This window comes from Shewanella electrica, from assembly GCF_022321485.1.
In the GTDB taxonomy this organism is placed as follows: domain Bacteria; phylum Pseudomonadota; class Gammaproteobacteria; order Enterobacterales; family Shewanellaceae; genus Shewanella; species Shewanella electrica.
This window is the reverse complement of record NZ_JAKOGG010000002.1, coordinates 230,687-288,357: the sequence shown is the minus strand read 5'-3', so window position 1 is coordinate 288,357 and position 57,671 is coordinate 230,687. Positions and strand designations below refer to the sequence as shown.

Here is a 57,671-nt window from a genome sequence, read left to right as displayed (position 1 = left end):
CACGGCTGACACGTTGTCCTTGGTGTACCAACACTTTGGACAAATGCAAATAACGAGTGGTGTATTTGCTGTCGTGTTCAATCACCACGTAGCGCCCAGCATAGGCGTGGTTAGTGACCATTTTCACCACACCATCACCGGTAGCTTCCACTTTCGTGCCGATTGGCGTGGCAAAGTCGGTGCCATTATGTGGTGCGGTACGGCCCGTTACCGGGTGGTGACGATTAGGGTTAAAGCCCGAGCTAACTCGGTAACCTTTAGCCAACGGATAACGCTGGAACGCGCGCACTAAACTGCCACCGTTTTCATCATAAAAGTTGCCATCAGCATCTTGGAATGCGGTGATATCGTTACGACCACTATGAATGCTAATCCCCAAAATCTGACTGTTGCCAGTGGATTCACCTTCAACAAACTGATCTTTAAGCAGCACCGAGAAGCTATCACCGGCACGCAAGTCACGGGCAAAGTTAACTTTATCTTTGAGCAACATTTCGATGCGCTGGATTTCTGCGGCGCTCAAACCAATTTTTTCCGCTGAACGATAGAACGAGCCATTGATGTCGCCGCTGACGATACGATCCTGCCAGTTACCAGGGACGTTGATCTCGTTCACTTCAAAAGTACCGTCTTCATAACGGGTAAACACCACTTGGCGCGCAGCGCTAAAGTGCAGCTCTAACTTGGTCAGTTGCTGGTTTTCATCGGTCCAGAAGCTGATGCGGTTGCCGGGCATCAAAGTATCTAACGCCAGAATGTTTAAATCGGCTTCCAGCACTTTATACATGGTTTGCTGGTCGACACCCGCAGAGGAGAACAACGCGCTCAAGGTATCGCCAGATTCAATGCGGTGCACAAACGTTGGCGCTGAGGATACGGCAACAGGTGAATCTTGCACCTGTTGTGGTAAAAATCGACTAAAATCTAATTCAAGCGGTACACGATCACCAACACTCACCAAACGTTGTGGCTGCGTTGAGGGCCAAATGGCCGCGAGAACAAGTACAAATCCAGTGGTGACAAGGGCCTTACGATGAAGAGATGGCAGCGCCTGCAAACGGGCGGTAATACTGCTTAACCCAAAAATTTTCTCTGTCTGCAATCTGCGTCTCCCAGTGGTCTTTAGCTAAAAAATACGCTGTAGCCCACTAAGACAACAGCCTAAACTGACAGAGTTATATCAGATCGAACGCAATAAACAAGGCCGAAACGTGACCTTGAACCAAATGCTACCTTTTTGAACTAAAATTTTGCGAATTCACGCACAAACTAAGCTAATCGCACTGCCACGCGCTTGCTTCTGTACATCGACTCGCGTCAGTAGCTGTTCCTTCATTTCGGTGACGTGAGAAATCACGCCGATCATGCGCCCAGCTGACTGCAAATCGGTGAGCGTTCGAATCGCTAACTCGAGCGAATCTTGATCTAAACTGCCAAAACCTTCGTCGATAAACAGCGTATCGAGTTTGATACCACCGGCATACGCTTGCACCACGTTACTCAGGCCAAGCGCTAATGACAACGCAGCCATAAAGCTCTCGCCGCCGCTCAAGGTAGCCACTGGGCGCACTTTGCCGCTGTAGGCGTCTTCCACTTCGAGATCTAACCCCGAAGCACGATTACCTTTGGCGCGCTCCTCTTTACGCAGCAACCGATAACGGCCTTTACTCATCCGTGCTAATCGCTCAGAGGCTTCCAGCAGTACATCGTCGAGCAACACGCTCAGCACAAAACGCTGCAAGCTGAGTTTGCTTTGGTTGTTACCGTTAGCAACATCAGCTAGGGTGCCTATCACTGCAAATTGCTGCTCTAATGCGGCTAGCGCTTTGGCATCGTTGGCGAGCTTTTGCTGGCAGTTAGTGAGGTTACTCAAGCGGCTATTGAGTTGTTGATACTGTTCATCCGCCAGCTTTAGCTGTTGCTGCTGCTGCTCGACCACGGCGGTTAACGCGGCTAGATCCGGTGCCACTGCGTCTTTAAGTTTTTGCGTCAACGCGTCAAGTTGCCCTGCCAGCGCATGGCATTGCTGCTGCCACTGCTCAATTTGCTGCGTTAACTGTTGTTGTAGCTGCGGCTCACGTTGTGCCGCAGTTAATGCATTAACGTCACTAAAGCCCGCCTGTTGCAACGCACTATCCAGCTCTTGCTGCACTTGCTCGCGGTATTGGGTTGCTTGGCGTAACTGCTGCTGACGTTCGCTCAGCGCGCTTTGGGCTTGTGCCAACTGTGACGCCGCTGTTTGCTGCGCCTGCTGTAGCTGTTGTATCTGTTGCTGCAACGCAACTTGCTGTTGCTGTAACGCTTGCTGTTGCTCAGCTAACTGCGCCAGCGCCACGTCCGCGGCTAAATGCTGCAATGGCTCAGGCAGACGCCGTTGAATTTCAATCAGTGCGCCCTGCAAACTGCTGCTACGACGCTGCTGCTCCGCTAATTGCTGCTGCGCGCTATTAAGCTGTTGTCGCTGCGCTTCCAACTGCTGCTCGAGGTTCGCTAGTTGCTGTTGTTGTTTATTCAGCTGTTGCGCCGCCTGCTGCGCGCTGGCTAACTGCTGCTGCGTTTGCGTCAACGCCTGCTGCCATTCCGTCACAGGCAGCGCGACGCTGGCATCGGTATTTAGCGCGGTGAACAACGGCGTAAGCTGCTTATCAATCGCGCTGATCTGCTCTCGCAAACTGCGATAATCACTGCGCAGTTGCTCGCACTTGCGGCGTTCAGCCTCAAGCTGTTGCTGCGCACTTTCAAGCTGCTGCTCTGACGGAATAGCAACTTCACTGTGCGCGGGATTGGGATGCTCCGCACTGCCACACACTGGGCACGGCGTATTGGGGCCAAGTTGTTGTGCCAATAATGCCGCCTGCCCCTGATGCCATTGCATACGCAGCAGCGTGAGTTGCTGCTCAGCGGCATCAAATTGCGCCTTAGCCTGTTTGCCCTGCTGTGCTTTGTGCTCCAACTGTTGCGCCAATTGTTGCTGCTGGCGCTGTAACTCCTGAATTTGTCGCCCTTGGTCGCATTGCCGCTCTAACTGATACTGCTGGGTTTGCAGTTCAGCTTGGCGATTGGCTTGCTGCTGTAATTCGCCAATGGTGTGCGCTAACTGGGTTTTGTGCGTTTGTAACTGCTGCAGTTGATGCTCGGCGGCTTGCTGGGCGTTAACCGCTTGCTGCTGTTGCTGATTAGCGTCATTAAGTTGCTGTTGCTGCTGATAATAGTTCTGTAGCAATGGTTGCAATTGCGCTGCTTGCTGCAACTCACTGCGGCTGTGTTGTAGCTTTTGATCTAACTCAGTGATGCTCGCGGCTTGCTTATCAGCCTGCTGCTTTTGGGTGGTGGCGTGAGTGAGTTGCTGCTCTGCTGCTTGCAGCGCTTGCTGCTGGCTAGTGAGTTCTTGGCTACGCTGTTGCTGCTGACGATATACCGGCAGCACTTGCTGTGCCAATTGCGCTAACGACAACTGTTGCTTTAAAGCATCCATGTCGGCTTTACGCGCTTGCTGCTCGGCTAAGCTGGCGGCCAGCCGTGTTTTTTCAGCCAATTCGCCACTGAGTTGCTTGCCCTGCTCTAGCTGTTTGCTGGCTTGCTCTAGCGCTACGTTGGCTTGCTGTTTTTGGGCTTTAGCTTGTTCAAATTGCGGAGTCAGTTCGCTAATAGCGAGCGTCAGCGCTTCAGTTGACTCAACGCCTGCGGCTTCTAAAATACCAAGGCGTTTCTGCTCTAAATCGTGTGCATCTTTACGAATACTTGCCGCTTGCTGCTTTAAGCGCTCTTCAATGCGGCTATAGATATTGGTTTGAAATAGCTGACTAAAAATCTTTTCACGCGCTTTGGAGTCCGCCAGCAATAATTCACGAAACTTACCTTGCGGTAACACCATCACTTGGCGGAATTGATCAACATCCAAGCCGGTTAATGACTCGATCATCTGGGTCGCTTCGGTCACTTTACTGGCGACCAGAATTTCGCTGCGGCCATCATCGTACAGTCGCTGTAGCTCAGCCTCGCCACTTTGGTTGGTAAAGCCATCGCCACGCGCCTTCGGCCGCAGCTGATCTGGCACACGTTTGATCAAGTAACGTCGTTCGCCCAAGGTAAATTCAAGGCTCACTTCGGTTAGCAAATTGTCATCGGCGTAATCGCAACGCATTTGCGGTGCTTCACGTTCATTGCCGGTGGTTTTGCCATACAGCGCAAAACAGATGGCGTCTAAAATACTGGTTTTACCGGCACCGGTCGGGCCGTTGATCAAAAACAGTGGATTATCGCCCAAACGGCGAAAATCGATAGTTTGGCTGTCGGCGAACGGGCCAAAGGCGCTCATGGTTAATACTAGCGGTTTCATACGTCTTCTCCCTGATGCAGGTCATCCAGCAAACTATGCAGATGTTGCTGCTGCGCGGCAGACAAGGGCTGCCCAGCTACTTGGTCAAAGAAATCGCTGAACATTTCCAGTTCACCTTTTTTAATACGGTCACGGCCAATGTCGCCAGTTTGCTGCTGCGCCATCAAGCCGGTGCGCTCAAGGTGCAACACGTTGGGATAGGCGCTACGCAGTTTGCCCATTGGGTCGAGCAGCGCGTGCGTGTCACTTAAGCGCACCATCAAGTAGTCATCGGCATGCGGATCATCTTTCGCTTGCAGCAGCAAGTCGGCGAGATTGCCCTCAATAATGCGTACATCGCGGCCAGTATTGATCGGCAGCAGTTCGATACTCGGCGCAGCATCGGCGCTCAATTCGACTAAGGTGATCGACTTTTTCTGGGTGGCTTCACTAAAGGAATATTTCAGTGGTGAACCGCTGTAGCGCACATGCTCAACACCGCGATATTGCGGCCCATGCAGATGCCCGAGCGCAACATAATCAAACGGCGCAAATAACGCCGGGGATATACGGTCAGCTCCACCAACACTCAGCGGTCGCTCTGATTCTGATTCACTACTGCCATCTAAAAAGCAGTGCGCCACCACCACTTTGGGCAGGTTTTCGCTGTCATGCTGCGTGACTTGTTCCAGCAACGCCTGCATCGCCAGCTCATGGCTGTGAATAGTGTCATCTGCCAGCGCATGGCGCACTACTGCCGGTTCGGCGTAAGAGATGGGGTAAAACCACGCATCGGATTGTTTGCCATGCAGTTTTATCGGTGTCAGTGGCAAGCTCAGGCTGCCGACCATATGCAAACCACTGCTGCGCATCTGCTTGGCGGCAAAGCCTAAACGCTCAGCACTATCGTGGTTGCCCGAGGTTATCAGCACTTGGATTTGATGTTTACCAATCAGCTCATCCAAAAACTCTGACAGTAAAGTCACCGCACTGGCAGGCGGAATAGCGCGATCGTAAATGTCGCCAGCGATAATCAATGCGTCTACTTGATGTTCAACGGCTAATGCGGCGATTTGCGCCAGTGCGATGCGCTGTTGCTCCAGCAGTGACTCACCATGGAGTTGCCGTCCGAGATGCCAGTCAGAGGTATGAATAAACTTCATTGCTGCATCGTTTCCTTATGCTGACGCTGCCAATTACAGCGGATAAAAATGGTAATGCTCGGCCAGTAGTTTAACACTCATCAACAACGACATGGTGACCACTAACGGTTTGATAAGCTTAGTGCCTTTGGTGAGCACCAAACGCGAACCTAAGGTGGCGCCCAGCCCCTGCCCGGCCAACATGATTAGCCCCATGCTCCACACCACTTTGCCGCCGAGGGTAAAGAACAGCAGCGAGGAGATATTGGTGGCAAAGTTCATCACCTTGGCGTGTGCGGTGGCTTTAGCGATGCCGTATCCTGCCAGCGTCACGAATCCTAGCGCGAAAAAACTGCCAGTACCGGGGCCAAAGAAACCATCGTATACGCCCACGCCGAGGCCAACGGTGAAAGCAAATGCCCGCGGGCTAAGTACCCGGGCGCTGTCAGTGTCAGAAATCTTTTTCGAAAACAGAAAATAGCCGCCGATGGCGAGGATCAGAAACGGCAGTAACAGCTTCAACACACTGCCATCCACTGATTGCACAGCAATGGTGCCAACCGCAGAGCCAACTAAGGCGCAGACGATGGCCAGCTTCATCTGTTTCAGCTCCACCATGCCTTTGCGGACAAAATACCAACTGGCAAAAAAACTGCCGCCACACGCTTGCAGTTTGTTGGTAGCTAGCGCAGCAGCGGGCGGCAAGCCAATCCACATCAACGCGGGGATGGTGATCAAGCCACCGCCACCAGCAATCGAGTCAATAAAGCCGGCGACAAAAGCCACGGCGAACAGCACTAGCACCAGTTGTAACGTCAGTTCTATATCCATTTACGGCACAATTTTTTAACGTGTGGGGAATCGGTATTAGAGAGGTTTTCTATATAAAAGGCAAAGGGTTAACTCATAAAAAAGCCACCCGCAGGTGGCTTAATCAACATGCAAAGATCAGTGATGACAATGTTCATCACATTCATGCTCGTCCTCATCACCAGCGAAATCGTCGCCGTCTTGATGCTGCATCACGCCCCAACCATCCGTCATGCCATCAAATTCACCAGCAAAGTTGTTTAGCTCAGTTTCTTTGGCAAGAATGGCGTTATATTCAGGCACCATGTGGTAGCAGGCAATAATCTCCCACTTTTCGACTTCTTCGTTAAACTGCAGTTCCAAATCAACACTGTCGTTTTTAGCGGTCAGATCTTCTAGCACAGACTCGGCATCGCTGCGTTCATCAAAGACTAAGAAGAAGTCGATATCCATTGATTTAGTTAAATCCATACCAGCATCGACCATGGCTTGCAGCATTTGGCCGTTATCATCAGCAGGAAATTGCATCTCTGTTGCCTCGGTTGTTGTAGCTTGGCCCGCTTCGGCCACCACCACAATAGTTTCGCCAGCAAATACTACGGTATCACCGGCATAGATTTTTTTGCGCTTACGGGTTTCAACTTCACCATTGACGATGACTTGCCCATCCGCTACTGCGATTTTGGCTTGTGCACCATCTTGGCATAAACCTTCCGCTTTGAGGATTTTGTATAATTCGATAAACTCTTCGTCAGCGCGAAGTTTAAATTCAGTCGCCACAACACATGTCCACTTGGAAAAATTGCGCCGATTATAGCAATCTCAAGCGTTAACAGCCATCACGTCATCGGCCAATAAACCATAATAACGATCATCACACCAGCAACCCGCAATACGGTGGTTATGACGCAAAATGCCCTCAAGCTGAAAACCACACTTCTCAAGCACACGCGCCGAGGCGATATTGCCGTTGACGCAACGCCCCACCAATTTATGCAGCGGATAATGGCTTAAGGCATAGGCGGCGAGCGCTTGCAATGCTTCGGTGGCGATCCCTTGGCCTTCCGCTTCCGGCGCCAACAGATAACCGACTTCGGCGTGCATCAGTTCGTTGTCGATACAACATAAGCCCATCAAACCCACTGCTGCGCCGTTTAACTCAATAGTGAGTGATAACCAGTCACCAGCAAAGAAATCCTCACAATGGCTTCGGACGGTGAATTTTTGCTGCAAAATCGATTCATCTTCCACATCGCGGATATAACGGTTGATGTATGGATCGCTGTTTAGCCTCAGATAGAATGGCCAGTCCTGCGGCAGCATCAGTCGTAACGTAAGACGTTCAGTAGTTATCAGCGCACTTGTCGGTGCATGCATTGATGAGATACTGGCCGCGGTTGACTTAGTCATTACCCATTTTCATCCTTGTAAGTCATTGCAATGTTTGACGATAACACATCGAAGGCAGAAGCGTTAGATAGCAAAACGCCGTCTGAAGACGGCGTTTAACAAGAATCACTCAATTACTGCTGTGCAGCAATCCAGCGGTCGATTTTATCTTCCATCACCGCTAACGGCAGTGAACCGGTGGTTAACAGCTGATCATGGAAAGCTTTCAAATCAAATTTATCACCTAGCGCCTGCTCTGCTTTATGGCGCAGCGACAGTATTTTCAACTGGCCGACTTTGTATGATAGCGCCTGTCCGGGGAGCGCCATATAACGTTCCACTTCGGCAATGATGTCGCTTTCCGCCAGCGGCGAGTTATCTTTCATATACTGAATGGCTTGCTCGCGTGTCCAATGTTTTGCATGCATGCCAGTATCAACCACTAGCCGCATAGCGCGTAGCATCTCATCTGACAGTTTGCCAAAGTACTGATATGGATCGTTAAACACGCCCATCTCGATACCCAAGTATTCTGCATATAACGCCCAGCCTTCTTCAAACGCCGTGTAACCACCGAAACGTTGGAATTGCGGAATATGCTCCAGCTCTTGCTTAATCGAAATTTGGAAGTGGTGCCCAGGCGACGCTTCGTGCAACGACAATGTCGTCATCCCCCACTTAGGTTGAGCATGTAAGTTGTAAGTATTGATATAAAAGATACCGGGACGACTACCGTCAATGGCAGGTGCGTCATAAGATGCGCCTGCTGCCGATTGCTCACGAAATGCCTCGACGGGCTTAACCACGTAGTCAGCTTTTGGCATCACGTTAAAATACTGCGGCAGTACCTTGTTAATGCGTGCTTTAACCGCGTCGTAGCCTTTAATCAGCTCTGCAGGTGTGTCATAAAAGTATTGCGGCTCAGTCTGTAATGATGCAAAGAATGCCTTCAAGTCACCTTTAAATCCTACCTGCTGGCGAACTTTATCCATCTCTTTGAGGATACGTGCGACCTCTTGAAGGCCAATCTGATGGATCTCATCAACCGACATGGTGGTCGTGGTGTGATAGTTAGCTTGCTGCTGATACCACGCCAAGCCATTAGGTAGGTCCCAATAACCTGCGCTATCACGTGCAGCGGGCAGATAGGTGGTCTCAAAATAATCGGCTAATGCTTTGAGCGCGGGCACTAACTCGTCTTGGATCATAGCGCTATATTCAGCGGTGATCTGCTGCTTTTCATCAGTTGAAAAGCTGGCTGGCAATGACTTAATGGGATTATAAAAAATACTGTCTTGCGGCTGACTCACCAATTGGGCGCGCAACTGCGGAATAATCCGTTGCACTAAAACCTTAGGCAATACGACATGTTGTGTAATGCCTTGATCCATACGCTGCTGAGCTAACTGAGTCCAGCGGATAAAACCTTTAACGCGCTGATGCCAGTTTTGATAGTCTTGCAGTGTGGCAAACGGCTGAGCACTCTCGGCACTGCCAAGTTGCACCATCGTGATAACCGAACTGTAGAACTGCGTCATCGGCAGTAGTTTATTAGGGAACTGTTCATTTTGCAGTGCGATTTGTCGATCATAGACAAACATGTCGTAACTTAGCTGCAAGTCAGCTGGCAATGCGGCACGATCAATTTGCTTCACTAACTGCAAATAGCGGCTGTTTAACTCATGCTGAGCCTGATAGTAACCATCAGTCAGATCTCCACCGAAATCTGCATTGTAGTCATTCACACCAACAAAAGTGGCGTAGATCGGCTCAAGCTTAAGGTACTCGTTAAAGAACTTATCAGCTAAAGCTAAGTATTGCGTGGCAACTGATTGCTGTTGTACGACCTTAGCCGCATCAGGCGCGACCGGTTGAGTACTCGATGAACTGCATCCGCCTAGGCTCACCAACAGTGCCAGTGAAATAGCCGATAATCCGAGTTTCATTATTAACATTCTCCTAAAAGACTTGCACTTTACAAAGCTAAACTATACTTGAAAGGTCTTAGTAAACAGGTAACCGGTATGATTTATTCATTTAATAATTCCGGTTTCAGGGATCCAGAAACTGGTGTGTATAACCAAGCTTACTTTATGGAAGTATTTCACCGCGAATGGTTTCGCCATCTAAGGGACCAACAAACCTTAGTGCTATTGTATGTTCACCCACAGCTGTGTGAAAACAGCGCCGAACCTAGTGTACGCGAGAGCTACACACAAAGCATCCAACAAGGATTACTGCGCAATACCGACATGCTTGCCCGCTTAAACAGCAACACGTTTGCAGTTGGACTGTTTAATACCGATGATGCTGGCACCAAGGTTGTCGTTGAGCGCATAAGAGAGCAACTGAACAGTTTTTCTAACAGCTATATGCAACAACATGGCATCGGTGTCGATAGCAAGATTGTCGCATGTATCTGCCAGCCGCAAAAATCACTGAAGCCTGAAATGTTATTTATGACAGTGGATGACCTATTGTTGCATCCGGAAAAGCATAAAAAAGCAGAACAACATCAGGACTGCTTGATTGAGAAAATTCATTAGGATCACTCAGGGGCCGCATGACAAATAAATTATTTGCATACCTCTTCGGTGCACTTCGGCCAGCGATAGAGACCAATTTATTTGGCGTAAGTTGCTGTTGGTGGAGAATAACTACATGGCACATCACCGTCCTGACCTAAGGCAGACTCTGCCAGTTGCCACAACAAACAGCAAAGATAAACAGTCCAAGCAATTTCTGCGGTTTAGTGTCTGGGGAAACATGTAATTGAACAGAATTTCTCTGACTCTGTGCTTCAAAAAGCCATCGCCACTATCACTGTGATTGCTTATTGGACATAAAAAAGCCCCAATTAAGGGGCTTTTTAATAAGCACTAATCAGTTATAGAGAAACTTTAGAGAGTCTCGCCTTTTCTTTGATATAAGAAAGGTAGCTGTTAGCTGACTTAGCGGTTTTCTTATCCTTAGAAGCCTGCTCTGCATAGCTATAAGCCGCTTTCAGGTTCTTAAGGTTAAGATATGCCAGTGCCAACTCAAACTGTGCTTCGCCTGGATTATCCAAGCCGGCATCCAACGCTTGTTTCAACACTGGAACTGCAGCTGAGTACTTTTGATCAAGAGACAAAATACGTCCCTGTTTCAAATACAGCTTGCCGCTCTTACTAATATCAGCAGCTTTACCATAGTACTCTGCCGCTTCCTTCAGCTCTTTCGCTTGATGGAAAAATCCTGCTAGCATGCTCAGATTTTTCTCGTCGCTTTTAACGAGACCACTCTTAATATGCTTTTCTAGAATTTTAGCGCCGCGATATGGAGAACCTTTAGAGGCCAACAACTGTGACAAACGCACAATATTATCGCCAGTCTCTAAGAAGCCAGCATCGTATGCAATTTCATACGTTTCCAGCGCAGAATCCATATCTTCCGTCAGAATATACAGCTGAGCCAACTGCACCCATAGACGCTTGTCGTCAGGGAACAAAGGCACCGTAATTTCAAGAACTTTAACAGCTTCTTTATACTTCTTCATTTGGAACAAAGCAGTAAATTTCAGCTGGTACAAGCCTTTATCTGGAGTCTCTGCCAGCTTAATACCTTCGTCAATCGTCTTCAGCGCATCGTTCCACTGCTCTAACTCAGTGTATGAGACAGCCATACGCTTATAAACGGTGACGTCAGTTTTACAGGTAAATGCCATCCATTTACGGTAATAGCTGATCGCTTCTTTGTACTTTTTCTCTTGCAACAGCAAGTCGGCATACAACCGAAGAGTACCGGCGTGGTCAACACCACCCAGAACATCGGCGTCTACAGCAGTTTTGAGATACTTGATGGCTTTATCCATCTGACCTTTTTCTGCGTAGAAGTTACCCAGCATACGCGATACATATGCTACATCGAACTCGCCTTTTGGTGCGGCTTCAAGTAGCACTGTGATCGCTTCATCTAGGTTACCCGCTTGATATGCTTCAAACGACTTTTGAACTTTACGACCAGTGCTTTCGCCAACTGCTTTTGATTGACGTTGGTCAATCGGACATTTGTCAGCAGCCAATGCACTACCGGTAAAGGTCAACAGCATTGCTGCTGCAAGGATACTTACCTTACGCATGCTTCCCCCTTACCCTTTGTTCAGTTTAAAGTCGAGTTGAACAGTCATACCAGGCTGCTTAACAGCTTTACCGTCAACGATTTTTGGCTTGTACTTCCACTTACGCAGTGCACGAATTGCTTCACGGTCAAAAATACGACGTGGTTCGGCATTGATAACTTCTACATCATCAACACCACCAATTTCGTTAATAGTAAAGCTAAGTTGTACCCAACCTTCTTTACCATCACGAGCTGCTGCAATTGGATACTGAGGCTCAATACGCACGATAGGAGTTGCGTCTCCATCACGTGTCATCATGTTACCCAGTTTAAACCCAGTGCTAGGGCCACCAGTTTGAACACCACCAAGATTGAATGACATCGTTGTATTGATATCAGTGTTTGAATCTGGCGGAGTATTGTCCAACTCAGGCGGCTTCTCCGGTGGTGGTGGCGGCTTTGGTGGATCCCTAGGTTTTTCTTGGGCCTTACTGTCCTGCCTATCCATTGTGATCTCGATAACTGGCGTCTCATCAGAGGTGTCGGCGCGTTTTGCGCCGCCACCTACTAGACTAGCCATAAACCAGAACAGACCAAATGTCACAGCAGCACCAATAATGATCGATACTAGTGCTCTAAACATAATTAGTCTTTCCCCGCTGATACCGAAATTTTATCAACGCCTGCAGCTTTAACTTGATCCATCACTTTGATAACTAAACCATGTTGAGCTTCTTTATCGGCTTGGATAAGTACTGCGGCTTCCGGAGCTTCGGCCAACATACGTTCAACGTTAGCGGAAACACGTTCAATATCAACCAACCGATTTTCCATCATGATGGTGCCGTTTTTGCTAACACCGATGAAAATATTGGCAGATGGTTTTGACGTCGCTTGAGAAGCTTGAGGCTTGTTATAGTCAAGACCTGAAGGCTTAACAAACGATGTTGTCACGATAAAGAAGATCAGCATGATGAACACGATGTCCAACATCGGAGTCATGTCAACTTGAGCTTCTTCATCTACACTTGAATGCTTTTTACGTGCCATGTTCAATCTCTCTTTAATGCTGAGGCAACTTGTCTTTGAGACGCTCTAAACGGATTTTCATTTTCGAGTCCAGACGTGTGCTAAAGAACACACCAGACAGCGCTGCAACCATACCTGCCAAAGTAGGCATTGTTGCTAATGAAATACCAGCGGCCATCAAACGGGCATTACTTGTGCCCTGAGTCGCCATCACATCGAACACTGAAATCATACCTGTAACTGTACCTAACAGACCAATCATCGGACAGATAGCTACTAAGGTTTTGATAATCAGCATACGTGCATTCATATCTTGTTTCGCTTGGGATACCCAAGCTTCACGGATGCGCTGAGCGTACCAAGAATGACGTTCATCCCTGGCCATCCACGAGGCAACGATCGCTTTGTGCTCTTTTGGTACAACAAAAGAGATATACCAATAGCGTTCTAACATCATTACCCACATGAGGAACAGCACCAATGCTACTAACCAAAGGACGTCGCCCCCGGCAGCCATGAAGCCCCTGACGGCATCCCAAATGTCCATCAGGAATAGCATCATTAGTCAGCCCTCTTCTCAGCGTGTTCCGCGATGATACCTGCACTTTGTTCTTCAATGATTTGAACAACAGACTTGCTACGCGCAACAACAACAGCGTGCATTAACATCAGTGGCAATGCTGCAACCAGACCTTCAACGGTAGTTACCAGTGCCATAGAGATACCACCTGCCATCAGTTTTGGATCACCAGTACCGAACAGTTGGATACTTTGGAAGGTTGCAATCATACCAGTTACAGTACCCAACAGGCCCATCATAGGTGCGATAGCTGCCAATACTTTAATGATAGAGATACGAGCTTCCAATGCTGGAGTTTCTTTCAGAATGGCTTCGTCGAGTTTCAGTTCAAGAGTTTCAACGTCCACATCTTTGTTTTCTGCATAAACTTTCAGTACACGACCCAGTGGGTTGTTACCTGGTTTATCAACATGTTTCGCTTGAGATTTAACGCGAGCAGCAACAATAGTCAACGTGATCAGACGTTCGATGGCAATCAACAGACCGAAGATCATCAGAATAATGATGATATAACCGATGGTACCACCAGCTTCGATACGGTCTTCAATGCTAGCTTTCTGAGTAAAGATGTTCAGCAAAGCACCACGACCTGGATCGATGTATACTTTAGCTGTACCTGAAGAGGTCTGTTCGAAGTCAGCGGCGCTGCTTACAACGTAACCATCAGGCTGTTGTGACAATTCTTGGATGATTCCCAAGTCTGGCTTCCACACAACATATTTACCGTTAGCGATAAGGTTAAACTCACCGATACGAGTCACAGTGGTGTTTTCTACGTTACCGTCGATATCAGTTACAGCAGCGTTGAATTTAACAACTTTGCCACCTTGAGTGATTTCGAACAGTTCTTCTTCCCAGAATTTTTCCAGTTCTTCAATTTTAGGCAGCTGTTTACGAGCGCCCAATTCAGTGATGAACTTGTCACGGCCAGGGAACTGAGCGCTAACGTTTGAGTTGATCAGCTTACCAGCGAAATCGCCAGCTTCACCTTTAACAACACCGAACATTTCGCCCAAGTCACCTTGAGCAGTTTTCAGGTCAGCTTCTAACTGAGAGATTTTATGTTCGTTATCAAGAAACGCTTGGTTCAGGTCTTTACCGCGCTTAGTTTCTGCTGCAAGAGCGTCTTTCTCTTTTTTCAACAGAGCAGCTTTGTCACCGCTTTCCGCTTTAAATTCAGCTTCACGTTGAGCGTTAACTTTACCTTGGTTAGCACGTTCTACTTTGATCTGTTGTAACAACTGATCAATGGTCTTTGGTGCGTCTTCCGCGTGAGCGATGCCTGCAGTCAAAGTGAAACTAGCAGCGATTAATGCTGAGGTGATTAACTTCTTCATTATTTTGCAGCCTCCGCAGCTGGAACAGGTAACGCGAACAGATCCATTGCTCCTTGTTTACGAGCAATGCGAATGCCTTTGGTGATGTCACGCAGATAGCTGTCGTCCAGAGAATCCCATGCTTTGGTTTCTGGGTTGTACATCCAAGCTTTCTTTTGATCCAAGCTTTGAGCGTACAGAGCTACGCGTCCCAAACGGAAGTAATCAACCAATACTTCTTTACCATCTAGGCTCAGTTTACCGGTTTCAACATCTACGAAGTTACCGTAATCACGTTCGATCGCGTAGGCATCCAGAATCAGACGGAATTTTTCAGCCAGAGTTACCTCAGCCGTATTCAGTACTTTTTTCAGATTCTCAACGCGGGCTTTACGATCTTCTGCGCGGAAAGGAAGATCTAACGCGACGAATTTTTCTAAGTTATCAACCATTTTAAACATCAAAGGAACAACACCTTGACGCAGTTTATCTACGCCGCTGATGTCGTCTTGAATGCCTTTCATGGTGTTTTCCTGATCTGCAACCAAAGTTGCCAGATAATCGTTGTAGGCTTTCAGCGATTCTCTTTGATCAGCTACTGAAGAATATTCAAACAGCATATCTTGTGCTTGGTCAAAATACTTATCAACCTGAGCTTGAGATTTAGCTGCATCAGTGTGCAACTTACCTGCTGCTGCCTGAGCATCAGTCAGCGGATCAGCAACAACGAAGTTGCTACTGGCTAACGCCAGCGCGCCGACAAGCGCAGAAGCGATTTTTGTTCTATTGCTTACCTTGGACATAGTTCCCAACCAATTTGAAGTGAATAAACAATTCAACTTAGTAAGTGTAACCATCTTACGAGATAGGTATACAAAACTAAGTACATCTTTCTGTTGTGATTGTTAGATTTTTCTTCCCTTTTCTACACCTCGAAAGGCATAGACCCGCTGGCATCATTTCATAAAAGCCCGAGTTGTGTCAACACGGAAACAAGTGAATCAGCAACCAAAAATCCGACATAAAGTAGCAAATTTTTAAAACCGTAACTTTCCCACTATTGGCGGGCATTAATCGCCATTCCCGACGCGTTAAACATTAGCGTTTACGACTGTTGATTTCTTATACATTTAGAATATCTAATGTTGAATTAACCACCAACCTTGCTAGCGTATTTAAACGTTTCCCTAATTTAGCGACTTACATACTGGTAAGGCTTGAAAGTAATTGTGATAAAAGAAATTGTTTGAGCAGGATTTATATGGCATGAATGCCATCCCAGAACCACGATAAAGCTGTATGGTGTGATATGAAAACTGTTCTTTGTGTAAGGTTAAACTGGATATGTACCTTGCTGCCGTTTTGTTTTAAGTCCCCGCTAACTACGCGATGAACCAAAAATAGGGCGATAAGAATTGGGGCGTGGAGTGAAAGTATCCAATTTAAACAATATGTTAAAAAGAAATCTAATACAACTGTGTTAGAGACCGCGACTTTCCAGGCATTATGCTTGGCGACTCCCAAACTAATCAGCCACATCGCTATGCTATATTTCCGCTTTCTCTGTTTTAGACGGTAGCACCGCAGTCGGCGTCTTTTCCAACTGTCTAGGTGACCCATCGATGACGACCTTAAGCCCAGTTTAAAGTAGTTCTGCCAGCCGCGTAGATACGTCGATAGTTCCTTGATGATGCTCGGGAACGTTCGCCCTCTATTTCGTTTGGTCACTTGTCGCACTCGTTTCTTCATCTGATGCATTGCGTCATCTCATCTGATGCATTGCATCATCACTGATACCTATCACACCATCATCGTTGAAGCGGTGTCCCAAGTAGCCACGCTCACTCACTCTGGTCGCCGCGCTTTTCTTGCGGTTTACCCGCAATTTAAGCTGCGACAAGAACTTCGTTACCGAGGTTTTCACCCGTTGCGCAGCTGCTTCACTAACTATGTAGATTTGGCAATCGTCTGCATATCGGCAGAACTTATGCCCTCTATGTTCTAACTATTTATCACACTCATCCAAAAGCCAACGCGTCTTGCTGTTCCGCTTCGTTAAACGTACCTTTAGCGACCTTTTCGCTTTGGGAGGCAAAGCGTTTAGAGTTATTTAGGTTGAGCTGCTCAACGAGTAATTGCACCTGAGTTTTCAGTGCAGCGACGTCCTCTTCTTTGGCCTGTAACAATGCATCCTTGGCAAGTAGCATGGCTTTGAGTTGTTCAATGTCATTGGAGAAGTCGGTCATTGGGTATCATCTACAGCATGGTATGGTGCCTAGTGTGACGGCTAAAAACGATCGTTCAAGTGCAAAATCGCGTTCGGTATCTTGCATCACACTTCCAGCCCATTTAAGGGTTGACGGGCTTTACTGTTCTCGAGTGGCAACCCAGTGAGGAACCAGTGAAGTTGCGGTTTGCTGATGACAATTACGCCATGGGAATTCGGTCGAGGCCATTTGAAAGTCCCTTTCTCCAAACGGCTATAGTAAAACCAAAACCCATTGGTATCCCAAAATAAGATTTTGAGTTTATCGCGTCCGCAATTACAGAAGATAAACCAAGCTTCGTTGAACGGCTCCATATCCAGTTGCTCGGTGACATTCAGTGACAATCCATCAATGGACTTGCGCATATCGGTCATACCGGAGACCAAGAAGACCTTACTGGAGGTGCCATTGTAGCGCATCGATCCAATGCTTGATTTACACGGGACTGAGTGCAGCGGGCAACTCAGCGCGAATACCATTAGCAAAAAGCAGGACAACAACCTCAGAGGGTGAATGGCGAGGTTCATCAAACGCGATGGGGTGCAAGGTCTGTACTGTCTCATGGGAGCGCAGTCGCTTAGACCAGTAAAAGAAAGTTTGGTAGTTGATGCTATTGTTTTCGCAAAACGGCTTAATGGATAGTTGGCTTTGTTTTTGTTGCTCGACGATAGATGCTGTAGTTGCCCCCACTAAAACGGACAGATTAACTCGCCACTTTGAGAGCTCGATACTCTCTAGGTGACATCATTTTCAATCCACTGTGTGGGTGGTAATTGTTGTAATCGTCAAACCTTTCACCTCACACATCAACGCCATGCTCGGAGCACAAATAATAAGCGGGTGCCGAGGCACCCGCTTACATACTCAGATCTAACCTGGAGACTTAGAACTTAACAGATACACCTGCGTAATAATAACGACCTGTTACATCATAAGCAGTAGTTGCAGTGTTAGGTCCTGTATCACCATACACAGTACCTTGAGGCAGCATAGGAGGTTGTTTATTAAATAAATTATTCACCCCTACATAAGCCTGAATACCATCAGAGAAATTATAACGCGCATTAATGTCATGGTAGATAACTGCACCAACAGAGTTGTATGTTGTCAAACCATTTCCATCAGTGTAGTTGCCGTTATACTCGAATTTCGAGTCAACAACACTTGCCCAGTAGCGCATTCTCCAAGAGAAGTTTAAATCATCCAAGGCATATGCCAAGTTTAAGTTAGCACGATGTCTAGGTGTCAAAACTTCACCAACTGTATCTTCAGAATCGCCGTCTAAAATACCCGTTGTTACGTACTCACGGGTATAGTTCCAAACCAGTTGAGCTTTAAACGTACCACTTCCAATATCTGTGAAGTAGTTTATTTCAGTATCTAAACCAGAAGTATCAATATTGTTTTCATTGGAAGTTCCGGAATGGACTTCTGTCAACGCACCATTCTGATCGCGTATAGAATTTCCGCCACAGGTCGCATCAAACTCACCAGGTGCTACATCAAAACATCTTTGCAGCACAGTACTGCGGCTAGTTGTAGCAATCGCATCTTTAACCGAAATATCATAGTAGTCCACGGTCAGTGACAAGTTATCTAGCGCCTGCCAAACAACCCCAAGACTCCAAGTATCTGCGGTTTCAGCTTTTACATCTTGGTTCCCGCCCGTAGTTCCGCCAGTCCCCTGTTTTTCTGCTTGTGTTAACACAAAACTGCCATCGTCTGCAATTCGATCACTAATTGACTGAATGGAGCGACAGTTTTCAGCTATATTACCGGTTGTAGAAGCATCTACGCCATTACATGGATCTGATACGTTCGCGAAAGTTTCACTGCGCCCACCGTACAAATCAGCAATATTTGGGGTTCGAATTGCTCGTGCTGCCGAGGCGCGGAACTTCAGTTCATCAATCGGAGTAAAATCTAAACCAGCATTCCAAGTTACATCACCGCCTGTAATTGAATGATCTGCGTAACGCGCAGCCAAGTCTAATTCTAAAGAGTCTAAAACAGGGAGAATAGTCTCAGCATAAACGTCACGGCTATAGATACTGCCGTTTGTTGGATCTGCTTGGTTGGTACTTGAAGCACCAGTTTGTGCCAAATCACCAGGACTATAGCTTCCTTTCTCTTCCCGGTACTCAAGACCAAATGCAACATTCACATTACCGCCAGCTAATTCAATTGGCAATTCACCGGTCACAGAGCTGCCCAATACGAACTGTTCCGCTTGTCCAGAGGCTTTAGCTGGAGAAATTACATACTTAACAGCTTCAGGACTTACAGTATTCGCACCAAAAAGATCGAGCGGGACACATCCCTGAACGCGAGCAAGTTCATTCGCACAAACCAAATTACCACTGGTATCACGGATCACATCTAAGGCTAATGCGGCTCGTTCAACATTGACCTGTCCACCGTTGTCTTGAAGCTGATCAGTGCGCCCCCAAGTGAAATATGTTTGTGAATTCCACAAGTCATTGATATTCCAATCAATCCCTGAGGCGACACGAATTGTATTTCGTTCTAAATCAGTTGAACGTGCACCAAATTCAGTCATACGACGAACAAAACTGGTCTGATTCAAATTAGTAATACCATCAGCAACTAACGCTGCTCTTAAGGCATCCGGAATGAGTGGTGAATTGATATCCATACCACCAGTACCATTACGATCCTTTAACCACACATCATTCACTACGTCTAATGGAGTTGGTTCAATTGTAGAATCTTTGGTCTTAGTTGTATTCCAGTTAAACTCTGTAAACATGGATACGTTATTTGACAATGCCTGCGTAAATCCTGCCGCAGCGTACTTTCTCTCAAGCGGAGTTACCAACTGACGATATGAAGCCCTATTGAAGCCGTTATCAGATGTATAAGGTGTACCATCACCATTGTAGTTGCCTACTCGCCCCTGAGGAGGAAACGAGGAATATAGAGGACCAACATATTCCCGTCCGTTTTCATCCAAAAATACCGCTAAATCCTCTTTAGAAAAATCACGATCTGTGCCTTTAATACCAGCATCATCATCGTAGCCAAATGAAACCCATGCATTACCGCCATCCCAGTTTTTACCTGAAGTGATAGAGATGGTTTTGGTGTCTCGATCCCCTTCATCTGACGTACCATATTGCGCGTTAACTTCCACCCCTTCAAAATCTTTGCGGGTAATAATGTTAACAACACCTGCAACAGCATCTGAGCCATAGATTGCGGAAGATGCGCTTTTAAGGATTTCAATCCTTTCAATCATTGACGCAGGAATTGCGTTTAAGTCAACAGCATACCCTGTTGAAGGGTCTACACCAGATACAAATCTGCGACCATTAACCAACACTAGGGTTCTAGATTCGCCCAAGTTTCTCAACGAGGTCGTATTTAAACCTACTGTAGTTGTAGAAAATGTGCTGTTAGATTGGTTAGAACCAGCCATGGTTACTGGAGATTGATTCAGAATATCAGAAACATTAATAGCGCCAGATTGAAGAATATCTTCACGTGAAAGCACTGTCACCGGAACTGGAGTTTCCATATCGGTACGCTTAATACGAGACCCGGTTACTTCAATCCGCTCAACTTTAGTTGCTGCCTCTTCTGCCGCATATGATGCAGAAGAAAACGACGCAGCCACAACACCACTCACTAGAGCGAAATTTACCGCTTTAGCCAGAGCATTTCTCTTAACAATCATGCTATTTCTCCCTTGATTTATTATTACGAGCGTCGTTTGCGCTCGCTTTTGTGTCACAAAACCAAACAAAAATGGAACCTTTGTGAACAATGGTAGAGATAAAAACACATGAAAAACAATTTATCAACATCACATTTTCTATTTCATAGATTCCAAGACTTTACCAGTCTCAATGCTGACTCATAAAAAAACAGAAAAAATGAATTTTCCCTATAAAAACTCAAAAAAAAAGGAATAATCGATAAAAATAACTAATTATCCTTTAACTTTAAAATATCAATAATTTGTTACTCACTGATGTTGAATGTTCATTTTACGGCCAAATAATTGTAATTTTATAATTCAAATTGGATGCAAAAGCATGCTAAAACGATTAATTTAATACTTAATTAATGTTTTCTAGATGTTAAAACATATCTGCTTGTTAATAAGATCCTCAAATTTAACATTCAAAGAATTAAGGACAGGTTCTGCAATGGGACGGAGTTGTTTGTCTACGTAATAGTCGTAGTCTGGTGGGTTTGTAGTTATGGCGGTCGGGATCGCTCCTGACGTCGTGATTACGTAATGAATCACCGCACCTCGTTTGCCATGCCGTGGGTCTTGGGTGGATTCGACTAGGCGTTGCGCTGCTTTTACATGTGGAATTGCTTGCGATTGATAATCTTGGATGTCACGCCGTAAGCGACGAGTGAACACTAACTCAGCATCACAATCGCCGCGGTGTATCGCCGCTATCTGCTCACGTAAATATGCTGTCACATCGGTGTCGTGAAACAAACGCCAGTACAACTCGTGCTGGATACGTTTGGCTAGCGGCGTCCAATCACTACGCACTTGCTCCATACCTTTAAACACCAATTGTTCATTGCCACTTTTGTCCCGCTTCATGCCTACATAGCGTTTCTTTGAGCCTGCGTCAGAACCTCTTAACGTCGGCATGAAGAAGCGGCTAAAGTGATTGTCAAATTCAAGCTCTAAATAGCTCGGCAGTTGATAGTGTTGTTGGATATGGCTGCGCCATTTTTCAGTGATTTGTGCAGCTAACTCCCGACCAAAAACTTCGCAATCGGTTACGTTATGCTGCTCACCAAGCCACACGAAAGTAGAGTCAGTATCACCATATATCACCGTGTAACCCAGCTCTTCAATCCATGCTTTAGTCTGCTGCATGATTTGATGGCCTCGCATAGTGATCGAGCTAGCGAGCTTGGCATCATGAAATACACAACCTCTTGAGCCCAACACACCGTAAAGCGAATTCATGATGATCTTAATCGCTTGCGACAATGCGGCATTCTGCTCGCGCTTAGCATGTTCTCTCGCATCAGCGAGTTTGCCAACCAGCCCCGGTAGAATATGCCCTTCGCGGCTAAAGCGGGCTCCGCGAAACCCTGCAACAGTGTGCTTATCATCTTCTGTGAAACCAGTAACCAGCCCGAGCGGATCGACTAAGAATGTACGGATGATGGAGGGATATAGGCTCTTAAAGTCCAATACCAAAATGTCGCGATAGAGGCCGGGGATCGAATCCATCACATAGCCGCCAGGACTTTCCAAGCCGTTACTGGCTGGCATCGCTGGAGCCACGAACCCGGCGCGATGCAGGTGCGGTAAATAGAGATTATTAAAAGCAGCAACAGAGGCACCTGCTCGGCCAAACTCTAACCCGGTCAATTGGGCTCGTGCCATAGCAAAGTTAAGCAAATCAGTTTTAACAAAGATATCCCACACTAGGCGGCAATCTGTCAGGTTGTAATAAGCTAGCGTGGTTTTTTCTTCACGAAACTGTCGATTGATCTCGGCCACTTTATTGTCTTTCGCAATGGTTTTGCCTTCACCTAGCAATGCATGAGCAACAAAATCTAGAGAGAAGCTATCAAACTGATAAAAGGCCGCTTTTAACCAGTCGATACCATCCAGCACTACCCTTCCCGGTAGAGATAAGGTTTCAGGGCGATAAGTGCCTTCGACCAGCCAACCTAATGGCTGCCCGAGGCGACCAAATTGAGGCGCAATCCCCAATAGCTGACAACGTTTAGAAAGCAACGCCAAGTCGAAACCGATAACTGACCAGCCGATAATCACATCTGGGTCCCAAGTTTGAAACCAATCCATCAGTCTCAATAGCAGTGCCTTTTCATCGGCTACCCAGTGAATATCTTGTTCAGACGCTTCAGGGGCACCAATCATAAACACTTGCGCTACCTGCGCATGACCTAAGGAGTCCGCCCCATAAACCGCCGCAGAGTAGAGTTGCCCGTCAGGCCCACACTCTAAATCAAACGACACCATTTTGATCGCTATAGCGGCAGCATCAATGGAGGTCGATCGAGCACGAGTGGCGATAAATTTGTTGGAGCAATCGCTGGAATCTTGGTTGTCAAAATAACCGTAGAACTCCGCTTCAAAGGCGATAAAACGCTCAATCAGAAACCGTTGTTGTGGTTTGATTTCGGTTTCATACAGCGTGATAGCTAAATCTTTGGCGCGTGCGATGGTTTGTCGGGTCACCGATGCACTCGCACTATATAGTGCCGCTACTGGTTCAGATTGAAAGCTCTTCAACGCAATAGGGCGCGCGGTTAGTCCGTGCTGTTGCTGCGCCAGCATGGAAGCATCGCGCTGATTAGCAAAAAATATCTGTTGTCCTTCAGCGACTTCTACCAGTACAGCGCCATCTGCAGTATTCAGGTAATATTGCAACACGGCACCAGATGGGCGTTGGACCCAGTGACGTGTCAGCACGCGGCCAGAAATGGTTTGGTGTTGCGGTATCAATTTATCGTCCTAAAGCAGCCAATTTACGGTTATCAGCGGGCGCAATTACTGTTAATATATACAGGAATTTTTAGAGGAAAGCACTGAATGCTTGCAGCCCACGTAAAAACCCAAATTCGAGAAATCTATAAACAGATTTCGTCAGCACTCCCTAATTTTCGCTCACGTCGCGAGCAAAACTATATGGTGGCCGAGATCTCTAAAACCTTGGCGGGTGATTACGACAAGCTCAGAAAAATTATTGTGATTGAGGCTGGCACGGGGATCGGTAAATCGCTGGCGTATATTCTTGGAACCATTCCTCTGGCAATGGCCACTAATAAAAAAGTGTGCATAGCCACAGCGACCGTGGCACTGCAAGAACAGCTACTTCATAAAGATCTCCCCTTCTTTCTCGAACATAGCGGTATTGATTTTCGTTTCGGCTTGGTCAAAGGCCGTCAACGCTATGTGTGTTTGTCCAAGCTTGAGATGTTAGTTGGTGATAGCGGCGCCGACCAGTTAGCGATGTGGCAAACCAAACCGGACAACAGCCAAATTCAACAACTGCAACAGATGCTCAACGACTATCGCCAAGGTCGTTGGAATGGCGAGCTAGATTCGCTTAAAACACCGATTCCAGATCATTTGTGGCAGCAAGTGGCTTCTGATAAACACTCCTGCCATAAACAACTGGCAGGCCACGGGCAATGTCCATTTCATAAGTCTCGCGATAACATGGAAGAGTGGGATGTGCTGATTGCCAACCACAGTTTATTGCTGGCCGATTTGGAATTAGGCGGTGGCGTGATTTTGCCTGATCCAGAAGACTTACTGTACGTGGTCGACGAAGCACACCACCTGCCTATCGTCGCACGTGACTTTTCTAGCGCTCAGGGAGCGTTACGCGGCGCTGCGGATTGGTTAGACAAATTACAAAAAACCGTCGGAAAATTGCAGACGCAGATTAAAAGCAATTACATCATTGCCCCTGCACAAGCGATGTTAGATCGCACCGAGGAGTTGTCATCGTTACTGCAAAAAGTGGCGCATTTCTGCGATAGCAACCCCAAATTTTTTGCCAATGAAGATAATCGTTGGCGCTTTGTGCACGGCAAATTGCCCGAGCCATTAACCATCTTGTCAGAAAACCTCGCTACCGCATCAAACGAGGCACTCAAACAGTTTAACAAGATGCAGATGCTACTGTCGGAAGCAATTAAAGATGGTGAAATTCCGAAACATCAAGCGGATGGCTTGGTATCCGAATGCGGCTTTATGCTGCAACGGCTAGAGAATTTACAAAAGCTGTGGAAGATGATGGCTAAGGAAGATAATCCTAAAGGCGCACCGACTGCTCGCTGGCTAGAGCAGATCACTGGCAAACAACAAGACTACTTATGTTGCGCCTCGCCTATCGAAGTCGGCTTTATGTTGGAACACTTGTTGTGGGAAAAGGCCGCCGGTGTTGTCCTCTGTAGTGCTACCTTGCGTGCGCTTAACAGCTTTGAACATTTTGCTTATCAGGTGGGATTATCACCACGCGATGGTAGTCGCTACTTAGCGCTGCAGTCGCCATTTGATTTTGAAAACAACGCCACACTGTACTTACCTAAAATGGCAACAGAGCCAGCAGAAGACGCCTATACCGATGAGCTAGCCAAGCAGATCCGTCATCTCGTCGAAGGTGAAACGGCCACCCTAGTGTTGTTTGCTTCATACTGGCAAATGGAGAAAGTGGCGCAGTTGCTGGAAGGCAAACTCCCAGTAACACCGTTATTGCAAGGTTCATCGCCACGGCAAACCTTGCTTGATGCCCATAAAGCCCGTTGTGATGCAGGGCAAGCCAGCATTATCTTTGGTACGGGCAGTTTCTCTGAAGGGCTTGATTTGCCAGGCGATTACCTCACCAATTTGATCGTGACTAAACTGCCCTTTGCAGTGCCAACCTCACCGGTCGAACAGGCGCATTCGGAGTACGTCAAACTTAAAGGCGGCAATCCGTTTTTACAGCTCACCATTCCCGACGCTTCGCGCAAGTTGATCCAGAGTTGTGGCCGACTCTTGCGTAAAGAGGAAGATTATGGCCGAATTACCATCCTCGATCGGCGGTTGGTGAGTAAACGCTACGGCAAATCGCTACTGGATGCGTTGCCACCTTATCGCCGTGTCATTGAATAAACTGGGCCTTTAGTGGAAATTCTTGCAACAAGTATCAACTGGCTAGTGTTAGCTGGCGCGGGTTTGCTGGCGGGGTTTATCGACGCCATTGTTGGCGGTGGCGGATTACTGTCAATTCCAGCCTTACTCAGTGTCGGTATGCCCGCACATCTGTCGCTCGGCACCAACAAGCTTGCCTCCTCTATGAGTTCATCTACCGCCGCTTATACTTACTATAAAAAACATCTGTTTGATCCCCGCCTTTGGAAAAAATGCTTCATCGCCACTGCAGTTGGCGCAGTGGTAGGCAGTGTGCTGGTGTATTTGATTGATGGCGACCTACTAGAGAAAATTTTGCCAGTTATCGTCATTTTGGTAGCGTTGTACAGTTTACTGTTCAGAAAAGTATTACACGGTGAGTTTCATCCCCCCAAACATCGGCCTCGTACTAAACGCCAACTACTGCAAGGTTTCATACTGGGCAGTTATGATGGTTTTGCCGGGCCAGGGCTGGGGTCGATGTGGATCGTTAGTAGTCGTGTGTTATATAAATTGTCATTCTTAAAGAGCTGTGCCCTCTCCCGCGCCATGACGTTTGTTAGCAATATCGTGGCCTTGGCAATTTTTATCTATCACGGCAATGTCGACTTTGCCGTTGGTTTGCTACTGGGCAGTTCGATGATGCTTGGCTCCTATATAGGCACCCACTCGGCAATACGCTTTGGTCTGCCGTTTATTCGGCCACTGTTTATTACCATGGTGATTATCATCGCGATACATTTAAGCTGGAATGCCTGGACATGAATACCCAAGCCCTACTGCAAAAGCTCAGACAGCAACTCAAACATCTTGAGCAAGAAGTGCTGCAACATGATCAGTCGCAATCTGAGCAAAACTTGCGTTTATTGGCGCATTTAGAGCGGTTTGATCAGGCACTGTTCCAACAAAGCGGCGGTAAACTTTATCCCTGTGTAGCCCAACTTGAGCACAGTCTCCAGCAGTTAGAGAAACAGCTTGCAGCGGGGATCTCAGCCCCTGTGCTACAAGCCAGTTGCGAACGTTTGGCTGATAGATTTGTTGCATTAAAGCGTGCAATAAGCACCACATCAATCGACTTAAAAGCACAGCAACAAAATAAAAACAGCAAAAAAGCTGTCTATCAGCGTAAAATGCAACAACGTCATACTGATTCAGGCTTTGGCTGGATCGCTGCAGAAGTGATGCGTAACAGCCACCAGTTATACGAAGAGCTAAATAAGCATCTGAACTGGGAAAAGAAAATTCAGTTTAAAATAGAGCAGTTGCAAGCTCGCCTTGACAACTGTCACATTACTGAAAAAATTGCTGTTCAGAATGACCTGCTCGCTATGCACAAACGTTTGGGGAAATGCAGGCAAGCAATTCATTATATTGAAGAACGTATTCAATTATTTGAGCGCCCAAATAAACAATTCTAATTCTTGTTAAGGAGCAACAATGAAACCAATAACGACCGTTTCAGCCCTTTTTGCACTGATTTGCTCATCGTCTGCTTTTGCAGCAAATCTGAAAATTCCAATGGCTTTTGAATATCTGGCGTTAGACGGCACTCAGATTGAGACCAACCACTTCACCCATAAATCCGATTTATCGCTCACCGGTGGCAAACATAAAATCGCGATTCGCTACAGCGATATGTATGAAGACAGATTTTCCGAAAGCCCGAATTTTGTAAAATCTTCACCTTTCATTGTCACTATCAACGTTGAGCAAGATGCCAATTACGAGCTGAAACCAGCAAATAAGATTACCGACCCAGAAGCTTATGCTAAAGATCCTAAAGTGGTGATCAGCAGCAACGGTAACCAAGTGGATTACCAAGTCCAGCAAACAGATATTCAAGAGAATTCATTCATCAGTCGTTTGTTTAATGTCGGCGAACAATCACCGAAAGTTGATGTCGCTGCAGTTGCCATCACTGGTGGCAAGCCCGTTCCACAACCCGTAAAACCTGCTAGCGAAGTTGAAACAATGACGGCTACATCTGTTGCAGCTACAGCAGAAGCCCCAAGCAAAGCAAGCGAACAATCACCAAACCAATCAGCACAGATGCTGCAATACTGGTGGCAACAAGCAGATGAAAAAACCCGTAAAGAGTTTATGAGCTGGGCTATTAAGCAGCTGTAAACCTTGTTATCGGTGACTTATCACGCCAGCTATTCGGAGCTGGCGTTACCTCCGCAACATCGCTTCCCTATTGCGAAATATCGTTTGTTATACCAACGATTACAGCAAAGTGATTTTAAGCAACACTGCCAGTTTTTAACACCCACACCCGCGCCAACATATTGGTTAACGGCCATTCACGAGACTAACTATGTTAATGGGCTACTCGATGGTTCATTAGCTGATAAAGCGTTGCGACGCATCGGTTTTCCGTGGTCGGAAGCTCTCATCACTCGTACACTAAACTCTATTGGTGCCACCTATTTGGCAGCACAAACCGCACTCCAACGTGGTTTTGCAGCGCAAATTAGCGGCGGCTATCATCACGCTCACTACGACTTTGGCAGCGGCTTTTGTTTGTTTAATGATCTCGTCATCGCGGCTGACCAGTTGATTCAACAAGGCCTTGTGCGCCGTGTATTGATATTCGACTGTGATGTACACCAAGGTGACGGCACGGCCACCCTCACCCAACAACGTGGCGATATTATCAGTGTGTCGTTGCACTGCGATAAAAATTTCCCGGCGAGAAAAGCCCTCTCCCATCACGATCTAGCCTTTGACCGCAACACCGATGACCAGGCCTATATTCAGTTGATTCAGCAAGTGCTACCGCTGCTCGTTAATACTTACCAACCCGATATTGTTTTTTACGATGCGGGCGTGGATGTCCATCAAGGTGACGAACTCGGCCTTATCCAACTGACTGACGCCGGCCTATTAGCACGTGAAAAAACGGTACTAAGTATGGTGAAAAAAGCTGACATTCCAATTATCTGCGTGGCTGGCGGCGGATATTGTCGCGACACGCTACACTTAGTAGATAGGCACCTACAGTTGTATGTTGCCGCCAAGGAATTGTTCAGTTAAACGGGAGAAAAATATGCAGCTGGATATCCGCAACTACTACGAAGTGATGCTAATGGAAATCCTCTCTGAGGAGGGTTTGCTGGATGAACTGCCGGAAGACTATATGTCTGATTTAGCCTGTGTCACGCTCAACCAGTTACCAGTGCGCTATGTACACCACTTAGTGGATACCTATTTTTACGAAGACAATAACGAACAACAACAGATGCGTAATGAGATTTATGAAGCGTTGGAAAAATCGCGGGCTTTTTTGAAGAGTCGGCTGGATCAACGAGCCTAAATAAGAAATTTGGAGGTTCCCCCAGAGCCAACACCCCGGCACATGAGTCACTTGCTACGGTTGCTCCCTTCCAGGCCTGGCCGGGTTCACAAGTTATCATTGCGGGGGGACCCTGGGGTCACCATTGATTTATCAGGATATCGCCGAAAGCAATAACACTTGATAACGGCAGCGATTATCCATAAAGCCTACGCATGAATCAAGGCAAAACTGCCATTTGCCCGGCTAACTGTGCACTGACTATACAAAAAGTCCGCCGTAGCGGACTTTTTACTAGGTGCTGAGTTAAAGCGTGAGGGAATCACTATTGCTTTTGATAATTTTGTCACCGATCCCTTTGACTTGCTTGAGCTGTTCTATCGATTCGAACTTACCGTTGCTATTGCGGTAGTCGACAATCGCCTTCGCCTTTGCTTCACCAATTCCTTTCAGCAACTGTAATTCATCGGCCGATGCGGTGTTAATATTCACCTTTTGCAGTTGTTGTACTGACGCCTGTGGCATTTCATCTTTGGCGTAGGTGTTGGTAGCGAACGGTAACAGCAATAACGCGGCAGTAATTAAGCCACTTTTGAGCATTGAACTAATCATTAGTTCCTCCTTGTCATATCCTATATACAAACTGGAGTCGGCATACCTTTTCCTTGACTCCGAGGGACAGTGTAATGATTAGTTCATAATTTGAACAGCACTTAATTACTGACGCGGTTCATGCTCCATTTCACTTGCGCCACGTTCTGATGTTGCCATGCGCTGTTTCAATTCTTTAAGCAATTCCATGTGGATCTTGGTGAGACTCGGTTGATTGTGTTCATTAAATTTCACCGGCCGACATAAACGCATCGCCTGCAATCCCAAACGCGCAGTCAGTAAGCCGCCGCCAAGCCCTTGGGCTAACCGTGCTGATAGTTTGCCCGTCATCTCCATCGATAACATTTGGCTGCCAAAGTCCGTCATCAGCTCGCTAGTGCCAGCGTAAACAATGTTCCAAAAAATCCCGCGAATTAACCGTACTCGACTCCAATAGCCCAACTCGATGCCATAGCAGGCAGCAATCTCTCTGATCATCGCTTGATTGCGCCATAACACCAATACCATGTCCAATAGCGCAAAAGGGCTAACCGCAAGGATTAATGACGACTGCAACGCGAATTTACGCACGATGCGTCGCGCGGCCTTGTCACGGTCATCCAATACAATCGATTCAAATAGTCGCAGCTGCTCGGCGTCATTTTGATTGGGAGATAGCGACTGATTGAGCTGTTTAACGCAACCAGAGGCTTCCGCAGGCAGACGCGCAACAATGTCGCCAATGAATGTTGGCGCTTCACCCATCTGCACACTCACTTTTAAGCGTTCAGCCACTTGCTGCCCGTCGATATTGCCTTTGAGTTGCCGCAGATAGCGCCACTCCTTTGCCACCAAAGCCAGTAACCACAACAGTAAAATGGCAAAAATCGCCGTATAGGTAATGAATAATACGCTGCTACGTTGCCACGCTTCGATCAACGTCATTACGAGCTGTACGACCACGCCCACCAGCAGCGCAAATACGGCGAGTCGAGTCAACCATGAACGGCGCTTCGGCCGAAGTGTCTGTTCGGCCACTTGCTCAACGTCTTCTGCAAAGGCGTGATTGGTCGCTTCACTGTCCTGCCATTGCACCACATCGTTAGTGTCGTACAGTTTACGCTGCTGAATACGAGCAGCTTTATCATCTGATGGTGGGAGATTCACAACAACTTGTCTCCTATAAGATATTCGAGTAAATGATCTAGGCGAATGTGTTCAAACGGCTGTTCAGGTGGCTGTAGTGGCGGAGCAAAATTAACAAACTCAAAACCTTGCTGCTGCCAAAAATCCTTGTTGGGCAACGCTTGTGGCACTTCTCCGGGGAACAGGGTAATCGTGTCACCGCCATTATCGAGGCCACGGCCGCTAACAACGGACACCTCGCCCAAGCCCCGGTCTTTTGCCATGCCATAACGGGTCGTTTTAATTGCGCTCACCGCCATCGCCTCGACGGCGCAGCCTTGCTGGTCAGCACGTTGCCAACCGGGATTAAGTAGTGCTTTGAGCAATGACAGCGCATTGCCCTGCTGCTCACGAGTGATCTGGTCTACTTTGCTCACGGCAAACAGGAGACGGTCAATCTTGGGCGAAAATAGTCGTTGCCAAAAACCGCCCTTGCCGAAGCGAAAACTCTGGTTCAGCGCATTTAACGCGTTAGCCATATCTTCAAATTGCGGCCGACCACGATTTAATGCCCCGAGTACATCCACCAGCACCAGTTGCCGGTCAAACTCTTCAAAATAACGTTGATAGAATGGCTTAACAACTTGCTTCACATAAGCATCGTAGCGCTGTTGTAATTGCCGTTGCAGTGGCGAGCTATCGCCTTGCCCCGTGAATAGCTGGCTCGGCAGAGGAAAAAAGGCCAGCAACGGTGTGCCTTGCAGGTCGCCGGGCAACAATAATCTGCCCGGTTGCGCGAGATAGAATCCTTGCTGATGCACCAGTTGCTCAAGTAACGCACGATAACTATCGCTAATGGTCGCTAATGCTTCATCGCTAGGCTCTTGGGTTGGGTCTAGCGCGGTGATCTTAGCGATGAAATCAGCGTAACTTGGCGTATTTGTCAGTGGACTGTTGGCAGCTAATAACTGCGTTGACCACTGTTGGTAATCAAGATCGAGCATAGGCAGGTCAAGCAACCACTCGCCGGGATAATCCACAATATCCAGATGTAACGTAGCTTTGTCGACAAAGTTCGCCAGCACGCCAGCCTTGGGCCGATAGTCAATCGCCAAGCGCAATTCGCTAATATTGGTGGTGGATTGTGGCCAACGTGGTGGATTATCTCGCAAGGCGCTCATGGCAGTGTCATAACCAAAACTGGCGATATTGAGATCGGGTTGACGCTCACGACGCGCGGCGATAAAACGTCCTTCACGGCAGACGGTAAACAGTGGCAGTCCACCGTAAGGTGGTTGCTGCTGAGCTGAGAGAAGTTTTTCAACTAAGGAAGTGATGAAGGCGGTTTTTCCCGCGCCAGAGAGGCCAGTGACAGCCAGACGAAGGTGCCGGTCGGTGGTACGGTAGCCAATATCCTTGGCCTTTTGTTCGAGTTGATGCCAACGTTGCTTAAGATCTGCCATAACTCTCCTAAAAAAGGGGCAGCGCTACGACGCTGCCCTTGGGATTAGAGATTATTGATTTGCCGTTTTAGCTCATATTGATCTGAGGTGACATAAGTTTCAATGGCTCTTAATCGACTTTCTAAGGTGTGAAAGCGCGAACTCACATCCTGTAGCGCTTGCTTCGCGGGCTCACCCGCTTGCCAAACCTTTTTCTTAACCGAGAGATCAGCGGCTTCCTGCTGCTGTTCTACTGGCTTTTCGTCCAAAATCATCCACAGGGCAATATAGCCTACAAAGATAATCGCCGAGCCACCAAGAAGGAATACGGACACTACCGCAACACGAACCAACCAAGTTTCCAGATTGAAGTATTCGGCAATTCCAGCACACACACCAGCGACCTTGCCGGCGCGACGGTTACGATACAAAGTACGTTTATTTGTCATGACGTTGTCTCCACTCAGGTGACTCAGCATCCAAAATAGACTCTAAAGTACCAATCCGTTGCGTCATTTTATCTGCTTTATCAACTAAATCGTTTAGCAGATTGAACTCTTCATCGGTTAACCCCTGATTTACTTGGCGTTTACTGCGATAGTGAAGAATCAACCATAATGGTGCCACAAATATCATAAACAGATAGATGGGTACCAACAGGGCTTCCAGATCCATAATTCCCTCCCCGGACTCAATTAATTAGCAGCGCTGTCTTTGCCTTTGATTTTGGCTTTCAATGCAGCTAACTCGTCGCTAACGGCATCATCGGCTTGCAAAGCAGCAAACTCGTCATCCAACTTATTCTTTTTATTGCCCAGCTCGTATGCTTCGACTTCAGCTTCAATATTTTCAATACGACGTTCATATTGCTCAAACTTCATCATCGCATTGTCGATTTTGCTAGAGTCCAGCTGCTTTTTCACTTCTAAGCGTGTCGAGGCAGTTTGCTTGCGCATGATGATGCTTTTCTGGCGAGCACGAGCATCAGCGAGTTTCTCTTGCAACTGCGTGACTTCGTCTTTCAGACGGCTGATATGTTCATCAACCACATCCAGCTCTTTCGACATGATATCGAGTGTTGTCGCCACTTTTTGCTTTTCAATCAACGCGGCTTTGGCCAGATCTTCGCGGTCTTTAGTCAAGGCTAATTCCGCTTTTGACTGCCAATCAGCCACTTGTTCTTCGAGTTTGCCCATACGGCGCAATAACTCTTTTTTCTCAGCTAACACTTTGGCGGAGGTAGAACGAACTTCTACCAAAGTATCTTCCATTTCCTGAATGATCAGGCGCACCATTTTTTCTGGATCTTCGGCTTTATCAAGCAAAGCACTGATGTTTGAATTAATGATGTCGGCAAAACGTGTAAAGATTCCCATAATCCTGTCCTCAAAAATTACTGTAGAACGCGGTAACGTTAATACAGATACTGTGCCAACTTTGTATTTTTATTTAATTTCAAAGCATTACACAAAAAATAACTTTTTCTTTATTTATTGTTTACAGCCACATATTATGGATTTCACCACTTATTAGCGATAAAGACCAACACAAATCGTGGCAAAGACTAATCAACAAGAAAACCTTATCGGCCAATCTAACGCCTTTTTAGAAGTACTGGAACGGGTGTCGCAAGTCGCTTCGCTAAATAAGCCGGTACTGATCATCGGTGAACGCGGCACGGGTAAAGAGCTAATTGCTGAGCGTCTGCACTTTCTATCACAGCGCTGGGATCAGAGTTTTATCAAACTCAACTGTGCTTCGCTCAGTGAAACCTTGTTGGAAAGCGAATTGTTTGGTCATGAGTCTGGCGCATTTACTGGCGCCAAAGGTCGCCATGAAGGGCGTTTTGAACGTGCCGATGGCGGTACATTGTTTCTCGATGAGCTAGCCAACACCTCTGGCCTGATCCAAGAAAAACTGCTGCGAGTGATCGAATATGGTGAATACGAACGTGTCGGCGGCAGTAAAACCTTACAAACCGATGTGCGTCTCATCTGCGCCGCTAACGAAGACCTGCCCGCTTTAGCCGAAGCGGGTGAGTTTCGCGCTGATCTGCTCGACCGGCTGGCATTTGATGTTATTACCCTGCCACCGCTGCGCTATCGCCAAGAAGATATCATGCCGCTCGCCGAGCACTTTGCTGTCAGCATGGCGCGCCAGCTTCATCTCGAACTGTTTCCCGGCTTTAGCCGTATGGCACAGCAGATGCTGCAAGATTACCCATGGCCCGGCAATATTCGCGAGTTAAAAAACGCCGTTGAGCGCAGCGTTTATCGTCATGGCAATGATGACGAGCAAATTGACCATATCATTTTGGACCCGTTTGACTCTCCCTATCGACCGCAATCGCGGGTAAAGACTAAAGAGCGACAAGCAGCACCTACCGTCGCTGCGGCCCCAGTAACACCAACGCCTGAGTTGACAACTGAAGCAGAAGTGATGCACAGACAAGCCGCTGCCACCATGAGTTTTCCGCTGGACTTTAAACAGGAATGCGAAGCGTTCGAAGTATCGCTGATCCAAAACGCCCTAGCTGAAAGCCAATACAACCAGAAGAAAACCGCTGACATACTTGGACTGAGCTATCACCAACTCCGCGGAATCTTAAAGAAATACAATTTACTGGACAAAAATTGAGGGAATTGCCGAGTAATCACTTAGACTGTTAGAATGTCCGTTACGCTTCTGTATTTCTAACAAGTTCATGGAATTATCCACGCTGTGTACGCCATCAAGGTTGAACGCCTATTTGAGCCGCGCTGAACCGATCAATCAAGTCACTACCATCACATCACGTGTTGCTACACGCCTATTGATGGTGTGTGGTCTGTTGTTGGCGACCAGTGCCTGCCAACAGCAAGATGACAGCCAAGTGCCTAACGGGCTGGTTTATTGCTCCGAAGGCAACCCTGAAAGTTTTAATCCACAGATTGTGACCTCAGGCACTACCATTGATGCCACTTCACACCAAATTTACAGTCGCCTGATTGATGACAACACCAGCAGTAGTGAATTTTTACCTGCGCTGGCGAGTTCATGGACCGTGTCTGATGATGGTCTCGTCTATGAATTTGAACTGCGCCATGGTGTGAAATTTCACACTACCCGCTTTTTTACCCCGAGCCGTGAAATGAACGCCGATGATGTGGTGTTTTCCTTTTCCCGAATCATCGATACTGAAAACCCATTTCATGAAACGGCGCAACGAGGTTTTCCATTTTTTGACAGCATCGGTTTTAACAAATTAATCAAGCAGATCAGTAAAGTGGACCAGTATCGTGTCCGTTTTGAACTAAATTATCCAGACGCCTCGTTTCTTGCCAATATGGCCACCGATTTTGCCGTGGTGCTATCGCAAGAATATGCCGAACAACTGCTGCTACAAGGCACACCGCAACTATTGGACACTAACGCCGTCGGGACTGGCCCCTATCAATTGGTGGAGTACGTCAAAAACCAATATATTCGTTATCGACGTAATCCCGATTATTGGGGTGAGCAACCAGAGTCTGAACAACTGGTATTTGATATCACGCCCCGCAGTACGGTGCGTCTGTCCAAACTGATCGTGGGCGATTGCAGTATTTCTGCGCTGCCAAAAGCTGGTGAACTGCAAGTCGCTAAGCAGCATGATGATCTTGAAGTTGATAGCCGCCCCGGGATGAACGTCGCTTATTGGGCACTCAATACCAAGAAGCCACCGTTTGACGATGTGCGCGTGCGCCAAGCCTTGGCATATGCGATTGACAAAAGAAGCCTACTCAACGCCGTTTATCACGATACCGCCGTGGTTGCAGCAGGGATTTTACCGCCCTCTTCATGGGCGTTTCCCGACGAAAATGTTGAGCTGCAATATAACCCCGCCAAAGCCAAAAGCTTGTTAGCCGCCGCCGGTGTAAAAAATCTGACGATTGATATCTGGGCCATGCCCGTGGCACGTAGTTACAACCCTAACCCGCAAAAAACAGCGGAGTTAATCCAAGCTGATCTAAAAGCGGTGGGGATCAGGGTCAATATTATTAGCTTCGACTGGAGCGTATTTACTCAACGCCTTGCCAGCAGTAACTATGATTCAGTGCTGATCGGCTGGAGCGCTGATAACAGCGACCCAGACAACTTTTTCACACCACTATTAAGTTGTGGCTCGATTCAATCTCACAACAACTGGGCTAATTGGTGTCACAAGGGCTTTGACACTCTGCTGCGCCAAGCCAAAAACATCACCGACGAACAGGAACGTAAAGTGCTTTACCGCGCTGCCGAAGAGATTATCGGTCAAGAAGTCCCGGTGATTCCGCTCGCTTATGCGCAGCGTATGCTGCTAAAACGAAAAAACGCGCCCTATGTGCAATTGTTACCTTTTGGCGGCATAGCGTTTGATAAAGTGAGCCAACCTGAGCCTGTAGGAGGACGCCACTAATGGGCCGTTATCTCATTCGGCGGTTAAACCTCTTCTTAGCCACAACCTTAGCGTTGTTTATTATTCTGTTTGTGGCTACCCGCTGGTTTCCGGCTGATCTGAGTTATGCCTTAAGCGGTGTGGCGCTGCCAACCACCCAGCAACAGCTACAAATAGAACAAGATTACGCTTTGCACAGTAATGTTATCAGCCAATTTTTAGCCTATGTTACTGAACGGCTGAGCGGCAATTTTGGCATTTCTGTCACCTCGCGTCAGTCCGTATTGAATGAGCTTGCGGGGGTATTGCCACCGTCATTTGAATTAGCATTCGTGGCCGGCATCATTGCCCTGCTGTGCGGTATTCCTCTCGGTATGCTATCAGCGCTTAGCCGCAGCAAAATGGTACAGAAAACCATTATGGCGGCCACCTTAACGGGCTACTCCATTCCGGTATTCTGGTTAGGTTTACTGCTGTCGCTGTGGTTTGGTATCGAACTGGGCCTACTGCCTATTTCAGGCCAAATTAATTTGTTATACCAGATTCCCAAAGTCACTGGTTTTATGCTGTTTGATACGCTGCTGTACAACGGTGATTATAAGTGGAATGCTTTCGCTGACGTGCTGGCGCACATCATATTGCCAGCATGTACGTTAGCAGTACTGCCGTTCACAGTGGTCGTGCGGATTACTCGCGCCGCCATGCTCAACGTGATGAATCAAACCTATATTCGCGCCGCTGAAGCCCGAGGTTTGCCGTATCACACTATTGTACTGAAACATGCCCTGCCAAACGCGCTAATCCCATTGTTGAAGCACCTCGGGTTAATGTTAGGACCATTTGCCAGTTATGCCATCGTGGTCGAAGTTATCTTCTCATGGCCCGGCGTTGGTGCTTGGTTAGTCTCAGGGATCTACCAACGAGATTATACTGTCATTCAAGCGGGCATATTTGCCGTGGCCTTGGTGATTATTTTCTTTAGCATCTTGATTGAGGTGCTGTATACCGCCGCTAATCCGATGAGCCGCAAGGAAATGTATGGGACGAACTAAGCTTTATCTCGATGATGACATTCCGTCTCATAGCAAGCGGGTGTGGCGCTTATTTGCGGCTAAACCACAGGCACTGATTGGCTTGTGGGGCGTGGTAATTTTGCTGTTACTGAGTTGCTTTGGCCCATACATCGCTCCCTACGCTGCTGAATATCAAGATCAATCAGCGCTACTAATGCCACCTTCATGGAGTAATCAAGGCGCCGTCAGTCATTTTTTGGGCACCGATGATCTGGGCCGTGATATTTTCAGCCGTTTACTTCATGGCGCTCAATATACGTTTGGCGTAGCACTATTGGTGGTGATTTCTGCGCTATTTGCTGGGGTAATCATCGGCTCGATTTCTGGCATGATGCGCGGACTCAAATCAAGCATATTGGGCCACTTGTTAGATGCGCTGTTGTCTATTCCGTCGCTATTAATGGCAATATTAGTGGTCGCCGTTACGGGCCCCGGCCTCAGTAACGTCTTTTGGGCCGTTGGCATCTCACTGACACCACAATTTGTGCGTTCAATTCACCAAACAGTGCATGATGAGCTGCAAAAAGAGTATGTCACAGCCGCGACACTCGATGGTGCCAACCCGTTACAGATCTTTTGGTATGTGATCATGCCTAACGTGTGGGACACAGTGATTATCCAAACCACCTTGGCGATGTCTGCCGCAATCTTAGATATTGCTGCGCTCGGCTTCCTCAACTTAGGCGCCCAAGCGCCCATGCCGGAATGGGGCTCAATGATCATGCAAGGGCTGGATAACTTTTTATTCGCTCCATGGACAGTGACCATTCCAGGGATCAGCATTTTGCTCAGTGTGTTAGCCGTCAACCTCGTTGGCGATGGGTTACGCTCAGCTTTAGCACCGATGAGAAACTAGTATGCCATTACTTGATATTCGTAATTTAACGATTGAACTCGATACGCCTCAAGGCCCAGCAAAGGCGCTGGAAAAAGTCAGTTTAACCATCAATGCGGGCGAAATGCATGGTTTGATTGGTGAATCTGGCTCAGGCCGGAGTTTACTGGCGCGTGCGATTCTTGGCATTCAAGACCCCAGTTGGCACATCACCGCCGACCGCATGATGTGGGACGGTAAAAATCTCATGGAGATGACCCGACTACAGCGCCGTAGTTTGATGGGCGATGAAATCTCAATGATTTTCCAAGATCCGTCAGGCAGCTTCAATCCGACGTATACCATCGGCAAACAGTTGCTTGAGGCGATCCCTGTCGCCAACAAATGGGCGTTCTGGCGTCATACTCGCGACAAACGGCTCACCGCACAAAAATGGCTGCACAAGGTTGGCATTAAAAATCCCCGTAAAGTACTCAACAGTTATCCGTGGGAGTTGTCTGAAGGCGAATGCCAAAAAGTGATGATCGCCATGGCGCTGGCAAAACAGCCGCGACTATTGATAGCCGACGAGCCAACCGCCTCAATGGAACCCGCCACTCAGGCGCAAATTTATCGACTACTGATGCAGTTAAATCAGTTACAAAACGTCACCGTGCTACTGATCAGCCACGAACTCGATACCTTAGCGAACTGGTGTAATCGCATGACGGTTCTCTATTCTGGTCAAGTGATGGAATCTGGCCCAACCAGCGAGCTGTTAGCACAGCCAAACCATCCCTACACCAAGGCACTGCTAGACAACATGCCAGATTATGATCTTGCGGCATTGCATAAAAAATTAATGCCAACCTTGCCGGGTTCGGTGCCAGCCCTGCGCCATTTACCTATCGGCTGTCGCCTTGGCCCGCGTTGTCCTGAGGCAAGAAGACAATGTGTGAATCAGCCAGTGTTGAGCCACTATAAAGATCGCTATTACGCCTGCCATTTCCCTTACCATACTGAGGTGCCTGATGACGACCTCCTTGCTTAAAGTTGTCAATCTGGAGAAACGCTATTTTGCGGGTTATCAAGGCTTTAAAGCGCAATATAACCAAGCATTGCATCCGGTCTCATTTGAATTGCTGCAGGGCGAAACCCTAGCGATTGTTGGCGAAGCCGGCTCAGGTAAAAGTACCTTAGCGCGTATTTTGGTGGGCGCAGAGCGGCGCAGTGGTGGTGAAATCTATTACCAAGGGCAACCTTGGGATATGAAAAACCTCAAGCAGCGTTGTCGGCTGATCCGTATGATTTTTCAGGACCCAACCACCTCGCTCAATCCACGCTTGACCATTGGTGAATTGCTACAAGAACCGTTGCGCTTTAATACTGATTTATCGGAGAAAGCGCGTGAAGAGCAAGTGGTAGAAACCTTACGCAAAGTAGGTCTGTTGGCTGAACATGCCGACTTTTACCCGCACATGATTTCTGAGGGACAGAAACAACGTGTTGCCGTGGCGCGCGCCTTAATGCTCAACCCCAATATCATTATTGCTGACGAAGCATTATCAGCATTGGATGTTTCGGTACGCGCGCAGATATTGAATCTGTTGCTGAGCCTGCAACGAGAACTCGGCCTGTCTTATATTTTCGTAAGTCATAACTTAAGCGTTGTAAGATATGTGAGTGATAAAGTCATGGTGTTGAACAAAGGCGAGTTGGTGGAGTTTGCTCCAACTGAGACCTTATTTACTGATCCACAACATGAATACACTCAACGACTCTTGCAAGAACACCTGCAGTTAACCCGTCAAAAGGCCTGATGTAACTGCTCCAACCACTCGGATAGTAGTACCAATTATTGCGGAATTACTTATCCTAGTGACAATTTTTCTGGAACAAAGTACACCATGATTATTAAACCGAAAATCCGTGGTTTTATCTGTACAACCACACACCCAGTTGGCTGTGAAGCTAACGTGTTAGAACAAATCAATTACACCAAATCACAGGGCAAAATCGCCAACGGTCCTAAGAAAGTGTTGGTTGTCGGTGCATCTAGTGGTTATGGGCTATCTTCTCGCATCGCTGCCGCGTTTGGCTCTGATGCCGCCACCATTGGTGTATTCTTCGAGAAACCAGGCACAGAAAGCAAGCCAGGCACCGCGGGTTGGTACAACTCTGCCGCCTTTGACAAATTTGCTAAAGCAGAAGGCCTGTATTCTAAAAGCGTCAACTGCGATGCGTTCAGTCATGAAGCCAAAGCAAAAGTGATTGAGCTGATCAAACAAGATCTGGGTGAAATCGACATGGTCGTGTACTCATTGGCATCGCCAGTGCGTAAATTGCCAGATACTGGTGAAGTGATCCGTTCAGCACTGAAACCTATCGGCGAAACCTATACCGCTACCGCAGTTGATACTAACAAAGACACCATCATTGAAGCCTCTGTTGAGCCTGCTACCGAGCAAGAAATTGCCGATACCGTCACCGTTATGGGCGGCCAAGATTGGGAATTGTGGATTAAGGCGCTGAGCGAAGCTGGCGTATTAGCCGACGGTTGCAAAACTGTCGCTTACAGCTACATCGGTACCGAGCTGACTTGGCCAATCTACTGGCACGGCGCACTGGGCAAGGCCAAAATGGACCTCGACCGCGCGGCGCATGCGCTGAATGACCAACTGGCAACCAAAGGTGGTAGCGCCAACGTCGCTGTGCTGAAAAGCGTGGTTACCCAAGCAAGCTCTGCCATCCCTGTGATGCCACTGTACATCGCTATGGTATTCAAAAAAATGCGTGAAGAAGGCCTGCACGAAGGTTGTATGGAACAGATCTACCGCATGTTTAGCCAATGCCTGTACAAGGCTGATGGCACCGCGCCAGCAACCGACGCAGACAACCGCTTACGTTTGGATGATTGGGAACTGCGTGAAGACATCCAGCAGCATTGCCAACAACTGTGGCCACAAATTACCACCGAAAACCTGAGTGAGCTGACCGATTACCGCGAATATAAAGCGGAATTTATCAAGCTGTTTGGTTTTGGCATTGACGGCATCGATTACGAGCAAGATGTTAATCCTGAAGTCAATTTCGACGTAGTTCAGCTGTAGATTTATTGTTCTTAAAAACGCCGCTTTTGCGGCGTTTTTTGTTTCTGCCGTGCAATAATCCATCTATACTTCAAATGGTTTTCCCTATAAGAGAGGTCGCTAAATGAAAGTCAGTGCAAGAAACTGTTTAAGCGGTACTGTAAAATCTATTGAAGTGGGCGCGGTTAACAACGAAGTTGTCATTGAGCTTGCTCCGGGTGTAGAACTCACAGCGGTAGTAACTAAAGCATCGAGCGAAAAACTAGGACTAAAAGTAGGCGCGGATGCCTACGCGCTAATCAAAGCCAGTAATGTGATGATCGGCGTAGACGACTAATGGATTAAGTAACACAGTGCCTCTCGGGGCGCTGTTTCCTTGTTGCAGTAACCAATAACGACAACTGAAACAGTCATTCCCAAATCAAACTCTAGCTACACACAAAGCCATCAACAAAAGACCACAACTCTAGAGAACATGACGACAGAACTCACATGGAAAAATTTGCTCAATGAAGAGCGTAACCAGCCCTATTTTCGCCAAATTTTGCATACGGTTAATGAACTGCGCGCCTCAGGTAAAACCATCTATCCTGCTCAAGCAGATACCTTTAACGCTTTCAAGTTAACCCCATTCGAACGGCTCAAGGTGGTGATCATTGGGCAAGATCCCTACCATGGCGCCCATCAAGCGCACGGATTAAGCTTCTCAGTGCCTTTTAACGTTAATCCACCGCCGTCACTACAAAATATCTTTCTCGAGCTACAGCATACTGTCAGCGGCTTTAACGTGCCCAACCATGGCAACCTCACCCGCTGGGCCGAGCAAGGCGTGTTATTGCTCAACACAGTGTTAACCGTAGAAGCAGGCAAGGCGCATTCCCATGCAGACTTAGGCTGGGAACGCTTTACCGATAAAGTGATCGAACAAATTGATCACTACAGTCAAGGAGTGGCATTTATGTTGTGGGGACGCCACGCTGGCGAAAAAGCAGCACACGTAAATAAGCATAAACATTTGGTGCTACGAGCGGCTCCCCCCTCGCCTTTCTCCGCTAATAAAGGCTTTTTTGGCTGTAATCATTTCAACTTAGCTAACGCATATTTGCGGCAACAAGGAAAAACACCGATTGATTGGCAGCTTTAGCGACGATTGCGGCGCCTCCAGAGGTAATCGGCTAGCTTGCGGGGTAATCGACTTCATAGAGAAAAACGATCATGACGAGTGGCGTGAGAGCACAAAAAAACCGGCAATCAATGCCGGTTTTTTTACAAGGTTCCGATGTGCTATGAAGCTTCCGGATAAGTGATTTCAGCTTTTGATTTCAACAGCTCAATCAAAGCACGATAATCCGCTTGGCTATATTGGCTTGCAAGACGCTCTTGCAGGCCGCTGACCAACTCTTCCGGCGCGTTGGCTGGTGTGTTAACGCCATCCACCACCACCACAGCATAACCCGTTGCAACTTGCGCAACATCTGCTGTTAGCCCTTCAGAAGCTTTAGCCATTTTGAACGCTTGCGCCACAATTGCAGAGTCCACGTCGCTCGCGTTACGCGCAACAGCTTTATGAGCTTCAAGCGCTACGCTGGTATCGCCCGCTTTAACAGCAGCTAATAACGCTTCTGCTTTCGCTTTAGCCTGTTCATTAGCTTTTTGCTGTTTCAGCGATGCTGCGATTTGGTCTTTAACTTCAGCAAACGGTTTTAAGCCTGCGGCTTCGTGCTGTTTAACACGCACAACCATGACATCGTTATCCGCGACGTCCAATACGTTACTGTTCATACCTGACAATACATCATCAGAGAATGCCGCTTTCAATACTTCAGGTGCGTTGAACGGAACGGGGGCATCTGCTTTGCTGAACAGCTCAGTGGTTTTCACTGGCAGTTTTACTGCCTTAGCCGCTTCTTCCAAAGTATCTGGTACTTCGTAGCTAGTGTCTGCCAGCTTAGGTTGCAGCGTGTAGAATTCGTTAACCGCTTTGTCCATCTTCACTTTCTGCACAATCTGCGCTTTTACCGTTTCGAAAGGTGCAGCGGCACTCGGTTGAACATCGAGTAACTTGATGATGTGATAGCCATAAGGCGTTTTCACTACGTCAGAAACTTCACCTTTGTTCAAAGCAAACAGCGCCGAATCAAACGCGGGATCCATCACACCCGCTTCAAACCAACCCAGCTCACCGCCTTTATCAGCAGTCAGAGAATCTTGAGAATTCTTTTTAGCCAGTTCGGCGTAATCAGCCCCCGCTTTAAGCTGCTTAACCAGCTCTTCCGCTTTAGCTTTAGCGGCCGCGTCATCGGTGGTCGCTTCAATCAGAATATGGGCGGCTTGACGTTTCTCTTTGGTTTGATAGTCAGCAACATGCTCATCGTAATAAGCTTTTGCGTCGCTATCGCTAACATTGATAGTCTCACTCAGCGCAGCGGCGCTCAGCTCGATATATTCAAGGCTGACCATCTCTGGACGTTGGAACTGCAACTTATTGTCTTCGTAGTATTTAGACACTTCATCGTCGCTGACGCTCACATTCGCCACAAATGGCGCTGCGTCCACCGTAGTAAAACGAATATCGCGAGTTTGTGCTTGCAGCTTAGCCAGAGCTTCGGTTTCGCCTTTTAAGGCAAAGTCTGAAGCGACTAACGCGTTGACCAACTGATTGCGAGTCATATCGCCACGCATTGCATCACGGAAGCTAGATACGGTGTACCCCATCTGACGCAATATCGACAAGTAACGATTGTTGTCGAATGTGCCGGCAGTTTGGAATGCAGATTCGTTACGAATTGCCTCTTTAATTTGTTCATCTGAAGCGCGTAAACCAAGCTCATTCGCGGCTTGATTGATTAAGCGTTGAGCAACCAAACGCTGCAATACGCCCTGCTTCACACTGTTTAAATAGCTGTCGTTGGCCGCCAGTGTGTCGAACATATCACCCAGCTGTTGCTGCAAGCGGTTACGTTCACTTTGATATGCTTGATCTAGCTCGGCTTTAGAAATTTTTTCACCATTCACGATGGCTGCAGCAGTCTCTGAGCCACTGCCCATGTAGCTACTTACCCCTGCAAATGCAAAAGACAGGATCACCAGCACCAAAATCACTTTGGCTACAATGCTCTGTGCTCCGTCGCGCAACTTATCTAACATCAGATATCTCGCTTATGCGATGTTGGTTAAAAAAAAGACGCATCTCATAATGGATGCGCCTATTGTTTTATTTACTGCAGTTTAAAAAACACTGCGTAATTGCTTGCTTGTCGGACTGCGCGTCCGGTAAAACGAATCGCTTTACGCCAACAAGTTTCAATTAGTTAACAGCATCCTTCAGCGCTTTACCAGCTTTGAATGCTGGGATTTTAGCAGCTGCGATTTTGATCTCTTTCCCAGTTTGTGGGTTGCGACCAGTGCGCTCTGCACGTTCACGCACTTCAAAAGTACCGAAACCAACAAGAGAAATCTTATCGCCTTCTTTCAAACCATCAGTCACAGCAGCGATAAAAGAATCCAGTGCGCGGCCGGCAGCGGCTTTAGAAATGTCGGCACCAGAAGCGATTTTCTCAATTAGTTCAGATTTATTCATGTCATCCCCTTGAATGTAGTTTTCGCGCCGCAACCAAGTCCTTCTCTCGAGCGGTCTGCGGAGGCTTTTATAACAAGCTTGATTTGAAAGTTCAAGCCCAGATGGAAAACCAAGTTTATGTATTTCGATACAGCTCAAAGCCAGACACCTCAAGGGCTTGAGCGGTCTGGCTCTCCACGGAACTTAGGCTATCACAGGTCGTGCTTTTGTTAAGCCCTTTTTTTCAGTTTTTTTTAGCGAAAGCTGCTTTTTGTTGCGTTAGTCCAAATTTTTAACAACTTCAAAGCCTTTTACCGGTCTCTCTAGTGCTAAATCGAGGACTTCGTCCACCCAACGTACCGGTCTAATTTCCAAATCAGCCACGACGTTTGCTGGAATTTCCTCCAGATCACGTTCGTTTTCTTTTGGAATCAACACCAGCTTGATGCCACCACGATGAGCCGCAAGCAACTTTTCTTTCAAGCCACCGATAGGTAAGACTTCGCCGCGCAACGTAATTTCGCCTGTCATAGCCACATCAGCACGCACAGGGTTACCGGTCAAACTTGATACCAGCGCAGTACACATTGCGGCACCCGCAGATGGACCATCTTTGGGCGTAGCACCTTCAGGGACGTGGACGTGAATATCACGTTTTTCGTAGAAGTCGCCGTTAATGCCTAGCTGTTCAGAACGCGCTCGTACAACGGTCAATGCGGCTTGAATCGACTCTTGCATCACATCACCTAACGAACCGGTATAGGTCAATTTACCTTTGCCCGGCACAGAAGTGGCCTCGATGGTCAGCAGATCGCCACCCACTTCGGTCCACGCCAGACCGGTCACTTGACCGATTTGGTTGTGAGACTCCGCTTTACCGTAGTCAAAACGTTGTACGCCAAGGAATGACTTCAGGTTATCCTGATTCACTTCCACATGTTTAACGTCTTTATCGAGCAGGATTTGCTTGACGACTTTACGGCAAATCTTCGACAGTTCACGCTCCAATGAACGAACACCGGCTTCACGAGTGTAATAACGGATAACACCGATAATGGCACTGTCATCCACGGTGATTTCACTGGCTTTAAGGCCATTACGTTCAATCTGTTTTGGCAACAAGTGCGCTTTGGCGATATTCAGTTTTTCATCTTCGGTATAGCCAGACAGACGAATCACTTCCATACGGTCCAGCAATGGACCGGGAATATTCATCGAATTTGACGTTGCGACGAACATGACATCAGATAAGTCGTAATCGACTTCTAAGTAATGGTCGTTAAAGGTCGCGTTCTGCTCTGGATCTAGCACTTCTAGCAGCGCAGATGCGGGGTCACCACGCATGTCAGAACTCATTTTGTCGATTTCATCGAGCAAGAACAGTGGGTTCTTGACGCCTACTTTCGACATTTTCTGAATGATCTTACCCGGCATAGAACCGATGTAAGTACGGCGGTGACCACGGATTTCCGCTTCATCACGCACGCCACCTAAGGCAACGCGCACATACTTACGCCCTGTCGCTTTAGCGATGGATTGACCCAGCGAGGTTTTACCAACCCCTGGTGGGCCGACTAGGCATAAGATCGGGCCTTTCAGCTGCTTAACGCGACTTTGCACCGCCAAGTATTCCAGAATACGTTCTTTCACTTTTTCCAGACCGTAATGGTCGGTATCCAGCACAGCTTCAGCTTTTGACAGATCTCGTTTAATTTTTGAACGTTGTTTCCACGGTACTGAAGTCATCCAATCAACGTAGCTACGAACGACAGTAGCTTCCGCAGACATCGGTGACATCATGCGCAGTTTATTCAATTCAGCGGAGGCTTTTTCCTTGGCATCGGCAGGCATGCCCGCTTCTTCGATCTTACGAGTCAAGACTTCAAATTCGTCATGACCCTCATCAAGATCACCAAGTTCCTTTTGAATGGCTTTCATCTGCTCATTCAAATAATACTCACGCTGACTCTTTTCCATCTGCTTTTTAACGCGTGAACGAATGCGTTTTTCAACTTGTAGCAAGTCGATTTCCGCTTCCATCATCGCCATCAGATATTCTAAACGTTCAGCAACGTTTACCATTTCAAGCACTGACTGTTTATCTTGCAGTTTCAATGGCATATGCGCCGCCATGGTATCTGCCAGACGGTCTGCTTCTTCAATACCACTGAGGGAAGTCAGTACTTCAGGAGGAATTTTTTTATTGAGTTTGATGTAGCCTTCAAATTGACCAATCGCACTGCGCACTAAGACTTCTTCTTCACGCTCATCCATCGCTTCGGATTCAAGATAGTCTGCAGTCGCAACAAAGTATTCGTCGTCTTTCGTGTATTTGCCAATCTTGGCGCGCTTACCACCTTCGACTAATACTTTGACGGTGCCATCAGGGAGCTTAAGTAGCTGCAAAATCGAGGCAACGGTACCAACATCAAAAATATCATCTGTCGTAGGCTCATCCATATCAGCGTCACGCTGAGCAACCAGAATGATCTGTTTATTCTGTTCCATTGCCGATTCAAGACAACGGATGGATTTTTCTCTGCCGACGAATAACGGAATTACCATATGGGGGTAAACCACCACATCTCGTAATGGCAGCACGGGCAATTCGATTCGCGCTTCTGATTCTATGGTCATAGCTTGATTCCGTTCCAGTTAATAGTATTACTCAGAGTATATTGGGGCGTGATCACTGCTTTCAATGCTAAAAATAAAAAAAGGAGCCGGTTAAGGCTCCTTATTTTTCAAACTGATACCTAAGTGCACAATTAATGTTCACCTGAGGCAGCTTGTGACTCATTGCTCTCATAAATCAGGATAGGTTCTGACTCACCGTTAACCACAGATTCGTCAATCACGACCTTGACCACATTTTCAAATGATGGCAATTCGTACATGGTATCAAGCAGAATCGCTTCTACGATAGAACGCAGACCACGCGCCCCCGTTTTGCGGGTCATCGCCTTTTGAGCGATAGCTTTCAGTGCATCATCGCGGAACTCTAACTCAACCTTTTCCATATCAAACAACGCAGCGTACTGTTTGGTGATAGCGTTTTTAGGTTGCGACAGAATTTGCACCAGTGCAGCTTCATCCAGTTCACCCAAGGTTGCGACCACCGGCAGACGACCGATGAATTCAGGGATCAAACCGAATTTCACTAAGTCTTCTGGCTCAACCTGCAACAGGGTGTCGGTGATATTTTTCTTATCAGCTTCACCTTTGACGGTTGCGCCAAAACCAATACCGCTACCAACATGAGCACGTTGTTCAATCACTTTCTCAAGCCCAGCAAATGCGCCACCGCAAATGAACAGGATCTTCGAGGTATCAACCTGCAAAAACTCTTGTTGAGGGTGTTTACGGCCACCTTGTGGTGGCACAGCGGCTACCGTACCTTCAATCAGTTTCAGCAACGCCTGCTGTACGCCCTCACCCGACACGTCGCGAGTGATAGATGGGTTGTCAGATTTGCGGCTGATTTTGTCGATTTCGTCGATATATACGATACCGCGCTGCGCTTTCTCTACATCGTAATCACACTTCTGCAGCAGCTTTTGGATGATGTTTTCCACGTCTTCACCCACGTAACCGGCTTCGGTCAGTGTGGTGGCGTCAGCCATGGTAAATGGCACATCCAAGAAACGCGCTAAGGTTTCCGCCAGCAAAGTCTTACCGCTACCAGTCGGCCCGATCAGCAGGATATTACTCTTACCTAACTCAACGCCATCTTTTGGCGTTGCAAATTTTAAGCGTTTGTAATGGTTGTAGACGGCAACCGACAGCACCTTTTTAGCTTGAACTTGGCCGATAACATAATCGTCCAAATGCGCTCTTAACTCTTTCGGTGTTGGCAATTTTTCTTGATCGCGTTTTGGTGAGATGTCTTTAATCTCTTCGCGAATGATGTCGTTGCACAACTCTACACATTCGTCACAAACATAAACGGACGGACCGGCAATCAACTTACGCACTTCGTGTTGACTCTTTCCGCAGAAAGAGCAATACAGCAGTTTACCGTTATCACCGTTTTTATTGTCAGCCATTACTGTTCCTCATTTGCAGCACGCACTACGCACTGCTTAACACATCCTACTGAGCTTAGCTCAGAAAGTGGCATTTTTCAGCCTAAAACTTACTATTCGCGTCGTGAAATTACCGAGTCGACCAAGCCGTATTCCAGCGCCTGGGTAGCACTCATAAAGTTATCACGGTCGGTATCTCGCTCAACCACTTCGAGCGGTTGACCAGTATGTTCGGCCAGCAAACCGTTTAATTTATTTTTGATGCCCAAAATCTCTTGCGCGTGAATGGCGATATCAGACGCTTGACCTTGGAAGCCACCCAGTGGTTGGTGGATCATCACCCGCGCATTTGGCAAACAATGACGCTTGCCTTTAGCACCACCGGCCAACAAAAACGCGCCCATACTGGCGGCTTGACCAATACACACCGTGCTTACGTTCGGTTTGATAAACTGCATGGTGTCATAAATCGCCATACCTGCAGTGACAGAACCGCCTGGTGAGTTGATATACAAAGAGATATCTTTGTCTGGGCTTTCAGATTCAAGAAACAGCAACTGCGCCACGATCAGGTTAGCCATGTGCTCTTCTACTTGGCCTACCATGAAAATTACCCGCTCTTTTAACAGACGCGAATAGATATCGTAGGAACGTTCGCCTTTTGAGGTTTGTTCTACCACCATTGGTACTAGAGCATTCATCACTGACTGAGGTGTATGCATTCTTATGTTTCCCTAAATAAAAATGGCCCGCATGAGGGACCTCATACGAGCCATTATAAATGGCGACTGACGGATTAAGTCAAGTCTCGCTTACGCGCGGCCAGCAGCCTTGTTCATAAAATCTTCGAAAGCAACGTCTTTGTCGGTCACTTTGGCAGATTTCAGTACGGCTTCAATGGCTTGCTCTTCCAGAGCCAGGTTACGCATGCTCTGCATCAGCTCGTTGTTGCTGTTGTAATATTCAACAACTTCTTTTGGATCTTCGTAGGCAGAAGCCATAGATGCGATCAGCGCTTGTACGCGGTCATCTTCAGCTTTCAGTTCGTTACCTTTGATAACTTCACCGAGCAGCAAACCGATTTTCACGCGACGTTCAGCTTGTTCAGTGAACAGTTCAGCTGGCAGTTCTGGCATTTGCTGCGGGTTCATTTGACCACCGAAGCGTTGCAGCGCTTGACGACGCAATACGTCGACTTCACCGTCGATCAGTGCTTTTGGCAGTGCAACTTCGTTAGCAGCCAACAGACCTTCGATCACTTGCTCTTTAACATTCGCTTTCAGCGCTTGTTCCAGCTCGCGTTCCATGTTTTTGCGGATTTCAGCTTTCAACGCTTCAACGCCGCCTTCTTGGATACCAAAGCGAGTAGCAAACTCTTCGTTGACTTCTGGCAGTTCAGCACCTTGAACTTCTTTCACTGTGATAGCGAATTTAGCTGCTTTACCTTTCAGGTTTTCAGCGTGATATTCTTCAGGGAAAGTAACGTCGATATCGAATTCTTCGCCAGTTTTGTGGCCAGTAACGCCTTCTTCAAAACCAGGGATCATGCGACCAGCACCCAGTTGCAGTTCGAAATCTTCAGCTTTACCGCCTTCGAACTCTTCACCGTCGATGCTACCAACAAAGTTGATGATCACTTTGTCGCCTTCTGCGGCTTCACGTGCTACTGCAGAGAAAGTAGCGTGTTGCTTACGCAGAGTTTCGATCATGTTGTCAACGTCAGCGTCTTGTACTGAAGCAACTGGTTTTTCAACTTCGATTGCATCAACACCTTTCAGTTCCACTTCTGGATACACTTCGAAAGTTGCTGTGAATTCAAACTGTTCACCTTCAGTGGCACCTGGAGTCAGAGTTGGCGCACCAGCTGGGTTCAGCTTTTCAGCGATGATTGCTTCGATAAAGTTGCGTTGCATCACCTCACCAGTAATATCCTGACGGATAGTGCTGCCATAACGTTTTTCGATAACGCTGACAGGCACTTTACCTGGACGGAAGCCAGGGATACGTGCGCGCTTAGCTTCACGTTGCAGGTTTTCTTTTACCAGTTTTTCTACCTGTTCTGCAGGTACGGAGATGGTCAGGCGACGCTCCAGGCCTTGTGTTGTTTCAACAGAAACTTGCATTCTTTTACCTCGAAATGTGTCTAACTTCCTTTTTATAGCCGACATTTGATCAACTATTCAGGTATTCGTTTCTTGACGATTATGTTGACTTAAATGCCGCTAAATAAACCACGCGAACATCTGTCGTACAATTGTTGATGTTTATCAAGACGCAGCATTATAGCCATGCCCCAGCGAGGAGTCGAGCCACAATGGCCGATAAAAGGTACAAAAAAAGCGACCTTAGGTCGCTTTTTTTGAAATCTAAATAATGGGGTGACTGATGGGGCTCGAACCCACGACAACTGGAATCACAATCCAGGGCTCTACCAACTGAGCTACAATCACCACTGAAATGGTACGCCCGGCAGGATTCGAACCTGCGACCATCCGCTTAGAAGGCGGATGCTCTATCCAACTGAGCTACGGGCGCAAGGTTAGCAACATCATGTTGCATCCTGTTCGGTACTGACAATGTATATAGCACACTGCCCTTAAATTTGGTCGGTGATAAAGGATTCGAACCTTTGACCCTCTGGTCCCAAACCAGATGCGCTACCGGGCTGCGCTAATCACCGAGGGAGTTGCTTAAGCTATTAAGTTAACTACAACTCTTGAGTTTAGCTAACCTTGACGCATCACTGTATTTTATCTCTAAAATCAGCCTGCCGCCTAAGAACGGAGCGCATGTTAGCGATTCGCCCCCACTGCGTCAACGATTTTTTTGAGCAATAAATTCAGATGCTGAAATTTAGTGCTGCAAATGGCAAATTCTGTGTTCTGGCGCACCAATCACCATGACACCCAATGTCGCGACTGTTAAAATGTCGCCGTTTTTTCAAACATCGCGCCATAACAAAGGAACCCCTACACCCATGACTGCCCAACTAATAGATGGCAAAGCGATAGCCCAATCCATTCGACAACAACTCAAACAAAAAGTCGCCGACCGCCAAGCGGCTGGTCAACATATTCCGGGACTCGCGGTAGTTTTGGTCGGCAGCGACCCAGCATCGCAAGTCTATGTTGGTAGTAAACGTAAAGCCTGTGAGGAAGTGGGTTTTCTATCCCGCTCTTATGATCTCCCTGCAGACACCAGCGAAGCTGAATTATTGGCTCTGATTGACGCCCTCAATGCCGATAGCAGCATTGATGGTATTTTAGTGCAACTGCCACTGCCGGCACATATTGATGACACCAAAGTCATCGAACGCATCCAACCCGACAAAGACGTTGATGGCTTTCATCCCTATAACGTTGGCCGCCTCGCGCAACGTATTCCGGTACTGCGCTCATGCACGCCCAAAGGCATCATGACGTTGATTGAATCAACCGGCATCAAGACCCACGGTTTAGATGCGGTAGTGGTTGGTGCGTCTAATATTGTCGGTCGGCCGATGACCTTGGAACTGTTACTCGCCGGTTGCACTACCACTACCTGTCATCGCTTTACTCACGATTTGCAAGATAAAGTCAGTCGTGCTGATTTAGTGGTCGTAGCGGTTGGTAAGCCCGGCTTTATTCCGGGCGAGTGGATTAAGCCCGGCGCCGTAGTGATTGACGTGGGTATTAACCGTTTAGCTGATGGTCGTTTAGTGGGCGACGTGGAGTTTGCGGCGGCAGCTGAACGCGCCAGTTTTATTACCCCAGTACCCGGTGGCGTGGGACCAATGACTATTGCCAGCCTGTTAGAAAACACCTTGTTTGCCGCTGAAAAGTATCACGATAATTAATCAGCCGCCTGAACGAGACAGAAAAGCCGACATGATGTCGGCTTTGCTATTTATCTGCTTCAGATGATGAGCAACAACTACTTTTTACGCCAAGTTGTGCCGTTAGCACCATCTTCCAGCACAATGCCCAGTTCATTCAAACGGTCACGGGCTTTATCGGCGGCTGGCCAGTCTTTTTCGGCGCGGGCGCGGTTACGCTCAACGATCAGCGCTTCGATTTCTGCCACTTCGTCATCATTACTTTCACCTTGGAAGAAGGCTTCTGGCGTAGATGACAAAATACCTAGTACGTCAGCCAGTTGTTTCATCGCAACGGCTAATGCAGATGCCGCAGTAACATCAGTGGCTTTTAGACGGTTAATTTCACGCACCATATCAAACAGCACTGAGTAAGCTTCAGGGGTGTTGAAATCATCATCCATCGCCGCGTTAAAGCGCTCAACGTATTCGTCAGCACCTGCTGCCGCAACAGTTAAATCCAGATCTTTCAGCGCAGTGTACATACGCTCAAGTGAAGCACGTGCTTGCTTGAGGTTGTCTTCTGAGTAGTTCAGTTGGCTACGATAGTGACCCGACAGCAGGAAGTAACGTACGGTTTCCGCATCATAGTGTGCCAACACATCACGAATGGTGAAGAAGTTACCGAGTGATTTCGACATCTTCTCTTTATCGACCATCACCATGCCGGTGTGCATCCAGTAGTTGACGTACTTAGTGTCATGGGCACAGCACGATTGAGCAATTTCGTTTTCGTGGTGTGGGAACATCAAGTCAGAACCACCACCATGAATATCAAAATGGGCACCTAAGTGTTTGCTGTTCATCGCTGAACATTCGATATGCCAACCTGGGCGACCTGCGCCCCATGGCGAATCCCAAGTCGGTTCGCCGGGTTTTGACATCTTCCACAATACGAAATCCATTGGATTACGCTTGGCCTGATCCACTTCAACACGAGCACCGGCTTGCAGTTGCTCTAAGTCTTGCCCAGACAAACGGCCGTATTGTTTATATGACTCAACGCTGAACAGCACATCGCCATCATCTGCCACATAAGCGTGACCACGTGCAATCAACTGTTCAACCATCTCAATGATTTCGTTGATGTGCAAAGTGGCGCGCGGTTCGAAATCAGGGCGCTGCATATTCAGCGCATCAAAATCCGCATGCATTTCGGCGATCAAACGCTCAGTTAATGCATCGCAACTTTCGCGATTTTCATTGGCGCGTTTGATAATTTTGTCATCCACGTCGGTAATGTTACGCAAAAAATTGACGTCATAACCTGCATACCGCAAATAGCGCACAATCATGTCAAACGACACAAACGTCCTGCCATGTCCTATGTGACACAAATCGTAAATGGTCACACCACAGACATACATGCCCACTTTTCCGGGGACAATTGGCTTAAATTCCTCTTTCTGGCGGCTCAGACTGTTGTAAATCTTCAACATCGAATTTTCTCTTGTACTCTATATAAACGCGTGGCTCGAAATTGGCTCAAGAGTTTAGCATTGCACCATGCTCTTGAATACCGCCCTTTCGCGCCATTGATGGATAAGTTAGAATCCGCCCACGAATTTAGCTCAAAGGAACTACTATGATCACTTTGCACACCAACCACGGCGATATCAAACTGGCACTGAACGAAGAGAAAGCGCCTGAAACCGCAGCAAACTTTCTGCAATATGCACAAGAAGGCTTCTACGATGGCACCATCTTCCACCGCGTGATTGATGGCTTTATGATCCAAGGCGGCGGTTTCACTAAAGATATGCAACAAAAGCCGACCAATGCACCGGTGAAAAACGAAGCTAACAATGGTCTGAGCAACAAAGTCGGTGCTATCGCGATGGCACGTACTCAAGATCCACACTCAGCTACCGCTCAGTTCTTCATCAACGTCAACGACAACACTTTCTTGGATCACAAGAGCCAATCTCTGCAAGGTTGGGGTTACTGCGTATTTGGTGAAGTTGTTGAAGGTATGGACGTTGTCAACAAAATCAAAGACGTTGCTACTGGCAACCACGGTATGCACCAAGACGTACCATTGGAAGCGGTAGTGATTGAAAAAGTGAGCATTGGCGAATAAGCATCGCATGCAAACTTTGTTCATCGGCGATCTGCACCTAAGTGCAGATCGACCGGATATCCTCGATGCCTTCTTCCGCTTTTTAGATAATATCGAACAAGCGGACGCCCTATATATTTTGGGCGACCTATTTGAAGTGTGGGTTGGCGATGACTTGGCGGAGCCGTTTGCGCTGCAAGTTGCCGACAAGCTCAAACACATCAGCCAGCGTATTCCGCTCTACTTTGTCCACGGTAACCGTGACTTTCTGCTAGGCAAACGTTTTGCTCAACGTGCCGGCATGCAATTACTACCCGAAATATTCATCACTAAGCTATATCAGCAAAACACTGTGATACTGCACGGTGACAGTTTGTGTACGCTGGATCATGACTACCAGAAATTCCGCCGTTTTCGCAACAACCCGTTGGTTCGCTTAGGGTTCAAGTTGCTGACCAAGAAAAAACGACTGGCGATTGCCGCCAAGTTACGAGCCAACAGCAAACAGCAAAACCAAACCAAACACGAACAAATTATGGATGTGACGCCAGAGGCTGTATGTGGTCTGTTAGAGGGCGAACATGCGATGCTGATGATCCACGGTCATACACATCGGCCAGCAATCCATGCCCTACCCAACGGTAAAACCCGTGCAGTGGTGGGTGATTGGTATGAGCAAGGCAGCGTATTAGTCGTGACGCCCGACGGTATGGAACTGCAATCACTGCCGTTTGCGAGCAATAACCAGACGGTGTAGGTAGCCGCAGGGGCTACAGTTACCCAATTCCAACTAAGCACCACACATAGCGTAGCGCTTCTGCAGATCAAATAGTACACGCCCACAAATAAAAAGCGCCGAATGGTGTTCTCAGCGCTTTATTCAAAAATACCCGCCGGTTAAGCCACAAATGGAACGCCGCTATGAAAACGGAATTCATCGTCCGGCTGGAGAATCAGTTCGGCTTCTTTGGCGACTAAATACGTCACGCGCTCACTAATATCTTCGCCAGCAATTGCCGCGGCCAACGCCAAGTAATCCTGATAATGGCGCGCCTCTGAACGTAGCAACGACACATAAAATCGGCTCAGTTCATCATCCAAATGTGGCGCTAACTTAGCGAAACGCTCGCAAGAACGCGCTTCAATTAACGCGCCGATAATCAGTTTATCGATTAAGGTTTGCGGCTCATGGGTGATCACCTGCCGCATCAATCCTTTGGCGTAACGGCCAGCCCGAATATTGCTGTAAGGAATGTCACGCGCTTGCATCAACTCCAGCACTTGCTCAAAGTGATGAAACTCCTCTTTAATCAACCGTACCATCTTAGCGATTAAGTCTTCACCGTGGGCAAAACCCGCTTTCGGCTTAAGCTGCGCTGCCAGTTCATTCTTGCGACTATCGCGCGCCATGAACGCCTCAAGGTCGCGGTCACGATGATAAACAAACTCTTCGTATGGCCGAGCCCATTCAAGTAACAGTTGGCCACTGGCATCATCCACCGCGTATTTACGGATTAGGAACATCGCCGTTTGCGCCGCCTTGAGCTCACAATTGCAATGATCAATCAGCAGCAGCGATAAACGCTCAGGTTGGGCGGCAGCCTCAATCCATGCGTCAGGGGTTTCACAACCGAGGAATTCACGCACTGGCGCCAGTAGTTGTTGGTACATAACAAAAACACTAACTTGCAAAAAATTGCCAGCGATTCTAACAATCGCGCCGAAAGCTGCCTAGGGGCTGTTGACCTTTAGCATTTAATTTTCGTGCAAACTAAACGCATTATGCACGAGGCGCAGCCGACGACGCTTAATCAACTAATCAAGCTGTAACAAAGTTGAGCAGGCGTCGACAACCCCCCTTAGGGCAACAACATTGCCTGATGCCAATACTTTCCTGAACCATAAAAACAGCAAAGGCGCCATCAGGCGCCTTTGAACAAGTGATATTAACCGTTACGCGAATGAATCACGCAAGGCTACCGTGCGGTTAAACACTAATGCGTCAGCGGTCGAATCTTTGCTATCAGCACAGAAGTAGCCTTCACGTTCAAACTGATATGCCTTACTTGCTGGTGCGGCGACCAGACCCGGTTCAACAAAACCATGGGCAATCACCAATGACTCAGGGTTCAATACTTCGTCAACCGTCTCAGCTGCCGCTGGGTTTGGATCAGTAAACAGGCGATCATACAAACGGAATTCAGCCGGTTTAGCATGAGTTTGTTCAACCCAGTGGATCACGCCTTTCACTTTGCGACCGTCTGCTGGGTTGCTACCCAACGTCTCGGCATCGTATGTGCAGTAAACAGTAGTCACGTTACCTTCGGCATCTTTATCGCAACGCTCCGCTTTGATGACGTAAGCATTACGCAAACGCACTTCTTTACCCAACACTAGACGTTTGTAGTGTTTGTTGGCTTCTTCACGGAAGTCGGCTTCATCGATGTACAACTCACGGCCGAATGGCAAATCACGTTCACCTAAACTTTCATCGTTTGGATGCGCGGCAGCTTTGATGGTTTCAAACTGACCAGCTGGATAGTTTTCAATCACCAGCTTGATTGGCTTAATCACGGCCATGGCGCGCGGAGCGGTATCATTTAGCTCTTCGCGGATACAAGCTTCCAACATGCCGATTTCAATCAGGTTGTCTTGTTTAGTAACGCCAATACGCTCACAGAACTCACGCATTGCTGACGGTGTGTAGCCGCGGCGACGCACGCCAGCAATCGTTGGCATACG

The 57,671-nt window shown here is 47.6% G+C and carries 52 protein-coding genes, 3 tRNA genes, 1 other RNA gene and 3 pseudogenes (2 of these 59 running past the window's edge); 19 read left to right on the top strand and 40 right to left on the bottom strand.

The features are described from left to right. The 8 genes and pseudogenes from L9G74_RS03815 to L9G74_RS03780 all read right to left on the bottom strand — a co-directional run. Positions 1-1,102, bottom strand: partial view of a peptidoglycan DD-metalloendopeptidase family protein gene (locus tag L9G74_RS03815; protein ID WP_238894949.1) — the 5' portion only. It extends 194 nt beyond the left edge of the window; only the first 1,102 of its 1,296 coding nucleotides appear in the window; the start codon lies at positions 1,100-1,102; its stop codon lies off the left edge, out of view. A gap of 156 nt (positions 1,103-1,258) precedes the next feature. Continuing rightward, entirely contained in the window at positions 1,259-4,339 is a 3,081-nt protein-coding gene (locus L9G74_RS03810) for an AAA family ATPase (protein WP_238894948.1), read from the bottom strand. Further along, a complete protein-coding gene (locus L9G74_RS03805; protein ID WP_238894947.1) occupies positions 4,336-5,481 on the bottom strand; it encodes an exonuclease SbcCD subunit D in 1,146 nt (381 codons plus the stop codon). Before L9G74_RS03805 ends, L9G74_RS03810 begins: the two co-directional genes overlap by 4 nt. A gap of 33 nt (positions 5,482-5,514) precedes the next feature. After that, a complete protein-coding gene (locus L9G74_RS03800) occupies positions 5,515-6,291 on the bottom strand; it encodes a TSUP family transporter (protein ID WP_238894946.1) in 777 nt (258 codons plus the stop codon). A 117-nt stretch (positions 6,292-6,408) separates the two neighbouring features. Next, the gene (locus tag L9G74_RS03795) at positions 6,409-6,798 is read right to left on the bottom strand and encodes a ribonuclease E inhibitor RraB (RefSeq protein WP_238895167.1); all 390 of its coding nucleotides are present in this window, start codon (positions 6,796-6,798) and stop codon (positions 6,409-6,411) included. A 36-nt stretch (positions 6,799-6,834) separates the two neighbouring features. Next, a pseudogene (locus L9G74_RS03790) lies at positions 6,835-7,050 on the bottom strand (RNA-binding S4 domain-containing protein); the annotation flags it as partial. 42 nt (positions 7,051-7,092) lie between these two features. Next, entirely contained in the window at positions 7,093-7,680 is a 588-nt protein-coding gene (locus tag L9G74_RS03785) for a GNAT family N-acetyltransferase (RefSeq protein ID WP_238894945.1), read from the bottom strand. Between the two features lie 113 nt (positions 7,681-7,793). Then, positions 7,794-9,605 carry a DUF885 domain-containing protein gene (locus tag L9G74_RS03780; RefSeq protein ID WP_238894944.1) on the bottom strand — a complete coding sequence of 604 codons (1,812 nt, stop codon included), beginning with the start codon at positions 9,603-9,605 and terminating at the stop codon, positions 7,794-7,796. Positions 9,606-9,683: 78 nt separating this feature from the next. Here L9G74_RS03780 and L9G74_RS03775 point away from each other — a divergent pair, with 78 nt between their 5' ends. After that, positions 9,684-10,205, top strand: coding sequence for a GGDEF domain-containing protein (locus L9G74_RS03775; protein WP_238894943.1), 522 nt, complete (start codon positions 9,684-9,686; stop codon positions 10,203-10,205). 341 nt (positions 10,206-10,546) lie between these two features. Here the strand turns inward: L9G74_RS03775 and L9G74_RS03770 are convergent, their stop codons facing one another. The 13 genes and pseudogenes from L9G74_RS03770 to L9G74_RS03725 form a co-directional block, all read right to left on the bottom strand. Continuing rightward, positions 10,547-11,776 carry a tetratricopeptide repeat protein gene (locus L9G74_RS03770; protein WP_238894942.1) on the bottom strand — a complete coding sequence of 410 codons (1,230 nt, stop codon included), beginning with the start codon at positions 11,774-11,776 and terminating at the stop codon, positions 10,547-10,549. 9 nt (positions 11,777-11,785) lie between these two features. Next, positions 11,786-12,400: an energy transducer TonB gene (locus L9G74_RS03765; RefSeq protein ID WP_238894941.1), complete on the bottom strand. Its 615-nt coding sequence runs from the start codon at positions 12,398-12,400 to the stop codon at positions 11,786-11,788. Between the two features lie 2 nt (positions 12,401-12,402). After that, on the bottom strand, positions 12,403-12,807 hold the full coding sequence (locus tag L9G74_RS03760; protein ID WP_238894940.1) for an ExbD/TolR family protein: 405 nt from the start codon (positions 12,805-12,807) through the stop codon (positions 12,403-12,405). A 13-nt stretch (positions 12,808-12,820) separates the two neighbouring features. Beyond that, the gene (locus tag L9G74_RS03755; RefSeq protein WP_238894939.1) at positions 12,821-13,348 is read right to left on the bottom strand and encodes a MotA/TolQ/ExbB proton channel family protein; all 528 of its coding nucleotides are present in this window, start codon (positions 13,346-13,348) and stop codon (positions 12,821-12,823) included. After that, positions 13,348-14,703, bottom strand: coding sequence for a MotA/TolQ/ExbB proton channel family protein (locus tag L9G74_RS03750; protein WP_238894938.1), 1,356 nt, complete (start codon positions 14,701-14,703; stop codon positions 13,348-13,350). Before L9G74_RS03750 ends, L9G74_RS03755 begins: the two co-directional genes overlap by 1 nt. Beyond that, positions 14,703-15,485 (bottom strand): DUF3450 domain-containing protein, encoded by a 783-nt coding sequence (locus L9G74_RS03745; protein ID WP_238895166.1) that lies wholly within the window; start codon positions 15,483-15,485, stop codon positions 14,703-14,705. The genes L9G74_RS03750 and L9G74_RS03745 overlap by 1 nt, the downstream gene beginning before the upstream one ends. Positions 15,486-15,939: 454 nt before the next feature. After that, the gene (locus L9G74_RS22425) at positions 15,940-16,431 is read right to left on the bottom strand and encodes a group II intron maturase-specific domain-containing protein (RefSeq protein WP_369123383.1); all 492 of its coding nucleotides are present in this window, start codon (positions 16,429-16,431) and stop codon (positions 15,940-15,942) included. Positions 16,432-16,444: 13 nt separating this feature from the next. Continuing rightward, a pseudogene (locus tag L9G74_RS22420) lies at positions 16,445-16,663 on the bottom strand (reverse transcriptase domain-containing protein); the annotation flags it as partial. A gap of 55 nt (positions 16,664-16,718) precedes the next feature. Further along, positions 16,719-16,928 (bottom strand): annotated as a pseudogene (locus L9G74_RS03740) (IS66 family transposase); the annotation flags it as partial. 86 nt (positions 16,929-17,014) lie between these two features. Then, entirely contained in the window at positions 17,015-17,368 is a 354-nt protein-coding gene (tnpB, locus tag L9G74_RS03735) for an IS66 family insertion sequence element accessory protein TnpB (protein ID WP_238894937.1), read from the bottom strand. 16 nt (positions 17,369-17,384) lie between these two features. Continuing rightward, on the bottom strand, positions 17,385-17,639 hold the full coding sequence (gene tnpA, locus L9G74_RS23505) for an IS66 family insertion sequence element accessory protein TnpA (RefSeq protein WP_438944544.1): 255 nt from the start codon (positions 17,637-17,639) through the stop codon (positions 17,385-17,387). Positions 17,640-17,832: 193 nt separating this feature from the next. After that, entirely contained in the window at positions 17,833-20,646 is a 2,814-nt protein-coding gene (locus L9G74_RS03730) for a TonB-dependent receptor (protein WP_238894936.1), read from the bottom strand. Positions 20,647-21,045: 399 nt separating this feature from the next. Then, positions 21,046-23,427, bottom strand: a complete 2,382-nt coding sequence (locus L9G74_RS03725) for a DNA polymerase II (RefSeq protein WP_238894935.1) — start codon at positions 23,425-23,427, stop codon at positions 21,046-21,048. A gap of 87 nt (positions 23,428-23,514) precedes the next feature. Between L9G74_RS03725 and dinG the strand changes: the two genes are divergently transcribed. Genes dinG through L9G74_RS03695 form a run of 6 tightly spaced genes read left to right on the top strand, consistent with a single transcriptional unit; the run spans position 23,515 to position 28,921 of the window. Then, complete coding sequence (gene dinG / locus L9G74_RS03720) at positions 23,515-25,587, top strand: ATP-dependent DNA helicase DinG (RefSeq protein WP_238894934.1); 2,073 nt, start codon at positions 23,515-23,517, stop codon at positions 25,585-25,587. A gap of 12 nt (positions 25,588-25,599) precedes the next feature. Further along, on the top strand, positions 25,600-26,370 hold the full coding sequence (locus L9G74_RS03715) for a sulfite exporter TauE/SafE family protein (protein ID WP_238894933.1): 771 nt from the start codon (positions 25,600-25,602) through the stop codon (positions 26,368-26,370). Beyond that, the gene (locus tag L9G74_RS03710) at positions 26,367-27,023 is read left to right on the top strand and encodes a primosomal replication protein (RefSeq protein WP_238894932.1); all 657 of its coding nucleotides are present in this window, start codon (positions 26,367-26,369) and stop codon (positions 27,021-27,023) included. The genes L9G74_RS03715 and L9G74_RS03710 overlap by 4 nt, the downstream gene beginning before the upstream one ends. 19 nt (positions 27,024-27,042) lie before the next feature. Further along, the gene (locus L9G74_RS03705) at positions 27,043-27,732 is read left to right on the top strand and encodes a YccT family protein (RefSeq protein WP_238894931.1); all 690 of its coding nucleotides are present in this window, start codon (positions 27,043-27,045) and stop codon (positions 27,730-27,732) included. A 3-nt stretch (positions 27,733-27,735) separates the two neighbouring features. Next, on the top strand, positions 27,736-28,641 hold the full coding sequence (locus L9G74_RS03700; protein WP_238894930.1) for a histone deacetylase family protein: 906 nt from the start codon (positions 27,736-27,738) through the stop codon (positions 28,639-28,641). Between the two features lie 13 nt (positions 28,642-28,654). Then, a complete protein-coding gene (locus tag L9G74_RS03695) occupies positions 28,655-28,921 on the top strand; it encodes a late competence development ComFB family protein (RefSeq protein ID WP_238894929.1) in 267 nt (88 codons plus the stop codon). Positions 28,922-28,939: 18 nt separating this feature from the next. On the opposite strand, the gene ffs is transcribed toward L9G74_RS03695, so the two are convergent. The 7 genes from ffs to pspA form a co-directional block, all read right to left on the bottom strand. Continuing rightward, an RNA gene (gene ffs, locus L9G74_RS03690) (signal recognition particle sRNA small type) lies at positions 28,940-29,037 on the bottom strand. A 169-nt stretch (positions 29,038-29,206) separates the two neighbouring features. Continuing rightward, positions 29,207-29,512: a ComEA family DNA-binding protein gene (locus L9G74_RS03685; protein ID WP_238894928.1), complete on the bottom strand. Its 306-nt coding sequence runs from the start codon at positions 29,510-29,512 to the stop codon at positions 29,207-29,209. A 105-nt stretch (positions 29,513-29,617) separates the two neighbouring features. Then, the gene (locus L9G74_RS03680) at positions 29,618-30,658 is read right to left on the bottom strand and encodes a TIGR01620 family protein (RefSeq protein ID WP_238894927.1); all 1,041 of its coding nucleotides are present in this window, start codon (positions 30,656-30,658) and stop codon (positions 29,618-29,620) included. Beyond that, positions 30,655-32,079, bottom strand: a complete 1,425-nt coding sequence (locus L9G74_RS03675) for a YcjX family GTP-binding protein (RefSeq protein ID WP_238894926.1) — start codon at positions 32,077-32,079, stop codon at positions 30,655-30,657. Before L9G74_RS03675 ends, L9G74_RS03680 begins: the two co-directional genes overlap by 4 nt. Before the next feature lie 44 nt (positions 32,080-32,123). Further along, the gene (gene pspC / locus L9G74_RS03670) at positions 32,124-32,507 is read right to left on the bottom strand and encodes an envelope stress response membrane protein PspC (RefSeq protein ID WP_238894925.1); all 384 of its coding nucleotides are present in this window, start codon (positions 32,505-32,507) and stop codon (positions 32,124-32,126) included. Next, positions 32,497-32,733 carry an envelope stress response membrane protein PspB gene (gene pspB / locus L9G74_RS03665; protein WP_238894924.1) on the bottom strand — a complete coding sequence of 79 codons (237 nt, stop codon included), beginning with the start codon at positions 32,731-32,733 and terminating at the stop codon, positions 32,497-32,499. Before pspB ends, pspC begins: the two co-directional genes overlap by 11 nt. Before the next feature lie 20 nt (positions 32,734-32,753). After that, positions 32,754-33,434 (bottom strand): phage shock protein PspA, encoded by a 681-nt coding sequence (pspA, locus tag L9G74_RS03660; protein WP_238894923.1) that lies wholly within the window; start codon positions 33,432-33,434, stop codon positions 32,754-32,756. Positions 33,435-33,612: 178 nt separating this feature from the next. On the opposite strand from pspA, the gene pspF reads away from it, so the two are divergent. The 9 genes from pspF to ung all read left to right on the top strand — a co-directional run bounded on the left by pspF (position 33,613) and on the right by ung (position 42,577). After that, positions 33,613-34,695, top strand: coding sequence for a phage shock protein operon transcriptional activator (gene pspF, locus L9G74_RS03655; RefSeq protein ID WP_238894922.1), 1,083 nt, complete (start codon positions 33,613-33,615; stop codon positions 34,693-34,695). A gap of 178 nt (positions 34,696-34,873) precedes the next feature. Further along, positions 34,874-36,478: an ABC transporter substrate-binding protein gene (locus tag L9G74_RS03650; RefSeq protein WP_238895165.1), complete on the top strand. Its 1,605-nt coding sequence runs from the start codon at positions 34,874-34,876 to the stop codon at positions 36,476-36,478. Further along, positions 36,478-37,509, top strand: coding sequence for an ABC transporter permease subunit (locus tag L9G74_RS03645; protein WP_238894921.1), 1,032 nt, complete (start codon positions 36,478-36,480; stop codon positions 37,507-37,509). The genes L9G74_RS03650 and L9G74_RS03645 overlap by 1 nt, the downstream gene beginning before the upstream one ends. Beyond that, on the top strand, positions 37,496-38,386 hold the full coding sequence (locus L9G74_RS03640) for an ABC transporter permease subunit (RefSeq protein WP_238894920.1): 891 nt from the start codon (positions 37,496-37,498) through the stop codon (positions 38,384-38,386). The genes L9G74_RS03645 and L9G74_RS03640 overlap by 14 nt, the downstream gene beginning before the upstream one ends. Before the next feature lies 1 nt (position 38,387). Next, positions 38,388-39,395 carry an oligopeptide/dipeptide ABC transporter ATP-binding protein gene (locus L9G74_RS03635; RefSeq protein ID WP_238894919.1) on the top strand — a complete coding sequence of 336 codons (1,008 nt, stop codon included), beginning with the start codon at positions 38,388-38,390 and terminating at the stop codon, positions 39,393-39,395. Beyond that, positions 39,376-40,164: a peptide ABC transporter ATP-binding protein gene (locus L9G74_RS03630; RefSeq protein ID WP_238894918.1), complete on the top strand. Its 789-nt coding sequence runs from the start codon at positions 39,376-39,378 to the stop codon at positions 40,162-40,164. The genes L9G74_RS03635 and L9G74_RS03630 overlap by 20 nt, the downstream gene beginning before the upstream one ends. A gap of 87 nt (positions 40,165-40,251) precedes the next feature. Then, positions 40,252-41,454 carry an enoyl-ACP reductase FabV gene (gene fabV / locus L9G74_RS03625; protein ID WP_238894917.1) on the top strand — a complete coding sequence of 401 codons (1,203 nt, stop codon included), beginning with the start codon at positions 40,252-40,254 and terminating at the stop codon, positions 41,452-41,454. A 103-nt stretch (positions 41,455-41,557) separates the two neighbouring features. Further along, positions 41,558-41,770 carry a TOBE domain-containing protein gene (locus L9G74_RS03620; RefSeq protein WP_238894916.1) on the top strand — a complete coding sequence of 71 codons (213 nt, stop codon included), beginning with the start codon at positions 41,558-41,560 and terminating at the stop codon, positions 41,768-41,770. Between the two features lie 138 nt (positions 41,771-41,908). Beyond that, positions 41,909-42,577, top strand: coding sequence for a uracil-DNA glycosylase (ung, locus tag L9G74_RS03615; protein ID WP_238894915.1), 669 nt, complete (start codon positions 41,909-41,911; stop codon positions 42,575-42,577). Between the two features lie 140 nt (positions 42,578-42,717). Here the strand turns inward: ung and ppiD are convergent, their stop codons facing one another. The 9 genes from ppiD to L9G74_RS03570 form a co-directional block, all read right to left on the bottom strand. After that, entirely contained in the window at positions 42,718-44,580 is a 1,863-nt protein-coding gene (ppiD, locus tag L9G74_RS03610; RefSeq protein ID WP_238894914.1) for a peptidylprolyl isomerase, read from the bottom strand. 160 nt (positions 44,581-44,740) lie between these two features. Next, entirely contained in the window at positions 44,741-45,028 is a 288-nt protein-coding gene (hupB, locus tag L9G74_RS03605) for a nucleoid-associated protein HU-beta (protein ID WP_500142656.1), read from the bottom strand. Between the two features lie 243 nt (positions 45,029-45,271). Beyond that, positions 45,272-47,629 carry an endopeptidase La gene (gene lon / locus L9G74_RS03600; protein ID WP_238894913.1) on the bottom strand — a complete coding sequence of 786 codons (2,358 nt, stop codon included), beginning with the start codon at positions 47,627-47,629 and terminating at the stop codon, positions 45,272-45,274. 131 nt (positions 47,630-47,760) lie between these two features. After that, a complete protein-coding gene (gene clpX / locus L9G74_RS03595; RefSeq protein WP_238894912.1) occupies positions 47,761-49,038 on the bottom strand; it encodes an ATP-dependent protease ATP-binding subunit ClpX in 1,278 nt (425 codons plus the stop codon). Between the two features lie 92 nt (positions 49,039-49,130). Continuing rightward, positions 49,131-49,739, bottom strand: a complete 609-nt coding sequence (clpP, locus tag L9G74_RS03590) for an ATP-dependent Clp endopeptidase proteolytic subunit ClpP (protein WP_238894911.1) — start codon at positions 49,737-49,739, stop codon at positions 49,131-49,133. A 90-nt stretch (positions 49,740-49,829) separates the two neighbouring features. Then, positions 49,830-51,140, bottom strand: a complete 1,311-nt coding sequence (tig, locus tag L9G74_RS03585; RefSeq protein WP_238894910.1) for a trigger factor — start codon at positions 51,138-51,140, stop codon at positions 49,830-49,832. A gap of 251 nt (positions 51,141-51,391) precedes the next feature. Beyond that, a tRNA-His gene (locus tag L9G74_RS03580) sits at positions 51,392-51,467 on the bottom strand. Between the two features lie 8 nt (positions 51,468-51,475). Beyond that, a tRNA-Arg gene (locus tag L9G74_RS03575) sits at positions 51,476-51,552 on the bottom strand. A 68-nt stretch (positions 51,553-51,620) separates the two neighbouring features. Then, a tRNA-Pro gene (locus tag L9G74_RS03570) sits at positions 51,621-51,697 on the bottom strand. Between the two features lie 297 nt (positions 51,698-51,994). Between L9G74_RS03570 and folD the strand changes: the two genes are divergently transcribed. Next, positions 51,995-52,852: a bifunctional methylenetetrahydrofolate dehydrogenase/methenyltetrahydrofolate cyclohydrolase FolD gene (gene folD, locus L9G74_RS03565; RefSeq protein ID WP_238894909.1), complete on the top strand. Its 858-nt coding sequence runs from the start codon at positions 51,995-51,997 to the stop codon at positions 52,850-52,852. Positions 52,853-52,929: 77 nt separating this feature from the next. Here folD and cysS read toward each other — a convergent pair whose 3' ends face one another. Next, positions 52,930-54,309 carry a cysteine--tRNA ligase gene (gene cysS / locus L9G74_RS03560; protein WP_238894908.1) on the bottom strand — a complete coding sequence of 460 codons (1,380 nt, stop codon included), beginning with the start codon at positions 54,307-54,309 and terminating at the stop codon, positions 52,930-52,932. A gap of 146 nt (positions 54,310-54,455) precedes the next feature. Here cysS and L9G74_RS03555 point away from each other — a divergent pair, with 146 nt between their 5' ends. Together L9G74_RS03555 and L9G74_RS03550 are read left to right on the top strand one after the other, a co-directional pair. Continuing rightward, positions 54,456-54,950, top strand: a complete 495-nt coding sequence (locus L9G74_RS03555; protein ID WP_238894907.1) for a peptidylprolyl isomerase — start codon at positions 54,456-54,458, stop codon at positions 54,948-54,950. A gap of 7 nt (positions 54,951-54,957) precedes the next feature. Beyond that, positions 54,958-55,686 (top strand): UDP-2,3-diacylglucosamine diphosphatase, encoded by a 729-nt coding sequence (locus L9G74_RS03550; protein ID WP_238894906.1) that lies wholly within the window; start codon positions 54,958-54,960, stop codon positions 55,684-55,686. 140 nt (positions 55,687-55,826) lie between these two features. Here the strand turns inward: L9G74_RS03550 and miaE are convergent, their stop codons facing one another. Then, a complete protein-coding gene (gene miaE, locus L9G74_RS03545; RefSeq protein WP_238894905.1) occupies positions 55,827-56,600 on the bottom strand; it encodes a tRNA isopentenyl-2-thiomethyl-A-37 hydroxylase MiaE in 774 nt (257 codons plus the stop codon). Positions 56,601-56,882: 282 nt separating this feature from the next. Further along, positions 56,883-57,671, bottom strand: partial view of a glutamine--tRNA ligase gene (glnS, locus tag L9G74_RS03540; protein ID WP_238894904.1) — the final stretch only. It continues 882 nt past the right edge of the window; only the last 789 of its 1,671 coding nucleotides appear in the window; its start codon lies beyond the right edge, outside the window; the stop codon is at positions 56,883-56,885.

Bases quoted from the DNA above. Each gene is read 5' to 3' on its own strand.
- L9G74_RS03810 (WP_238894948.1), bottom strand. From the start codon at position 4,339: ATGAAACCGCTAGTATTAACCATGAGCGCCTTTGGCCCGTTCGCCGAC.
- L9G74_RS03805 (WP_238894947.1), bottom strand. From the start codon at position 5,481: ATGAAGTTTATTCATACCTCTGACTGGCATCTCGGACGGCAACTCCAT.
- L9G74_RS03800 (WP_238894946.1), bottom strand. From the start codon at position 6,291: ATGGATATAGAACTGACGTTACAACTGGTGCTAGTGCTGTTCGCCGTG.
- L9G74_RS03795 (WP_238895167.1), bottom strand. From the start codon at position 6,798: ATGCAATTTCCTGCTGATGATAACGGCCAAATGCTGCAAGCCATGGTC.
- L9G74_RS03785 (WP_238894945.1), bottom strand. From the start codon at position 7,680: ATGACTAAGTCAACCGCGGCCAGTATCTCATCAATGCATGCACCGACA.
- L9G74_RS03780 (WP_238894944.1), bottom strand. From the start codon at position 9,605: ATGAAACTCGGATTATCGGCTATTTCACTGGCACTGTTGGTGAGCCTA.
- L9G74_RS03775 (WP_238894943.1), top strand. From the start codon at position 9,684: ATGATTTATTCATTTAATAATTCCGGTTTCAGGGATCCAGAAACTGGT.
- L9G74_RS03770 (WP_238894942.1), bottom strand. From the start codon at position 11,776: ATGCGTAAGGTAAGTATCCTTGCAGCAGCAATGCTGTTGACCTTTACC.
- L9G74_RS03765 (WP_238894941.1), bottom strand. From the start codon at position 12,400: ATGTTTAGAGCACTAGTATCGATCATTATTGGTGCTGCTGTGACATTT.
- L9G74_RS03760 (WP_238894940.1), bottom strand. From the start codon at position 12,807: ATGGCACGTAAAAAGCATTCAAGTGTAGATGAAGAAGCTCAAGTTGAC.
- L9G74_RS03755 (WP_238894939.1), bottom strand. From the start codon at position 13,348: ATGATGCTATTCCTGATGGACATTTGGGATGCCGTCAGGGGCTTCATG.
- L9G74_RS03750 (WP_238894938.1), bottom strand. From the start codon at position 14,703: ATGAAGAAGTTAATCACCTCAGCATTAATCGCTGCTAGTTTCACTTTG.
- L9G74_RS03745 (WP_238895166.1), bottom strand. From the start codon at position 15,485: ATGTCCAAGGTAAGCAATAGAACAAAAATCGCTTCTGCGCTTGTCGGC.
- L9G74_RS22425 (WP_369123383.1), bottom strand. From the start codon at position 16,431: ATGAAGAAACGAGTGCGACAAGTGACCAAACGAAATAGAGGGCGAACG.
- tnpB (WP_238894937.1), bottom strand. From the start codon at position 17,368: ATGCGCTACAATGGCACCTCCAGTAAGGTCTTCTTGGTCTCCGGTATG.
- L9G74_RS03730 (WP_238894936.1), bottom strand. From the start codon at position 20,646: ATGATTGTTAAGAGAAATGCTCTGGCTAAAGCGGTAAATTTCGCTCTA.
- dinG (WP_238894934.1), top strand. From the start codon at position 23,515: ATGCTTGCAGCCCACGTAAAAACCCAAATTCGAGAAATCTATAAACAG.
- L9G74_RS03710 (WP_238894932.1), top strand. From the start codon at position 26,367: ATGAATACCCAAGCCCTACTGCAAAAGCTCAGACAGCAACTCAAACAT.
- L9G74_RS03705 (WP_238894931.1), top strand. From the start codon at position 27,043: ATGAAACCAATAACGACCGTTTCAGCCCTTTTTGCACTGATTTGCTCA.
- L9G74_RS03695 (WP_238894929.1), top strand. From the start codon at position 28,655: ATGCAGCTGGATATCCGCAACTACTACGAAGTGATGCTAATGGAAATC.
- L9G74_RS03685 (WP_238894928.1), bottom strand. From the start codon at position 29,512: ATGATTAGTTCAATGCTCAAAAGTGGCTTAATTACTGCCGCGTTATTG.
- L9G74_RS03675 (WP_238894926.1), bottom strand. From the start codon at position 32,079: ATGGCAGATCTTAAGCAACGTTGGCATCAACTCGAACAAAAGGCCAAG.
- pspC (WP_238894925.1), bottom strand. From the start codon at position 32,507: ATGACAAATAAACGTACTTTGTATCGTAACCGTCGCGCCGGCAAGGTC.
- pspB (WP_238894924.1), bottom strand. From the start codon at position 32,733: ATGGATCTGGAAGCCCTGTTGGTACCCATCTATCTGTTTATGATATTT.
- pspA (WP_238894923.1), bottom strand. From the start codon at position 33,434: ATGGGAATCTTTACACGTTTTGCCGACATCATTAATTCAAACATCAGT.
- L9G74_RS03650 (WP_238895165.1), top strand. From the start codon at position 34,874: ATGGTGTGTGGTCTGTTGTTGGCGACCAGTGCCTGCCAACAGCAAGAT.
- L9G74_RS03645 (WP_238894921.1), top strand. From the start codon at position 36,478: ATGGGCCGTTATCTCATTCGGCGGTTAAACCTCTTCTTAGCCACAACC.
- L9G74_RS03640 (WP_238894920.1), top strand. From the start codon at position 37,496: ATGGGACGAACTAAGCTTTATCTCGATGATGACATTCCGTCTCATAGC.
- L9G74_RS03635 (WP_238894919.1), top strand. From the start codon at position 38,388: ATGCCATTACTTGATATTCGTAATTTAACGATTGAACTCGATACGCCT.
- L9G74_RS03630 (WP_238894918.1), top strand. From the start codon at position 39,376: ATGACGACCTCCTTGCTTAAAGTTGTCAATCTGGAGAAACGCTATTTT.
- fabV (WP_238894917.1), top strand. From the start codon at position 40,252: ATGATTATTAAACCGAAAATCCGTGGTTTTATCTGTACAACCACACAC.
- L9G74_RS03620 (WP_238894916.1), top strand. From the start codon at position 41,558: ATGAAAGTCAGTGCAAGAAACTGTTTAAGCGGTACTGTAAAATCTATT.
- ung (WP_238894915.1), top strand. From the start codon at position 41,909: ATGACGACAGAACTCACATGGAAAAATTTGCTCAATGAAGAGCGTAAC.
- ppiD (WP_238894914.1), bottom strand. From the start codon at position 44,580: ATGTTAGATAAGTTGCGCGACGGAGCACAGAGCATTGTAGCCAAAGTG.
- lon (WP_238894913.1), bottom strand. From the start codon at position 47,629: ATGACCATAGAATCAGAAGCGCGAATCGAATTGCCCGTGCTGCCATTA.
- clpX (WP_238894912.1), bottom strand. From the start codon at position 49,038: ATGGCTGACAATAAAAACGGTGATAACGGTAAACTGCTGTATTGCTCT.
- clpP (WP_238894911.1), bottom strand. From the start codon at position 49,739: ATGCATACACCTCAGTCAGTGATGAATGCTCTAGTACCAATGGTGGTA.
- tig (WP_238894910.1), bottom strand. From the start codon at position 51,140: ATGCAAGTTTCTGTTGAAACAACACAAGGCCTGGAGCGTCGCCTGACC.
- folD (WP_238894909.1), top strand. From the start codon at position 51,995: ATGACTGCCCAACTAATAGATGGCAAAGCGATAGCCCAATCCATTCGA.
- cysS (WP_238894908.1), bottom strand. From the start codon at position 54,309: ATGTTGAAGATTTACAACAGTCTGAGCCGCCAGAAAGAGGAATTTAAG.
- L9G74_RS03555 (WP_238894907.1), top strand. From the start codon at position 54,456: ATGATCACTTTGCACACCAACCACGGCGATATCAAACTGGCACTGAAC.
- L9G74_RS03550 (WP_238894906.1), top strand. From the start codon at position 54,958: ATGCAAACTTTGTTCATCGGCGATCTGCACCTAAGTGCAGATCGACCG.
- miaE (WP_238894905.1), bottom strand. From the start codon at position 56,600: ATGTACCAACAACTACTGGCGCCAGTGCGTGAATTCCTCGGTTGTGAA.